Here is a 56636-nt window from a genome sequence, read left to right as displayed (position 1 = left end):
GGTGGTTTCCGGGATTTCGGCGGCCGGCTCACCTTCGACCCTGCGTTGCCGGAGGGGATCTCGAAGCTCGTGTTCCGGATCCGCTGGCGCGGCGTACGGCTTCGGGTCGAGGTCGACCACCGGGAGGTCACGTACGCCGTGCACGACGGCGACGACGGCGAGATCGCGCTCAGCCACGCCGGCGAGGAGGTGCTCGTGACCGCGGACAAGCCGGTCACCCGGCCGTTGAAGCCGCGGGTCGCCCTCCTGCCGCCGCCGACGCAGCCGGTCGGCCGGGAGCCGGCGCAGCGTCACCCGCACGCCTGAGCGTCGCGTCCGCAGCAACGCACGCGGGCGTCAGGTGAGGTCCCAGCTCGCGATCACCGGGGTCTCGCGCTCCCAGCCGAGCGTGCTCACCGACGCCGTCGCCAGTGCGAGATGTGCACCGGCCGGCGCCGGCAGGCCGACCCATCGCGCCGCCAGCACACGCAGCAGATGGCCGTGGGAGAACACGATCGTGTCGCCGTCGGTACGCCGCGCCGACGCGATGACCCGGTCGGCGCGCGCCGCGACCTGATCGGCCGCTTCGCCGCCCGGGCAGCCGTCGGCGAACACCGTCCACCCGGGCCGGGTCTTGCGGATCTCCTCGGTGGTGACGCCTTCGTACTCGCCGTAGTCCCACTCGCGCAGGTCGTCGTCGACGATCGCTCGATCGCCGAAGCCCGCCAGCTCGCAGGTGTCGCGCGCCCGCGACATCGGGCTGGTCAGCACCGCCGCGAACGAGTGTCCGGCGAGGACGGCGGCGAGCTGCGTCGCGGCTTGCCGGCCGCGCTCGGTGAGCGGAACGTCGGTGCTGCCGGTGTGGCGCCCTGACGCACTCCACTCCGTCTCGCCGTGGCGCACCAGCCAGAGCTGTGAGTCGGTCACGCCCGCCAACGTATGTTGACGGCATGCGCCTCGCGGAGATCATCGCCGCACTCGAGGGCCGCTACGACCCAGCGTGGGCGGAGTCGTGGGACGCCGTCGGCCTGGTGTGCGGCGACCCGGACGCCGACGTCACGCGGATCCATTTCGCGGTCGACCCGGTCGAGGCGGTTGCGGAGGAGGCGGTCGCTGCGGGCGCGCAGCTGCTGGTCACCCATCACCCGCTCTACCTCGGCGGCACGACGTCGGTCGCGGCGACGACGTCGAAGGGCCGGGTCGTGCACCGGCTGATCGGCGCGGGCTGCGCGCTCTACGTGGCGCACACCAACGCCGATGTCGCCAACCCGGGAGTCAACGACGCGCTGGCCGCGACGCTCGGCCTGCGAGACGTCGGCGTGCTCTCGCCTGCGGCCAGCGGTGCGGTCGACAAGATCGTCACCTTCGTGCCGGTCGACGACGCCGACCGGATGCTCGACGCGCTGTCGGCGGCGGGCGCGGGCTCGATCGGCAACTACAGCCGGTGCGGATACCTCGGTACGGGCACCGGCACCTTTACGCCCGGCCCCGGGACGTCACCCACCATCGGCAGCCCCGGCGTCGCGGAACGAGTGGCGGAGACGCGGGTGGAGACGGTCGCGCCGCGACGGCTGCGCCGCCAGGTGCTCGCCGCGCTGGTCGCCGCTCACCCGTACGAGGAGCCGGCGTACGACGTGGTCGAGCTCGCCGATGTCCCGACCGGGATCGGGCTCGGCCGGATCGGGACGCTGGCGGCAGCCACGACACTCGCCGAGTTCACCGAGGAGGTCGCGCGGGCGCTGCCGGCGACGAGCTGGGGGGTCCGCGGCGCGGGGGATCCTGGCCGCCCGGTCCGCACGGTCGCCGTGTGCGGCGGCTCCGGCGGGGGACTGGCCGCCCTGGCCGCCGGCCTGGGGGCCGACGTGCTCGTCACCTCCGACCTCAAGCACCACTCGACCTCGGAGAGCATCGCCGACCTCGACGTCGCCCTGATCGACGCTGCGCACTGGGCGACGGAGGCGCCGTGGCTCGACCAGGCCGCGGCGCTGCTCGCGACGGACCTCACGATCCCCGGCACTACGGTTGAGACTTCGGTGTCGCGGATCGTCACCGACCCATGGACCACCCACTCGCACTGCTGAGGTGACGTGAACGCCGCTCCCGAGGACCAGCTGAAGCTGCTCGACGTACAGGAGCTGGACTCCACGCTGGACCGGCTCGAGCATCGGCGCGCGACGCTGCCCGAGCACGACGAGATCGCCAGTCTCGAGGCGCGGCGTACCGCCGTGTCGGACGACGTCGTACGTGCCGAGACCGAGGACAGCGACCTGGGTCGCGAGCAGGCGAAGGTCGATGTCGACGTCGAGCAGGTCCGCAGCCGGATGAGCCGTGACCAGCAGCGGCTCGACAGCGGACAGGTCAGCTCACCCAAGGAGCTGGAGAACCTGCAGTCGGAGATCGAGTCGCTGCATCGTCGCCAGACCGAGCTCGAAGACGCCGAGCTCGAGGTCATGGAGCAACGCGAGACGGTGCAGGCTCGCCTGGCCGGGCTGCGCGGCGAGCTCGCCACGATCGAGCAAGGACTGGCCGACGCTTCCTCGCGTCGCGACGCGGCGCTCGCGGAGATCGCCGCTGAGGTGGAGAAGACGACGGCGCATCGCGGCGAGACCGCGGCCGGTGTGCCGGGCGATTTGCTGGAGCTCTACACCAAGCTGCGGCAGTCCTCCGGCGGGGTCGGCGCCGCCGCGCTGCGCCGAGGTCAGTGCGAAGGCTGCCACCTCCAGCTCAACACGACCGACATCAACCGGATCCGCGACGCGGAGCCCGACGAGGTGCTGCGCTGCGAGGAGTGCCGGCGGATCCTGGTCCGCACGGCCGACTCGGGCCTGTGACCCGGGTCATCGTCGAAGCCGACGGCGGCTCGCGCGGGAACCCCGGTCCGGCGGGATACGGCGCGCTCGTTCGCGACGCCGACACCGGCGAGATCCTGCGCGAGGTTGCCGGCGGGATCGGTGTCGCGAGCAACAACGTGGCGGAGTACCGCGGCCTGATCGCGGGGCTGCGCGAGGCGGTCGCGCTCGGCGCGACCGAGGTCGAGGTCCGCATGGACTCCAAGCTCGTCGTGATGCAGATGAGCAACGCGTGGAAGGTCAAGCATCCCGACATGATCGAGCTGGCGAAGGAGGCCGCCGGCGTACTCCGCCAGATCCCGAGCGCCCGCTTCACCCACATCAGGCGCGAGCTGAACTTCGAAGCGGACCGGCTGGCGAACGAGGCGATGGACGACCAGGCGGCGGGGCGCGCGTGGTCGCCGCGCTCGGAGGCGCTCGTCGCGGCACAGGCTGGCGCCGCTCCCGCGTCGGCGACCAAGCCGCGAAACACCCTTTACGGCTGGAGCGCCGCGGTTGGGCCGACCACGATGGCGACCCTGCTGCGCCACGGCGAGACGCCGCTGTCGATCGAGAAGCGGTTCAGTGGGCGGGGTGACGCTGCGTTGACCGACCGCGGTACGGCGCAGGCGCGGGCGGCGGCTCACCGGCTGTCCGGGCTCGGCCTCGACGTCATCGTCGCCTCGCCGCTGCGGCGTACCCGGCAGACCGCCGAGATTGTGGCGTCGGCGGTCGGTGCCGACGTGGTCGTCGAGGACGGCTTCGCCGAGACCGACTTCGGCGACTGGGAAGGCGCGACGTTCGGCGAGATCAACAAGCGCTCGCCCGAACAGCTGCGGGCCTGGCTCGATGACCCGAACCTCGCGCCGCCCGGCGGCGAGAGCATGGCCGCGACCGCGAAGCGCGTGGCGGCGGCTCGAGAGCGGACCGTCGCGAGCTATCCGGACGCAAAGGTCTTGGTGGTCACCCACGTGACGCCGATCAAGGTGCTGCTGCGGGACGCTCTCGACGCGCCGCTGCACACGGTGTTCCGGATCCACATCGACCCGGCGTCGGTGTCGGTGATCGACTGGCGCCCGACGGGGGCGTCGGTGGTGCGGCTGGTCAACGACATCAGCCACCTCGGTGGAGTAGCCACCCCGTTCCCGGGTTAGAGAGACCTGTTGTGGTCTCGTTCCTGCTCTCGGTGACGTTCGCCTGCGGAGTCATCATCGCGATCTCGCACGTCATCAACCGGCCCTTCGTCGCCCCGGTCTATGACGTGGTGGCGAACCTCACCGCGTTCAGCTGCGCGATCGCGGCGTCGCTGCTCCTGGGGCACTGGATCCCCGCCGCGCTGAGTTGCGTCGCCGTCGTCTGCTGGCTCGTGCTGGCGCACCGCACCTTCTCGTCGCTGCGCAACCGGCGGAACTCAGCCGAAGGCCGTGACGTCCACGCCGAAGTGGTCGCGAAGGCCCCGGCTGCCGGCGTCGGTGATCTGCATCGCCCGGTTCGACGGTGAGCGGCGCAGCCAGCCGAGATCGACCAGCCGGGCCAGGATCGCGCGACCGTGCGCGCCGCCCACGTGGTGACGTTGCTCGGTCCAGTCGACGCATCCGCGCATGTGGTCGCTCGCCGGTAGCTCGACGGCGAGCCCCGCGAAGGCGCGGCGACCCGAGACGGTCAGGGTGAGCCCGTCGTCGTCCGGCACGGCGTAGCCGCAAGCGACGAGCCGGTCGGCCAGTGCGACGCCGACCTTGCCGGCGAGATGGTCGTAGCAGCGCCGGGCCCGGCGTACGGCGTGCGCCTTGGTGCCTTCCCGCAGGGAGCGCACCGGAGCGGGCGGCGCGAGGCGGGCCAGCGTCTCGATCGCCTCGGCGACGGCCGGCCCGGCGATGCGGTAGTAGCGGTAGCGGCCACGGATTTCGCAGCTCAGCCACCCGGCGTCGATCAGCTTCGACAGGTGGCTGCTGATAGTCGACGCCGACACTCCCGCCTCGCCGGCGAGCATGGAGGCGCACAGCGACCGGCCGTCACCGAGGGCGAGCAGGACCCGCGCGCGGGAGGCGTCGGCGAGCAGCGCGCCGACCGCGGACAGGTCGATGTCGCCGGGGATCGGCGTGGGTTCGGCGGCGAGGGCGGACACGTGTCGACGCTATGCCCGCCTCGCTTCGACGGTGGTCGAAGCGAGGTGCGGGTAGGCCTGGACAGATGGCCTTTCTGAGACGTTGGCGCGGCTACCTGTTGGTGCTCGGCGCCTCCGTCACCTGTTACGCCGCACTCGGAGCGGTCCTGCGCGCGGTGCCGACGTACGTCGAGACCGGGCTCGGCGGCGGCGCCGTCGCGGTGGGGCTTGCGGTGGGAGCACCCTCGATCACCGGTGCGGTGCTGCGCCCGCTCGGCGGCCGATGGTCGGATCGGCTCGGTGCGCGGCCGATGGTCGTCGCCGGAGCCGTTGCCATGGCCGTCGGCGTCCTCCCGGCGTGGCGGGTCTCGCTGTGGGCGCTGGTCGTCAGCCGGCTCGTCGTCGGTGCCGGTGAAGCCGTGATGATGAGCGCGACTGTGCTGTGGCTGTTGCGCATCGCCGGTGAGGTCCATCAGGGTCGCACCCTCGGCCACATCGGCCTGGCGAACTACGCCGGGCTGACCGTCGGGCCGCTGCTGGTCGAGCTGATTGGCATTCACCACACCGGCCGGCTCTGGGTCACGGCGATGGCGCTGCCGCTGCTCGGCGCTGCTGCGGCGATGACAGCCACCAACGCGCCGGAGCCGACCACTGCGCGGCACGAGCAGGTGTCGATCGCGAAGATGGTGCGGCGTACCGGCAGGCCCGGCGTCGGCCTGCTCCTCGTGAACATCGGCTACGTCGCGGTGCTGTCCTTCGGCGCGGCCGTTGTCGCCAGTCACGGACTGCGGACGGCCGCGCTGATCGTGCCGGTCTTCGCTTCCGGTGTGATCGTCAGCCGGGTTGCTCTCGGCTCGCTTCCGGACCGGCTGGGGGCCGCGCGGGTGCTCGCGGTCGCGGCGATCGTCGAGGCCGCGGGGCTGGCGTTGTTCGCGGTCGCCACGTCGTCGTCGCTCAGCGTCGGGGCCCTGGTCGTGCTCTCCGTGGGGCAGGGTCTTGCCGTCCCCTCACTCGGGGTGCTCGCCGTCGCGAACGTACCGGCGAAGGAGCGAGGCGCGGCGTCGGGTGCGTTCTTCGCGTGGTTCGACGCCGGTGTCGGGCTCGGCGGCCCGGCGGTGGGCCTGGTCGCCCGGCTGTCATCGCCGCAGAGCGCGCTCATCGTCGCCGCGGTTGCGGTCGCCGCTGTCGTACCGGTCGTGAGATCGCCGGCGGTTATGGGGTGATGACGTGGTTCGGGTCTGGCTTCTCGGTGCCCGGCGCCTGGCTGTAGTCGCCGAAGAGCTCGTCGCGCTGACGGGTAGCGGCCGCGACGCCGTCGCGCTCGGCGGTGTCGATGAACGCCGCGGCGTCCGGGGTGTTGCGCATCAGCCCGTCGAGGATCGGACCGAGGGTCTGCGTGGCCGACAGGCCCATTTGCTCGTAGGCGTGGTTCACGACGAGCTTCATCGCAGCCAGCTGTGAGGACGGGATCGAAGCGAGCTGCGCGGCGGTCTCGGCGACGGTTCGCTCCAGCTCGGCGAACGGCACCGAGCGGTTGATCAGCCCGACCTGCGCGGCCTCGACGCCGGACAGCGGTTTGCCGGTCAGGGCGTACTCCTTAGCCTTGGCCAGCCCCAGCCGGTAGACCCACATCGCGGACAGGTAGCAGCCCCACATGCGCGAGTACGGCGTCCCGATCCGGGCGTCGTCGGAGGCGATCACGATGTCGGCGCACAGCGCGGTGTCGCTGCCACCGCCGACACACCACCCGTGCACCTGCGCGATCACCGGCTTGGGGGAGCGCCACATCGACATGAAGCGCTGCGTCGGCCCGTACGCGCCGGCGAGCTGGAAATCCTTGCCCGGATCCCACTTGCCGTCGGTCGTGATGCGGTCGTCCCAGTGGTGGAACCCGTCGCCGAAGTCGTACCCCGCGCAGAAGGAGCGTCCCGCGCCGCGTACGACGATGACCTTCACGGCCGCGTCGGCCACGGCGTCGGCCACCGCGGCTTCGAACTCCTCCGGCATCGGTGGGACGATCGTGTTGAGCCGTTCCGGCCGGTTCAGCGTGATCGTGGCGACCCGGTCGGCCACGCCGTACAGCAAGGTCTCGAAGGACATCAGACCTTCGTGAGGATGTTCTCGCAGCTGCTGACGTCGACGCCCGGCGCCGGCTCGACCTCGAGCTCGGTGACGGTGCCGTCTTCGATGACCGCGGCGTAGCGCTGCGAACGGGTGCCGAGCCCCGCGACCGCGAGGTCGGCCTCGAGGCCCATCGCCTTGGTGAACTCGCCGTTGCCGTCGGCCAGCATCAGGATGCTGTCGCCGACGCCCTGCGACTCGCCCCAGGCATCCATCACCCAGGCGTCGTTGATCGAGATGCACGCGATCGTGTCGATGCCCTTGGCCTTCAGCTCGTCGCCGTGCTGCACGTAGCCGGGGAGGTGGATCTTCGAGCAGCCGGGGGTGAACGCGCCGGGCACCGCGAAGAGCACGACCTTGCCGCTACCGAGCACGTCGCCCGTGCGCACCTCTTCCGGCTTGCCGTCGCGCATCACCTTGACGGCGACGTCCGGGATCTTGCTTCCGACCTCGATTGCCACGGGGGCTTCCCTTCTACGCCGTGAGCCTTTCGTCTCGTCATTGCATATCAGTACGCTTTGGCCGCGGACGAGTCGGTCGGACGGTCGCGTCGGCACTTCGGTGCCGCCGAGGAAGGTCCGGGCTCCGAAGGGCAGGGTGGTCGGTAACACCGACCCGGGGCGACCCGCGGGAAAGTGCCACAGAGAACAGACCGCCGTACGGCTTCGGCCGCACGGCAAGGGTGAAACGGTGGAGTAAGAGCCCACCAGCGACCGAGGTGACTCGGCCGGCTCGGCAAACCCCACCCGGAGCAAGGTCAGACAGGAAGCGCTCGAGGGCGGCCCGCCCGAGCTTCCGGGTAGACCGCTAGAGGTCGTCGGCAACGGCGATCCGAGATAGATGACCGTCGGCTCGGGGTTCGCTCCGAGTCACAGAACCCGGCCTACAGACCGACTCGTCCGCCCTCCCTCGCGCAGCCGTTGGGTGTGCCTCTATTTTCTTCGCATGCCTTTGCCGTTCAGCTCCGAGAACTTCGCCTTCCACCTCGACCGTGCTCGCACCCAGGTCAACGTCGCGTCGAGCCAGCAGGGTCCTGACAAGGCGAACAGTCTGGCCTCGGCGCAGGTGCACGCCACGATCGCCCTCGCGCTCGCGACATGGCTGACCGCCCCGAACGAACCCCGTTCGCGGTAGCGCCAACTTTTGGCCCCCGCCGACGGCAAATAGGAGACACTTCTGGCGTGCGTGGTGCATCGGTGCCGGGTGACGAGGACGGCGTCGCGCCGGACCTCGCGCCGACGCACGAGATGTTCATCGAGCTGCTCACCCGCGTCGGCTGCCACATCTACAGCGGTGAGGTCCTGCCCGACGGCGGGTACAAGGAGATCTACACCGGGCCGGGGATCGAGAACTTCCTCGGCGGCAACCCGGGCCACGACGCCGACCTGAGCGCGGCGTGGGCCCGCGCAGTGCATCCGGACGACCGCGACGCCTACCTCGACGCGGCGATGCTCGACGGGTCGGGGGTGATGCAGGTCGAGTACCGGATGATCGGGCTCGACGGCGCAACCCGCTGGGTGCAAGACCAGATGTGGCTGCGCGAGCAGACCGCGGACGGTCGGCGGATCATCGACGGCGTCGTCACCGACATCACCAGCCGAAAGCAGGCCGAGCTCGGGATGCGCCGACTCGCGCACACCGACCCGCTGACCGGGCTCGCCAACCGGCTCTCGCTCGCGGAGCGCATCGAGCTCGGGGTCGAGGCGCTCGAGACCAGCTCGGCGGGCATCGCGTTGCTCATGCTCGATCTCGACGGCTTCAAGGCGGTCAACGACACCTACGGGCACGCCATCGGCGACGAGCTGCTGATGATGGTCGCCAGGCGACTGCGGGCCTCGTTGCGGCCCAGCGACCTCGTCGCGCGGCTCGGTGGCGACGAGTTCGCGGTCCTGCTCGAGCGCGTCGACCACCATCAGGCGCTCGCCGCCGCGCAACGGCTGCTCATCGCGGTCAACGCGCCGTTCGCGTTCTCCCGCGGCACGATCTCCCTCGGCGCGAGCATCGGCCTGATGCACGCCGCGGATGCCCGCGGGGCACTCGACTTGATGCGTGACGCCGACGTCGCGATGTATCGCGCGAAGGCCGACGGCAAGAACCGCATCGTCAGCTTCGAACCGGCGATGCAGGCTCGGGTCGCCCGTCGGCTCCGGCTCGAGACCGAGCTGCGTCGCAGCGTCGACAACGGCGACTTCGCGCTGCACTACCAGCCACTGGTCGACCTCGACACCCTCGAGGTGGTCGGGGCGGAGGCGTTGCTGCGCTGGCGCCATCCCGACCGCGGACTGCTGCTGCCGACCGCGTTCGTCGACATCGCCGAGGACACCGGCTTGATCCTGCCGCTCGGGCGTTGGGTGCTCGAGCAGGCGGCACGCGACGCCGCCGTGTGGCAGCAGGCGCTCGACCGGCCGTTCTCGGTCTCCGCCAACCTCTCGCCCAGCCAGCTGCACGACCCGGACCTGGTCGCCATCGTCGTGGCGATCCTGCAGGACGCCGACCTGCCGCCGGACTCGCTGATCGTCGAGATCACCGAGAACCTGTTGCTCAAGGACGCCGAGCTCGCTCGGTCGCGGCTCGCAGCGTTGCGCTCGGTCGGCGTACGCGTCGCCGTTGACGACTTCGGCACCGGCTACTCCTCGTTCGCCTACCTCGACCGCTATCCGGTCGACATCCTCAAGATCGACCGCAGCTTCGTCGGCTCTCTCGGTGGCCGGCCGCGTGCCGCGGTCCTGGTCCGCTCGATCCTCGAGCTGGCCAGCGCGTTCGACCTGGAGACGGTCGCCGAAGGCATCGAGTCCACCGAGCAGCTGCGTACGCTGCGGGCGCTCGGCTGCCGGTTCGGGCAGGGCTTCCGCTTCGCCGTGCCGCGGCCCGCCGAGCAGATCACCGCGATGCTCGAGTCCGATTCGCTCGCGGGCATGCGCGACGACCCGCCCGCTGCAGTCGCGAAGCCGGCCTGAGCTAGGCGCGCTCGATCGGTTCGACGAGCTCCGGGCCGTTGTTGCGGACCGAGTTCACCAGCGGCGCGACCTCGTAGGTGTGCAGCCGTGGCGGTGGGATCGCCGCGACCAGCTCACGAACCTGGGCGAGGTCGGTCATCGTCGGATCCAGCCACGCGTCGCGGAGGTCGGCAGGGACGACGACGGGGGAGCGGTCGTGGATGTGCCCGACCTCGTCGGTGGCGGTGCAGGTGAGGATCGAGTACGTCCACAGCCACTGTTGTCGGCTCTCGTCCACGGGTCGCAGCTCGTAGAGGCCGGCGAACGCCAGCGGGCCGTCGCCGTACAGGTAGATCGGGTGCTTGCCGTCGTCGGCGACCATCCACTCGTAGTAGCCGTCGGCGGGTACCAGGCAACGGCGCCGGGAGGCGGCCGCTTTGAACGCCGGCTTCGTCGTGACGGTCTCCGAGCGAGCGTTGATCAGCTTCGCGCCCAGCTTGGGATCCTTCGCCCACGACGGCACCAGGCCCCAGGTCAGTGTCCGCAGCTGACGGTCCGGCTGGTCGGTCACGATGCGTTCGAGGACGACCCGTGAGGAGTCGGTCGGGGCGACGTTCCAGGAGGGCTCCGGGGGGTCGTCGACGACGGAGGCGACCTGGAAGTCGCGCAGCAGGTCACCGTCACGCCGGGTGCTCGCGTAGCGACCGCACATGCAGACCGTTCTACCGGCCGATTCCGACGCCGCTCTGGTCAACTCGACGCCGATTGCGTACCGTGTTCACGCAGATCACACGCGTAACACCAACATCAGGAGTTCTGACATGGCGCGTACCCCGGCGAAGAAGACCGCGGCACGTCCCGCGGCCCGGCCCGCCTCGTCGGCGTCCGCTGGCGTCACTGATCTCGCGGGCGGCCTCAAGGCGCTGCTCGGAGCAGTGGAGGGCGAGGTCAAGGCGGTGACCACGCTCAGCGGCCAGATCGACGACCTGGTGACGAAGCTCAACGCGGCTCGCGAGGAGCAGGCCGAGCGACTCGCCGCCCTCAACGCCCTCAAGGGCGCAGCGCAGGACGGCGGCCTGTCCTCGTTCCTCGACAAGCTGATCCGCCCGCGGATGCCGCGGGTGCCAGAGACGCGCGCCCCGCGCGGCTGAATGGGCTCAGCCGCGCGCTCCGCGCGGCTGAATGGGCACAGCCGCACGCCCCGCGCGGCTAATGGGTCAGCGGCCGACGGCCTTCTCGAGCTGGGCCTTGGACATCGTCGAGCGGCCCTTGATCCGCTTGCGCTGCGCCTCGGCGTAGAGCTGGTCCTTGGTGCGACCGCCGGGTCCGGAGTGCGACCGCAGCCCGCCGCGCCGGCCTGACGAGATGTCCTCGGTCGAGGTACGGCTGGCCTGCTTCGCCTCGCCGGCCCGCGCCCGCTCCTTGTTGACCGTGCGCGCCGCGATCTCCTCGGCGGTGTCCTCGCTGCGGCCGCGCTCCTGCAGTCCCGCCTTGATGTGCTGGTACTGACGCTCGCGCTTTTTCGTCCAGAACCGCAGCGGCATGGCCGGTCTCCTCCTCGAAGCTGGTCGGAACCGGCCTACCCGTCCGATTTCGGGCTATTCGCAGCGCTCAGCCTCCGGTACGAACCCGCCGATACGGGAATGAGGAAGTGAGACGCCCGCCACCTGATGCGGCGGCTGAGCAGGGAGTGGAAGATGCCACGCGCACTGTGGTCGGGAGTGCTGGCCTTCGGGCTGGTCAACGTGCCGGTGGGGCTGTTCAGCGCCACCAGCGAGAAGGCCGTCCGCTTCCATCAGCTGAACAAGGCCACCGGCAACCGGGTGCGCTACCGCAAGGTCGATGAGGCGACCGGCGAGGAAGTCCCCACCTCGGAGATCGTCAGCGGCTACGACACCGGCGATGACGAGTACGTCGTGGTCGAGCGCGACGAGCTCGCCTCGGTCGCTCCGGGCCGCTCCGAGCTGATGGAGATCAGCGACTTCGTCGACCTGGCCGACATCGACCCGACGTTCTACCGGTCGACCTACTACCTCGCGCCGCGCGGCAAAGGTGCCGACCGGGCGTACGCACTGCTGCGGCGGGCGATGCAGGACACCGGCCAGGCCGCGATCGCAACGATGGTGATGCGCGACCGCGAGCACCTCGTCGTGATCCGCCCGTCCGGTGACGCGCTCGTCCTGGAGTCGCTCTACTTCGCCGACGAGATCCGCGACCCGGAGGAGGTTGTCGGGGAGCTGCCGCATGACGACTCCTTCGCCGAGCGCGAGCTCACGATCGCCCGTCAGCTGATCGAGTCGCTCAGCGTCGACTGGGAGCCGGAGCGCTATCACGACACCTACCGCGAGCGGGTCCAGTCACTGATCGAGTCCAAGCGTGAAGGCCGCAAGATCGTGACGGCCAAGAAGGCGCCGAAGACCAACGTCATCGACCTGATGGCGGCTCTCGAGCAGTCGATCGCCGAGCGTGGCGGCCGCGGCGGCGGGAAGAAGGCCGCCGCGTCGAAGTCGGAGTCCTCCGACGAGGTCGAAGCGCCGGCGCAGACCGCCGGCTCGGCAGATCTCGACGGGATGTCGAAGGCCGAGCTGCTCAAGCAGGCCGCGAAGCTCGACATCAAAGGCCGCTCCTCGATGACCAAGGACGAGCTCGCCGCCGCCGTTGCCGCAGCCCCCAAGCCGCGACGCTCGAAGGCGTCCTAGCGCTTCTTCGCGCGCGGCCGCTTCGGCAGCAGCGGCGCGAACAGGTCACCGTGCTCGTCAACGCGCCGGAGCACGTCGGGTGCGAGGAACCGCAGCAACGTCGCGTCCCGCTTCGCGGCGCACCGCTCCACTTCGTCCCAGGTGACGGGCGTGGATGCCGTCGGGTACGCCGTGGCGCGCAGCGAGTACACCGCAACCGTCGTCTTGGCGGGATGGTTCTGGCTCCAGTCGATGAGCACCCGGCCCTCACGAAGCTTCTTGTCCTGGGAGACGACCACCTGGTCGGGATGGTCTTGTTCGAGCGCCTTGGCGATGCCCAGCACCTCGTCGCGGATGTCGTCCCAGGACGCGCCGGCGCGTGGCGCGTAGACCTGCAGGCCCTTGGAGCCGCTGGTCTTGGCGACCGCCGACTTGCTGTTGCGCAGCCGGTCGCGGACGAGCAGTGCGATGCGACAGCACTCGACGATGTTCGTGCCGGGCCCAGGATCGAAGTCGAACACCAGATGATCCGGCGGTGTCGGCGGCTCGGCGTCACCGTCGCGGTGCCACAGCGGGACGTGCAGCTCGATCGCGGCGAGGTTCGCCGCCCACACCAGGCTGGGACGGTCGCCGAGCAGCGGATAGTCGATGAAGTCGCGGCCCTGGCGACCCGACCGCGACGCAACGCGCATCGAGCGCACCCAGTCCGGGGCGTGCGACGGCCGCTGCTTTTCGAAGAACGTCTCGCCGCTGACGCCGTCCGGGTAGCGGCGCAGCGTCACCGGGCGCGCGGCCAGATGCGGGATCATCACCTCGGCGATGCGCGCGTAGTAGTCGAGCACGGCGGCCTTCGTGAAGTCCGCCTCGGGGTAGAGCACCTTGTCGAGGTTGGACAGCATCAGCTCGCGGTCGTCGATCTGGACCGCGGTCTTCTTACTCGCCACGCCTACTCCCGGCGGACATCGGCTGGATCCTTGTCGGGGCGCACCCCGCGCCAGCTGGGGTGACGCAGCCGACCTTCTCGCGTCCATTCTCCGAAGCGCACCTCGCCGACGATCTGCGGGGCCACCCACCGCGCGTTCGCCCGGTCCTTCGCGTCGATCGGTCCGGTGAAGGGCGACTCGTCGCGGAGCAACTCCTGCAGTCTGGTGAGCAGCGCTGCCCGTGCTCGGTCGTTGAACCCGGTGCCGACCTTGCCGACGTAGACCAACCCGTCCGGTGACGGCACGCCGAGCAGCAGCGCGCCGAACGTCCCGCGCAGGTGGCCCTGCCCGGGCAGCCAGCCGCCGACGACGACCTCCTGGTCGCGCATCGCCTTGACCTTGATCCAGTCGGTGCTGCGACTGCCCGGCTGGTAGCGGGAGGCGCGCCGCTTCGCGACGACTCCTTCCAGGCCTCGGCTGCTGGCGGCGGCGAACACGTCGGCGCCGGCGACGTCGCGGTAGGAGGCGCCGGTCGTCACCCCGTCCCCGTCGAGGCCGAGAGACTCGAGAGCCGAACGCCGCTCGTCGTAGGTCAGGTCGAGCAGCGACGACCCGTCCAGGTGGAGCACGTCGAAGACGATGTAGGTGGCGGGCACCTCGTTCGCCCGCCGCGCGATCATCGACGCGCTGGTCAGGTTGAGACGCGCCTGCAACAAACCGAAGCGCGGGACGCCGGCGTCGTCGAGCGCGACGAGCTCGCCGTCGAGGGCTGCCGGCCGCTTGCGCAACACAGTGGTGAGCACCTCGAGCTCGGGAAACATCCGGGACAGGTCCTGGCTGTTGCGACTGCTGGCCGCGAGCGCACCCGCTCCGTCCAGCCGGGTGACCGCTCGGATGCCGTCCCACTTCGGTTCGAACGCCCACGCCGAGTCGGTGGCCGGGAGCTCGCCGGGAGAGGCAAGCATCGGCGCCACCACCGGGGGCATCCCGGCCTTCGTTGCGCGCGCGGCGGCCATCACGGGACCCTAGACGTTTTCGGGGCGTGGGGCCGGGCATTGATCACTTATGCCAGGTACCACGATGCCTCGAAGCGCGTCGGCGAACTGGGAAACGTTGCGGAACAAGCTTTCGAAGGCCTTTCCGGAGTTCAGCGCCGAGGACGTGCTGACCGAGATCGTCCATGCCCATGATGCGGTCGAGTACGTCGGCACGCCCGACGAGGACCAGTACGAGCTCGTCGAGTTCATGGCCCGCTACGGCCTGCTGGTCCGCGCCGGCCGCATCACTCCGAGCGACCGGCTCGATCCCGAGTGCCACGCCAGCCCGCGTCGGCACCGCGACTGAACCGCGGCTCACTCCTCGTCGTCGGGACCGCGTTCCCGGCTGAGCCGGTGGATCAACGGCGTGTAGCCGTACACGATCACGAAGTGAGTGGCAGTGCCGAGCACCGCCAGCAGCCACAGGCCGGCGCCGGCGGCTGCGCCGACGGCAGCGGTCAGCCAGATCGCAGCGGCCGTGGTCAGCCCGCGTACCGAGTCACGCTGGACGAAGATCAGCCCGGCGCCGATGAAACCGATGCCGCTGACGATCTGGGCGGCGACCCGCGAAGGGTCGACCACGACCTGGTTGGGGACCAGGACATCGGCGAAGCCGTACTTCGACACGAGGGTGAACAGCGCCGCTCCGACGCCGACGATGGTGTGGGTACGCAGGCCGGCCGGTTTGCGTTTCAGCTCCCGCTCGAGCCCGATCAGGCTGGCCAGCAGGAAGGCGAGGCCGAGCTCCCCGACCTGCTTCCAGCCTTGACCGGATCGGGCGACCGCAGCGGCCGCGAGCGTCGTCATGCGACGACGGCTTCAGCTACGACGCCAGTGCGTCGCGGATTCGGTCGGCGATGGAGGCGAACGGGCCGAGCAGCGCGTTGGTCGCCGTCGTCTTCGCGGCGGGATGAGGGTGGGTCGGGGCGGCGGCCTCGGCCTGCTGGATACGCTGCCCCATCTTGTCGAGGCTCTCCCCGTCCACGTGGTCGCGAAGGGCGCGGAACTCGAGCTGCTCCTCGTGCTGCGCGTGCTCCTCGACCGCAGCCCGGAACTCAGCGAAGGTCTTGGCGAAGGCCGGATCCGTGACGTCGAGCTTCTCGAGCTCGGCGAGCACCGACTTGCCCTCGTTCTCCTCCGCCATCCGGGCGTCGGCGACTTGCTCGCCGCCGGGGAACGCGCGGCGGGTCACCGGGCGGATGACGATCTCCTCTGCCGTCTCGTGCACCGCGATCAGCTCGCGCAGCTGGTCGAACGCCCGCTTGCGGACCTGCTCGGTCTCTGCCTCGCCGACCAGGCTCATCAACGAGCGGATGTGCTGGTGCTGGTCCTCGAGCAACTCGATGGCATTCATCGGCTCAGTCATAGGAGAGCCCTCCTCGGATCGACGCGCGCACAGGCGCCTACCGCACGACGCTGCCCGAGCGAGGTGGCACTAAACGGCCGGGCTCACGGCTGCCGCGTGAGGAGACCGCGGACGTACGCGGCCTGCCCGAGATGCTGGAGGTCGTCCACGATGACGCTCATGAGGCGGGTGCCGAGGGTGACCGGGGGATCGAAGGAGTCATCGACGACGCGCTCGAGGTCGCGATCGCCGAGCTGCCCGACGTAGTCCAACGTGCGCTCGTGCACCGCGTCGTAGTAGTCGACGAGCAGGTCCGCGGAGCGGGGCCGTACAGCCGCGACGTCCATGGGGTTCTGGCCGTAGCCCGTCGCGTCCTGGTCGAACGGCAGGTCCAGCTTCTCCAGCCAGCCGCCTTCGTGCCACGCCTGCTTGCGGCCGGCCACGTCGGCGACGTGATCGTCCTGCACGCGGGTGAGATGCCAGATCAGCCAGGCGATCGTGTTGGCCTCCGGGTGCTCGCGATCGGCGTCGACGCGGGCCGCCAGCTCGCGGGGGCCGAGTCCGTCCAGCGTCGAGTGCACGCCCTGCTGGACGCGGTTGAAGGCTTCGGCGAGGAGCTCTGCGCTGTTCACGGCATGGGTCTACCCGGATCTGCCCGCGCTGCACCGGCGCCTCGCATGCTCGGCGTTCTGCGGGGGTAGATCACGAACGTCTTCGGGGAGAGCTGAAAGGACTCGACGTGGCCACTGTTGGCGACCAGGTGTTGGCACGACTCAAGGAGTGGGGAGTCGAGTGCGTCTTCGGCTATGCCGGGGACGGGATCAACGGCTTGCTCGCTGCGTGGGGCCGGGCGGACAACGACCCGAAGTTCGTGCAGGTGCGCCACGAGGAGATGGCGGCGTTCGCCGCGGTCGGCTACTCGAAGTTCACCGGACGAGTGGCGGTGTGTGCCGCGACTTCCGGACCGGGCGCGATCCACCTTCTCAATGGTCTGTACGACGCGAAGCTCGACCACGTACCGGTCGTCGCGATCGTCGGTCAGACCAACCGCAGCGCGATGGGCGGGTCCTACCAGCAGGAGGTCGACCTGCTGAGCCTGTTCAAGGACGTCGCCAACGAGTACTGCCAGATGGTGACGGTCCCCGAGCAGCTGCCGAACGTGATCGACCGGGCGATGCGCACGGCGATGACCCAGCGGTGTGTTGCGGCGATCATCATTCCGTCGGATGTCCAGGAGCTGGAGTACGCCGCACCGACGCACGAGTTCAAGATGGTGCCGTCCAGCCTCGGCATCGTGGAGCCTCAGCTGCTGCCGCCGGAGCGTGAGCTCGCCCACGCGGCGGAAATCATCAACTCGGGCAAGAAGGTCGCGATCCTGATCGGGCAAGGCGCCCGTGAGGCGGCGGACCAGGTCGTGGAGCTGGCGGAGCTCACCGGAGCCGGGGTGGCCAAGGCGCTGCTCGGCAAGGACGTGCTCTCCGACGAGCTGCCCTTCGTCACCGGGTCGATCGGTCTGCTGGGGACCCGCCCGTCGTATGAGCTGATGACCGGCTGCGACACCCTCGTCACGATCGGGTCGAACTTCCCGTACACCCAGTTCCTGCCCGAGTTCGGACAGGCGCGGGCGATCCAGATCGACATCGACCCCCGGTTCATCGGGATGCGTTATCCGTACGAGCTCAACCTCGTCGGCAGCGCCGGCGCGACGTTGAAGCAGCTGCTTCCGATGATCGAGCGCAAGAACGACCGCTCCTGGCGCGAGAGCATCGAGAAGCATGTCGCCCGGTGGTGGGACGTGATGGACCGCTCGGCGCAGGTGGGCGCCGACCCGCTGAACCCGCAGCGGGTGTTTGCGGAGGCCTCGGAGGTGCTGCCGGCCAACGTCATCGTGTCGGCCGACTCCGGCTCGTCGGCGAACTGGTACGCGCGCAACATCAAGCTGCGTCCGGGGATGCGGGGCTCGCTGTCGGGCACCTTGGCGACCATGGGCAACGGCGTCCCCTACATGGTGGGCGCGAAGTTCGGGCATCCGGACCGGCCGGCGATCGCGTTCGTCGGCGACGGGGCGATGCAGATGAACGGCATCAACGAGCTCATCACCATCTCCAAGTACTGGCAGGAGTGGAGTGACCCGCGGCTGATCATCGCGGTGCTGCACAACCAGGACCTCAACCAGGTCACCTGGGAGATGCGCGCCATGGAAGGGGCGCCGCAGTTCCTGCCCTCCCAGCAGCTGCCACCGTTCCCGTACGCCGAGTACGCGCGCAGCATCGGCCTGCAGGGTCTGCGGATCGACCAGCCCGGCGACATCGCGCCGGCATGGCGCAGTGCGCTCGGCGCGGACCGGCCGTGCGTCCTGGAGTTCGTGACGGATCCTGCGGTCCCGCCCATCCCGCCCCACGCCACCCTCGACCAGATCGAGAACATGATCTCGGCGGTCGTCCGCGGCGACTCCGACCGCTGGGACGTCATCAAGGAAGGCGTCAAGCTGAAGGCGCAGGAGTTCCTTCCCGGCGGCAAGGGCTGAGATGGCCGCTGCCGCGGAAGCCGTGCACGGCATCGACGTGCTGGTGCGCAACATCGAGACCGGGCATTTCGAGCGTTCCTTGTCCGGTCTTGCCGCAGTCGGGTCGGTGATCACCGCCGCCGAGATCTATTTCGAACACGACCGGGCGAGCTTCGGCAACCGCATGATGTGGCTGCCCGTCGCGCTCGGGCCGGTCGGGCTCGCCGCCGGTGTCGCCGGCGTTTTCAGCAAGCGGGCGGCGAAGACGGTGCTCCCGCTCGTCTCGACGCTGATGATCGCCAACGGCGTGCAGGGGACGTACCTGCACGCCCGCGGCGTGGCGCAACGACCGGGTGGCTGGTCTCTCGGCCGCTACAACATCGAGATGGGGCCGCCGCTGCTCGCCCCGATGCTCATGACGATGGTGGGTGGGATGGGCGTGCTGGCCGCGATCCTGCGCCGCGAAGGCGAATGAGCGCGCCTGCGCGGTTCCCGGGTTTCGACGTTCTCGGCGAGGTCCGGCACTGGGACGACACGACGGCCGGGGTGGTCTTGGCGCGGCTCGGCCCGGCCGCGGCGCTGCACTTCTTCACACCGGCCGAGGAAGCCGTCGGGAGGGCGTTGTTCGACCAGCTGCTCGGCCAGTGCGACGAGCGGGTGGTCCCGATACTGGAGATGGTCGACGCCAGGCTGTGCGAAGGCGAGACCGACGGCTGGCACTACCACGACATGCCCGAGGACGGCGACGCGTTCCGGGCCTCGTTCGCCGCGCTCGACGAGGACGCCAACGCCAAGTTCGGCGCACCGTTCGCCGAGCTCGAGCGGCCGATCCAGGCCGACCTGATCCGCGCGGTCCAACAGCTGGGCCAGGGCATGTGGCACGGGCTGAGCGCCGACCGGGTGTGGAGCCTGTGGACCCGCTATGCCTGCACCGCGTTCTACAGCCACCCGCTGGTATGGAACGAGATCGGCTTCGGTGGGCCCGCCTACCCGCGCGGGTACAAGAACATCGGCATCGACGCGCGTGAGCCGTGGGAGGTAGCGGACACCGTCGATCTCGACCCGGTCAGCCCCGGCGAATGACCAGCCTGTCCCGCGTCAAGCAGCGCAACGCGTCGGCGTGGCTGCTCCCGAACGACGGCACGCGTACCGACCACCGGCTGCGCCGCGACATGCGCCGGTTCGACGACGAGGAAGAGGTCGACATCGCGATCGTCGGCCTGGGGGCCGGCGGCTCGGTGCTGATGCAGCGGCTGGCGCGCGCCGGATGGCGGGTGGTCGGGTTCGACGCCGGTCCGTTCTGGGATCCGGACCGTGACTGGGTCAGCGACGAGGCCGGCTCGCACCACCTGTACTGGACCGAACCGCGGGTGATCGACGGCGACAACCCGGTCGCGCTCGGGTCGAACAACTCCGGCCGGGGCGTTGGCGGCTCGATGGTCCACTTCGCCGGCTACGTGCCGCGGTTCCACCCGTCGGACTTCGAGACGTACTCCCGTGACGGCGTCGGCGCCGACTGGCCGATCAACTACCAGCAGCTGGCGCCCTACTACCGGGCGATCGAGGAGGAGCTGCCGGTAGCGGGGCAGGAGTGGCCGTGGGGTGACCCGCACCGTTACCCGCACTCGCCGCACCCGGTCAGCGGCAACGGCATGATCTTCCAGCGCGGGGCGCTCGCGCTCGGCATCGAGACCCGGGTCGGCCCGGTCGCCATCGCGAACGGACGGTTCGGCAACCGCCCGCACTGCATCTATCGGGGCTTCTGCCTGCAGGGGTGCAAGGTCAACGCGAAGGCGTCGCCGCTGATCACGCACGTGCCTGACGCGCTCGCTCATGGCGCTGAGGTGCGTGCCGACAGCATGGTGTGTGCGGTCGAGGTCGACGACGCAAGCGGTCGGGCGACCGGGGTGCGCTACTTCAGGGACGGCGTCGAGCGCAGACAGCGGGCGCGGGTGGTCGCGGTCTGCGGCTACGCGATCGAGACGCCTCGGTTGCTGCTCAACTCGGCCACCAAGCGCTGGCCCGACGGCCTCGCCAACGACCACGACCAGGTCGGGCGCTACGTGATGGTGCAAGGGGCACCGCAGGCGGCCGGCCGGTTCGACGAAGAGATCCGGATGCACAAGGCGCCGCCTCCCGAGGTGACGTCGGAGCAGTTCTACGAGACGGACCCGACGAATCCCTACCAGCGCGGCTTCAGCATCCAGAACGTCTCACCGCTGCCGATCACCTGGGCGGAGCACGTCGCCGCCCAGGGCCACTGGGGGGAACCGCTACGCGAGTACATGCGTGACTACGTCCATTGGGCGACCCTGGGCGCGTTGTGCGAGTACCTGCCACGACCGCAGAACCGGGTGACCCTCGACGAGGAGAAGGACCGTTACGGACTGCCGGTCGCGAGGTTCAGCTACAGCCTCGGCGAGAACGACCGGATGCTGCTCGACGCCGCGAGGGCCGCGCAGGTGCGCATCCTCGAGGCGGCCGGCGCGACGGAGGTCATCACCATCGACCGCAACGCGCATCTGGTCGGTGGGGCGCGGATGAGCGCCCGGCCGGAGGACGGTGTGGTCGACGCCGATCTGCGCACGTGGTCCATTCCGAACCTCTACGTCGTGGACGGCAGCGTCCTCCCGACGCAGGGGTCAGCCAACCCGGCGCTGACGATCATGGCGCTCGCTGCGCGGGCGGCGGACCGGCTCGTCGTGGACCGTCGATGACCGACGTCACCGTCGATGCGGTCGACGCGGCCGCCTACCGGGTGCCGACCGACAGTCCCGAGGCCGACGGCACGTTGTCGTGGGATGCCACCACCGTCGTGGTCGTCACGGCGGCCGCCGGTGGCGTGACCGGTCTCGGTTGGACCTACGCCGGTTCGGCTGCCGCCGGAGTCGTCGAGGACATGCTGGGACCGGTCGTGGCGGGCCGTTCGGCCTTCGACCCTCGTGGCGCCAACGCCGCGATGTCGCGCGCGGTTCGCAACGTCGGCCGCGACGGCGTGGCGGGGACCGCCATCTCCGCGGTGGACGTCGCGGTGTGGGACCTGCAGGCGCGGTTGCTCGGCGTTCCGCTGCACCGTCTGCTCGGAGGGTCCGGCGAACCGGTCGAGGTCTACGGCAGCGGCGGGTTCACGACGTACGACGACGAGCAGACGACGCGGCAGATCACCGACTGGCTGGAACGATGCGGGGTCGAGGCCGTCAAGATCAAGGTGGGGGAGAGCTGGGGCTCACGTGAGGGGCGTGACCTCGAGCGGGCGCGTCTGGTCCGCCGTCTCATCGGTGACGAGCGTGGGCTCTTCGTCGATGCCAACGGCGGCTACTCCGTCGGACAGGCGGTCCGCATGGCGCACCGCTACGACGACCTCGGTGTGAGCTGGTTCGAGGAGCCCGTGACCTCCGACGACTTGGCAGGGCTGCGCCGGGTGCGAAACGCGGCACTGGCGGACGTGGCGGCCGGCGAGTACGGCTACGACCTGCCCTACTTCGCCCGGATGGTCGACGCGTCGGCGGTGGACTGCCTGCAGATCGACGCGACTCGATGCGGCGGGGTGACCGAGTTCCTGCGTGCCGCGGCGGTGGCCGCCGCACACTGCCTGGACGTGTCAGCGCACTGTGCCCCGCACCTGCATGCCGCGTTCGTCGGAGTGGTGCCCAACATCCGCCACATCGAGTACTTCCACGACCACTGCCGAGTCGAGGAGGAGCTGCTCTTCGACGGCGCGGCTGCCGCGCGCGACGGCCACCTGAGGCCCTCCGACGCGCCGGGGCATGGGGTGTCGTTGCGCACCGCGGACGCCGAGCGCTTCCGGGTCGCGTCGTGACGAGCCGGGCGGTCCTCTTCGACGTCGACGGCACCCTCGTCGACACCAACTACCTGCACGCGGTCGCCTGGGCGGAGGCGTTTCACGCCTACGGCTACGAGGTGCCGGCGAGCACCTGCCATCAGCTGATCGGGCAAGGCTCGCAGCGGCTGGTGGAGTCGGTGCTCGGCAAGTCCGACGACCGCATCGTCGAGGCGCACAGCGACTTCTACGGGCCGCAGCTGTATCGGCTCCGGGCCTTTCCGGCGGCCGCGGACCTGCTGCGGCAGGTGAAGGCGAGGGGCCTGACCGTGGTGCTCGCGACGAGCGCGTCGGCGAGCGACGCGGCGCATCTGCGGAAGGCGATCGATGCCGAGGACGCGATCGACCACGTCACGACGAAGGACGATGTGGAGTCGTCCAAGCCCGACCCCGACATCGTCCACGCGGCGCTCGACCTCGCGGGCGTCGACCCGCGAGACGCCGTCTTCGTCGGCGACACCGTGTGGGACGTGGCGGCGGCCGAGCAGGCGGGCATGGCGTGCGTGTGCGTGCTGACGGGCGGCATCGCCGAGCCCGTGCTCCGAGAGGCGGGCGCGGCGGAGATCTATCGCGACCTCACCGACCTGCTGCGTCGTTTCGACGACTCGCCCCTCGGGCGGCTCGCCGCGCGCTGAGTCCTCCTACCGGGCGTGCGCCACGTTGCGGCGCGAGCGTGAGGACGAGCGGGACGACTCGGGAGCGGCGCCCAGGTCGCGCTCGATCTGTTCGAGGGTGCGTCCCTTCGTCTCCGGGACGCGCAGGGCGAAGAAGGCGGTCGCCAGCACGCCGAAGCCGGCGTACAGCCAGAACGTGGCCGGTCGGCCGATGTCCGCGACCAAAGTCAGGAAGTAGTAGGAGACGAAGAAGTTGGCCGCCCAGTTCACGATGGTGCATACCGCCATGCCTTGGCTGCGCACCCGAAGCGGGAACACCTCGGCGATCATCAGCCAGAACACCGGTCCCAGCCCGATGGCGAAGCTCGCGATGAAGACCACCAGCGCCACGACGGCCAGCCAGGACGCGTCGTTCTGCAGCGTGCTCGACTGGAAGAAGGCGCCGAGCACGGCGAGGGCGACGGTCAGCCCGACCGTCCCCGTGATCAGCAGTGCCCGGCGACCCAGCCGGTCGAGCAGTGCGATCGCCACCACGGTGAAGACGACGTTGGTGATGCCCACCGACAGCGCCTCGGTCACCGACTGGTTCGCAGACAGCCCGGTGTAGCGCAGGATCGTGGGTGCGTAGTAGACGACGGTGTTGACGCCGACCACCTGCTGGAAGAACGCCAGCCCGAGCCCTACCAGCAACATCGGGCGGGTGTCGGCCGCCAGCAGTGCGCGCAGGCCGGCTTTCCGCTCCGAGGCCAGGACGTGCTGGATCTCCTCGACCTCCTTGTCGACGCCCCGCCGCGAGTGTGAGCGCGCGAGCACCCGGCGCGCCTCGTCCTCGCGGTCGGCCTCGAGCAGCCAGCGGGGCGTGTGGGGGAGCAGGAGCATGCCGATGGTGAGCGCGATCCCGGGCAGCGCGCCGAGCGCGAGCATCCAGCGCCAGCTGTTGGTCACATCCTTGAACGCGTAGTCGACGAGATAGGCGATGAAGATCCCGGACGTGATCATGAACTGGTTGAATGACACCGTTCCGCCGCGCAGCTTCGGCGGGACGTGCTCGGAGATGTAGAGCGGCCCGACGAACGATGCGGCGCCGACGGCCAGACCGAGGACGGCACGAGCGGCGATCAATGAGCCGGTGCCTTGAGCCAGCCCGGACCACAGTGCGGCAGCGACGTACACCACGCCTGCGCCGACGATCGTGAACTTGCGGCTGAACCGGTCGGCGAGGTAGCCGGCGGCGGCCGCGCCCGCGCACGCTCCCAGCAGGAGGGCGCCGACGAACCAGCTCTGCGCGCCGGTCGAGGCGTGGAAGTCCTTGGTGATGTAGAGCTGCGCTCCGGAGATCACGCCGGTGTCGAACCCGAACAACAGCCCGGCCAGTGCTGCCACGATGGCGATGCCCGACACGGTCCGGTTCCGACCCCGCAATGCCTCTTTTGCAAAGCTCGCCATTGATCCGTCCTCTCGCCGACGCGGGTGACTCATGCGTTCCCGGTGTCTCGCTGAGTACGCCGGGTAGGGCTGCATACGTGGGACGGGTGCGGGTCGGTACCAGCGGCTGGCAGTACGCAGACTGGCGTGGCGGCCTCTACCCGCCGAAGCTGCCGCAGCGCGACTGGCTGGCCTGCTACGTCCGCTCGTTCGACACCGTCGAGGTGAACTCGAGCTTCTACCGGCTCCCCAAGCTGGACACCGTCCAGCGCTGGGCGGACACCGTCCCCGACGGCTTCACGATGGGCATCAAGGCGAGCAGGTTCCTGACCCACGTCAAGCGGCTGCGCGAGCCCGAGGAACCGGTGCTACGGCTGCTGGGTGTCCTCGAGCCGCTTCGCCGCCGCGGTCTGCTGGGCCCGATCCTCGTCCAGCTGCCGCCGGACCTGCCGGTGGAGGTGGGACGCCTCGACGGCGCGCTGGCGTGCTTCCCGGACGACGTCCTGGTGGCCGTCGAGCCCCGCCACCCGTCGTGGTTCGTCGACGACGTGCGCGACGTCCTGACCCGTCATCGAGCGGCCCTGGTCTGGGCGGATCGGGAGGGGCGAAGCCTCGGACCGCTGTGGGAAACCGCGCCGTGGCGCTATCTGCGGCTCCACCACGGCCGCGACGGCTGGGACTACGACGAGGCCGACCTCAGTCGCTGGGCGGCCCTGCTGAGGGCAGCCGACGCAGGCTACGTCTACGCCAACAACGACCCCGGCGGCGCGGCCGTGCGCGATGCGAAGCGGCTGCTCGAGATGATCGGCGGGTCTGCCTACGCGGCGGCGTGAGCGTAGGCGCAGGCGGCGTTGATGAGGGCGAGGTGCGAGAGCCCCTGCGGGAAGTTGCCGAGCATCGCGCCGGTGTCCGGATCGATCTCCTCGGCGTAGAGCCCGACGTCGTTGGCCTTCGCGACCAGCTGGTCCATCAGCTCTCGGGCGTCGTCGAGCTCGCCGAGGTACACCATCGACTGCGCCAGCCAGAAGCTGCATGCGATGAACGCGCCCTCCTCGTCCACCCCGGAGTAGCGGTAGACCAGCGGGCCGTCGCAGAGCTCCTTGCGGATCGCCGCCACCGTCGCCGCGAGGCGCTCGCCGCGATCGAAGCCGGACCGCGCCATGAGCAGCGTGGCCGCGTCCAGCCCGTCGCCGCCGGCGTACCCGACGTAGCAGCCGCGTTTGTCCGACCAGCAGTTCTGTTCGACCCACGCTCTGATCAGTGCGGCCTCGCTGCGCCACCGCGAGAGGTTGCCGCCGGAGACCTGACCGCACTCGCACAGGCGCACGGCACGGTCGAGAGCGGTCCAGCAACCGATCTTCGAGACCGTGTAGTGCCGTGAGGTCGGCAGCTCCCACACGCCGGCGTCCTCTTGGCGCCAGGTGTCGCAGCAGCGGTCGGCGAGGCTGGACAGCAGCTGTGACGTCCGCGGATCGAGGCAGTGGCCGGCGTCGACGTACTGCCAGATCATGTCGAACAGGTCGCCGTAGGTGCCGAGCTGCACCTGGCGCGCGGCGCCGTTGCCGACTCGCACCGGCTGGCTGCCGCGGTACCCCGACACCGCGGGGCGGGACTCGTCGTTGCCGGCGGCGGACCCGTCGAGCCGGTAGAAGACGTGCAGCTCCGGTGAGGTACGGCGCAGCGCGCCGAGCATCCACTGCACGGCTGCCTGTGCCTCGTCGTGCAGCCGAAGCGACAGCAGCGCGTCGACGGTGAACGAGCAGTCCCGGATCCACATGAACCGGTAGTCCCAGTTCTTGTCGCCACCGAGGCGCTCGGGCAGGGAGGTCGTCGCGGCGGCTGCCACCGCGCCGGTAGGCACGAACTGAAGCATGCGGAGCGCGAGTGCCGAACGCCGGACCGCTTCCTGCCAGGGGCCGTCGTAGTCGATCGCCGACGCCCACTCCCGCCAGCGGTCGGTGGTGATGGTGAGGTGCCCTTCGAGCTCGTCTCGGTCGGCGAGGAACACCGGCGCGTCCGCGCCGCCCACCACCGCGATGAGCCCGGGCCGCTGGGCGGTCGGGGTGAAGCTTGCCGACACTCGGTGGCCGTCGCAGACCGGCTCGCCGACGTCGTAGAGCCGCAGCGCGAGCTGCTCCTCACCGACCTGCATGATCATCGCGTCCTGGCGATCGGCGATCCAGGGCTGCACGGCGGCGAGCTGGGTGCCCGGCGCGATGGTCCATCGCATGGGAACCTCGCCGTGGAGGGCATCGACCCGCCGGACCAGCTCGCTCCAGGCCAGCCGGCCGGAGCGGCCCAGCGGCAGCGAGTCCGTGACGCGCACCGCGCCGCGCTCGGTGGTGAACGTCGTCTCGAGCACGTTGGTGTCCGGCACGTAGCGGCGGGTCGACCCGAACGCGATCTCCGGCGCCAGCTCCAGGTAGCCGCCCTGCGCGCTGTCGAGCACGGCCGCGAAGGTGGGTGCCGCGTCCATCGCGGGCACCGGCCACCAGTCGATCCGGCCGTCGGTCGACACCAACGCCACGGTGCGCCCGTCGCCGATGGCGGCGTAGGACTCGATCGGCGCGTAGCCGTCCTCGTCCCGCATCATCGCCCGCCGAGGAAGGGCAGCCGGTCCAGCAGGCTCCATACCGCCATCGAGACCGCCGACCACGGGTCGCTCGGATGAGCGGTCTCGTCGAACATCCCATGGGCGCCGGCGTCCTCGTCCTCATCGCTGGGCGTGAACACGTTGACGTCGCGGCGCGGCCCGTGGTCGGTGACCTGGCCGTCGAAGCCGGTGCGCGCGAGGTAGCGGTCGAGGAATGCAGGCGCGATGCGGTTGCCCAGAACGGTGTACGCCGAGGAAACCCCGATCCACATGCTGCGGCGCGGGTGCTCGCCGAGGAACCGGATCGCGCGGGCGGCGACCTCGGGCTGGAAGACCGGTGCCACCGGCTGCGGGTGACCGGGCATCGCGTTGTCGTTCCAGTCGAACTGCGGGGTGTTCAGACCCGGCAACGTCGCAAGACACACCCGGACGTTGCTCTTCTCGTGCATCAGCTCGGTGATCACCGACTCGGTGAAGCCCTTGATCGCGTGCTTGGCCCCGCAGTAGGCCGACTGGAGCGGGATCCCTCGATAGGCCAGGGCAGAGCTGACGTTGACGATGACGCCGCGGTCCCGGGGCCGCATCAGCCCGAGAGCGACCCGCGTGCCGTTGACCTGGCCGAAGTAGGTCACTTCGGTGATTCGCCGGTAGGTCTGCGGATCGGTGTCCCAGAACGTCCGCAGCGCGCCGACGAACGCGTTGTTCACCCACAGGTCGATCGGTCCGAGTGCTTGTTCGATGTCGGCCGCGGCCCGTTCGAGGGCGTCGAGGTCCGCGACGTCGGCCGCAACCGTGTGGCAGCGCCGACCGAGCGCCTCGACGTCGGTCTTGGCGCCGGCTAGCCCCGCCGTACCCCGCGCGATCACGCCCACGTCCCAACCGTGGCGTGCCAGCTCGACAACCGTTGCCCGGCCCACGCCCGCGGAGCCGCCCGTCACCACGGCGACGCGTGCCCGCCGTACCTGCGATGAATCCGTCACAACCGCTGCATTCCCTCTTGATCGACTTCTGTCCCCTCCTGGTTGGCGGAGGTTTGCCGACCGCTGCCGAATACCGGCGAGCACCGCGGGCATCCCTGATCACCGATGGGGGGGGCGAGTGCTCACCGCAGTGACGGGTAGGTCAACGACATGACAGAGTTCGGCTTCTTTCTTTCGTCCGAAGAGCTCAGCCCGCAGCGCCAGGTGGAGCTGGCGAAGACCGCTGAGGACGCGGGCTTCGATCGCATCTGGATCTCCGACCACTACCACCCGTGGACTCGCGAGCAGGGCGAGAGCGGCTTCGTGTGGTCCGTGCTCGGCGCGATCGCTGCCAGCACCGACCTGCGGATGACCACCGCCGTCACCTGCCCGACCGACCGGATCCATCCTGCGGTGCTCGCACAGGCCACCGCGACCATCGCCTCGTTGGCACCAGGTCGGTTCAGCTTCGGCGTCGGCTCGGGCGAGCGCCTCAACGAGCACATCCTCGGCGGTCTCTGGCCGCCGGCGCCGATCCGCCTGCAGCGGCTGGAGGAGGCCATCGGCCTGATCCGCCGCCTGTGGAGCGGGGAGACCGTGACCCACCGCGGCGAGCACTACACCGTCGACGCCGCCCGCATCTTCTCGCTGCCGGAGAAGGAGCCCGACATCCTGGTCTCCGGCTTCGGCCCCGCATCGACCGCGCTCGCGGCGAAGGTCGGCGACGGCTATATCAACGTGCAGCCCGCCAAGGAGCTGGTGGACCAGTACCGCGCGGCGGGCGGTCGCGGCATCACGCAAGGCGGCATGAAGTTCTGCTGGGCCCCCTCCGAGGAGGAGGCGGCCAAGACGGCGCACCGGCTGTGGGGCTTCGAGGCGGTCGGCGGCCAGGCCGCGCAGGACCTGCCCTCCTGGGCGGAGTTCGAACAGCTCGGCGAGGCCGGTTCGCCGGAGAAGACCGCCGAGGCGGTGCCGTGCGGCCCCGATCCGGAGCGCGCCGCGGCGGCGATCAAGCAGTACGTCGACGCCGGCTTCGACGAGGTCTACCTCTCCCAGATGGGTCCGGACCAGGAAGGCGGCATCAAGTTCCTCACCGAAGAGGTGCTGCCGCTGCTGAAGGGCACTACGTGACGACCGCGCGTGAGGTGATGACGCCGGGCACGGCGTACCTGAAGGACGACGCGACAGTCGCCGAGGCGGCCCGCCAGCTCGCCGACGCCACCGACGGCGCGGTGCCGGTGTGCGACTCCGAAGGCCACCTGCGAGGCATGGTGACCGATCGCGACCTCGTCGCCGAGGTGGCCGCCGCCGGGAAGCTCTCGGGGGAGACCCGGTTGATCGACCTGGTTCGCGGCGAAGTGGTGACGGTCAACGCCGACGACGAGGTCGAGGACGCGGTTGCCACCATGCGCAAGCACAAGGTGGGGCGGCTTCCGGTGGTGGACGGCGAGAAGCTCGTCGGCATGCTGAGCCGGGCCGATCTCCCGGGCGGGTCGGTGCAGTGATGAGCACGGCGAGCGGCTACCCCGAACCGGACCCGGGCTCCGCGCTCGAAGACGAGGGCATCCCCGACCAGTCGGACGCGTTGCCCGGCAAGGTGATCACCGGTGACGCGCAAGAGGACCTCGCGGCGCCCGGGGACGCTCCGATCGCCGCCGAGGACTTCGGGATGACCGCGGAGGAAGAACGTGCCGGCGAGCCGCTCGACGGCCGGCTCGCCCGTGAGCTGCCCGACGTGTCGCAGCACAGCGGTGCGGCCGACGGCCAGCCCTATCCCGAGGATCCCGAGGAGCGGGCCGGTCGGCTCACCGCGCCTTCCGATGACGGCAAGGACCAAGATCTGTGGGGTGAAGACGTCGGCGCCGACCGCGGCGGCTTCGCTCCCGAGGAACGGGCGATGCATGTCGACGACAGCTGAGGCACTCGATCGCGGCGTGCGGGCCGAGGCGAGGTACGGGCGGCCACTGCCCGAGCTCGCCGGGTACGCCGGCGCGGTCGCGGTCTATCTCACCGGGATGGGCGCGGCGATCTGGCGGCTGAACGCCAAGCGCAAGCTGCCCGACCGGTTCGGGGCGGGTGACTTGGCCCTGCTGGCGCTGGCCACCCACAAGCTGAGCAGGACCGTCAGCCGGGACGCCGTGACCAGTCCGTTCCGGGCGCCGTTCGCCCGCTTCGAAGGCTCCGCATCCCCGGGTGAGGTCGAGGAAGAAGTGGCGGGAAGCGGTGCGCGTCACGCCATCGGGGAGCTCATCACCTGCCCGTTCTGCATGGACCAGTGGATCGCGTCGGGCTTCGTCATCGGCCTCGCCGCGGCGCCTCGGTTCACCCGGTTCGTCGCGAGCGTGTTCGCGGTTCGGGCCGGCGCCGACCTGCTCCAGTTCGGCTACGCCGCGGCCAACCAGGCCGCCGAGTAGCGACGCTCAGCGGCTGACCGCACCGCGATGCACGGCAAGGTGCGTCGCGAGTTCCTCGATCGGCGCCGGGCGCGCCCACAGGTAGCCCTGACCGAGGTCGCAGTCGAGGGCGGTGAGCATGGCCTTCTGCTCCTCGGTCTCCACGCCCATCGCGACCGCACGCATGCCCAGCTCGTGCGCGATGTCGATCAAGGCGCCCGCGATCGTGGCGGCGCCCTTGCCGCTGATCAGGTCCGACACCAGTTGGTGGTCGATCTTGAGGTAGCTCAGGTCGAGCGTGCGCAGCCGGCGCAAGGACGGGATGTCGCCGGTGAACTCGTCGAGGGACACGGCGACGCCGAGCGCCTGCACGGAGCGGATCTGCGCGCGAGCGCGCTCCGGGTCGCGAGCCAGGTCCGCGATGTCGATGACCAGTCGGGAGCCGTCGACACCGCTGTCGCGCAGGGCCGCCTGCACCATCTCGCCGAAGTCGTGGTTGCGCACGCTTCGCCCGGACACGTTGACGGTGACCGTGAGCTCCGGCGCTCGCGCGATCGCCGCGCATGCTGCGGAGAGCGCCCAGCGGTCGAGCTCGACGATCAGGCCCTTGGCTTCCGCGATGTCGACGAAGTCCGCCGGCTCGAGCAGGCCGTGGTCGGGATGCGGCCAGCGGGCCAGCGCCTCGATCCCTTTCCACTCCCCGGAGACGAAGTCGACCAGCGGCTGGTAGTACAGGACGAACTCGTGGTTGGCGAGGGCGTCACCGAGCTCGACCCGTAGCTGGGAACGGAGCTCGCTCGCCGTACGCATCGACGGCTCGAAGATCTCGTAGCGGTTCTTGCCGCGAGCCTTGGCGGCGTACATCGCCGCGTCCGCCTCGGCGAGCAGCTCCTCCGACGTGACGCTGCGCCCGCCGAGCGTCGTCATCCCGACGCTGAGATGGACCAGCACCTCCTCGTCGCCGAGCCGCAGCGGGTAGCTGACCGCGGCGTACAGGCGATCGACGACGTCGAGTGCCTCGGTGAGCTGAGTGTCCTCGAGCAGGACCGCGAACTCGTCGCCGCCGAAGCGAGCGACCGTGTCCGCCGGGCGCACGCAGTCGCGCAGCCGGCCGCCGATGACCCGCAGCAGCTCGTCGCCCGCGCCGTGCCCGAAACTGTCGTTGACGTCCTTGAAGTCGTCGAGGTCGAAGAAGCAGACGACCAGCTCGGTCAGCGAGCGTCGTTCGAGGGCGTGCTGGGCGCGCTCGGCGAACAGCGACCGGTTCGCCAGGCCCGTCAGCGCGTCGTGCGAGGCCTGGCGGCGCAGCTCGGTCTCGAGCTGGATGCGCATCTCCTCCGCCGCGATGCGCTCGCGCACCCGCTGATCGGTGCGCGCGACGCCTGCCTGCACGGACTCCACCAGGGCCTCGACCGGGACCGGTTTGGTCAGGTACTGGTCAATCTGGCCGACCGCCGCGATCGCGGTGTCCAGCGACGCGTAGCCGGTCAGCATGATCAGTGAGACGTCGGCGTCGAAGGCTCGAATCGCCGCGCACAGCTCGAGTCCGGTCATGTCCGGCAGCCGCTGGTCGCAGATCACGACCGATGGGTGCAGCTCCCGTTCCCGCACGATCGCGGCGCCGGCGCTGGTCACACCTACGGCGCTGAGGCCCCGGGTGGTCAGGATCTCGACGATGGTTCCGGCCATCGCCTGGTCGTCGTCGACCACCAGGACCTGCACCCCGCGGGTGCCGACGTCCTCGTTCATCTCATCAAGGATGCATCGTTGGCTACGTTGTGTCCTACTTCGATCGAGCCGGAGGTGACGGTGCGCGGTGTCCGCCTGCCCACCCTTGCCGTCGTCGCGACGCTGATCGCGGCCACCGGCGGTACGACGTGGGCCGCCCATCGCGCCAATCGCAACGAAGAGCACCGGTTGCTCGCCGAGCGTGCCTCCGAGATCGCGCTGATCCTCACCTCTGACTTCGCCGGGCTGCAGACCCAGATCTCGACGGTCGCGGCCGAGACGGCGCTCAACGGCGCGGATCGGGCAGCTTTCCGCAGCGCGTCGAACGCGCTGGCCCCCGCTTCCGGGGGGTTCACCACGACCACCGCGCTGGCGCGGGTCAGCGGGCCGGCCGAGCAGGTCCACTACCTCGCGACGACCGGGTCGTTCGACCAGGTGCCCGCCGCACCCCTCGCCGCGCTGATGCGGCGTACCGAGGAGGCCGGAACGGCGGGTGCGACCTCCGTCGTGCTCGGCGAAGGGGTTCATCGGGTGCTCGGTCTCGCGCACGCCGTCGGGGTCCACGGCCTCGTGGTCTACGAGCAGCTGCCGCTGGATCTGGAGGCGGCGGCGTCGGCGACGACGACGAGCGCGCCGTTCCACGAGCTGAACGTCGCGTTGTACGGCGAGCCGACCCGTGATCCCGACGCGTTGATCCTGAGCACCAACGGCGCGCCGCCCACCGGCGACGACGTCGCGACCGCAACGGCCCCGTTCGGTGCGGACACCTGGCTGGTGGCCACGCGCGCGACGAGCTCGCTCACCGGCTCGCTGGCGGCGAACGACTATCTGCTCGTCTTCGGCGTCGGGGCGCTGTTGACCGTGCTGCTCGGGTTCCTCGTCGAGACGCTGCTGCGCCGTCGCGACTACGCCATGGCGCTGGTCGCGGAGCGGACCGAGGAGCTGCAGGCATCGGTGCGTGAGCTCGAGGAGGCGCAAGGCAAGCTGGTGCAAGCGACACGGCTCGCCGCGATCGGCCAGCTCGCGTCAGCGATCGGGCACGAGCTGCGCAACCCGCTCGGGGTGATCACCAACGCGCACTATCTGCTGCGGTCGGCGGTCGAGCGCCCCGACGGCACCGCCGACGCGCTGCGGCACCTCAACACCGCCGAGCGAGAGGTCGGCGCCGCCACGCTGATCGTCTCGGATCTGCTCGACTACGCGCGAGCCAGAGCACCCGTCACCGCGCCGGTCGACCTCCCCGACCTGATCGACGAAGTGCAGTCGGTGATGCCGGCGCCGCCGGAGGTCACGGTCCACCGCGACGACGCCGCGGACCTCCCGATGGTGCCCGCCGACCGCGACCAGCTCCGGCAGGTCCTGCTCAACCTGCTGTCCAACGCCTATGAAGCGATGCCTGACGGGGGAGAGGTCACGATCAGCACATCAGCGACCGAAGGCCGGGTTCGGATCTCCGTCGCCGACACCGGAATGGGGATGGACGACGAGGTTCGCCAGCAGATCTTCGAGCCGTTCTTCACCCAGAAGGCCCGGGGAATCGGGCTGGGCTTGTCGGTGACCAAGCGAATCGTCGACACTCATCACGGCACGATCACGATTGTCAGTGCCGCCGGGCGGGGTACGACGTTCACCGTGGAGCTCCCCGCGGTCGAGGCGGAGGGGGTGACATGACCACGTCGGTCTTGGTCGTCGACGACGAGGCCGGCATGCGCGAGACGCTCGTCGACATCCTCACGACGGCCGGCTATGTCGTCACGCCGGCCGAGGACGGCGCGGCCGCGCTCGAGCTGGCCCGCAGCGAGCCCTACGACGTCATCATCATGGACATCCGGATGCCTGCGATGACCGGGGTGGAGGTGCTCGCCTCGCTCGACCACCCGCCGCCGCAGATCGTGCTGATGACCGGCTACGCCTTGGAGGAGCAGCTCAGCCAGGCGCGCGAGAACAACGCGTTCGCGATCATGCAGAAGCCGTTCCAGGTCCCGTACCTGCTGCGGATCGTCGCCGAGGCGGCCAGGAGCGCCGCCTGACCCGAGCGGTCTAGTAGATCGCCAGGAGGCCGTCGATGCCGACGTTGCCTGACGTCGATGGGCTCGCGACAGCGGTCCGGTCGAGGACGGTGAACTTGAACGTCCGCGTCTGCCGCCGGCCGCTGTCGAAGATGTCGACGACCTTGGTTCCCGGCGTACGTGCGTACTCGTTGATCGTCAGCAGGTTGAAACCGTTCCAGCTGACGCGCAGCAGGCCGTAGCTCGGACCCACGGGCACGATCAGGCCGTACGTCGCGCCGGCCGCGGTCGCTGTCGCGTACGAGCTCTTGTGCGCGCTGGTGACCATGCTTCCCGCGTACGTGTCGTCGGAGCGCACGCGGCGCCAGCTGCCGCTGAGCTTGAACGCGGTGTCGTCGATCGGCACCGACAGCGACGAGTCGGCTTCCTTCGACTTCGCGCCGGTGACGTCCGAGGAGATGACCGAGATCTGGTACGTCGCGCCCGGCACCCCGGTGAACGCGAAGCTGCCGTTCGCCGGTGCGGTCGGGTTCGTGTAGACCGGCTGCGACTGTCCGTCGCGGTGGATCGTGACGGCGGCGCCGGCCAAAGCGATCCCGCTTGCCGACTTCGTGCTCGTCCAGGTGGCGGTCACCTGGTTCGGCTGGGAGGCGCTCGTCGGGTGGGTGAGGGACAGGCTGCCGACCGACGTCGGCGGCAGGACCGGCCGGGCCGCGAACACGTAGGAGGACACGGCCGACCACAACGGCGATCCCAGCCCGGTGACGGTGTCGTACCCGACGCCCGCGTTGACCGACGGGTCGGCACCGGCGTCCGCGGTCGCGCCGTTCGAGCCCTGCGTGATGTCGCGGAAGGCGCCGACGTTCGCGGCGTAGGCGTTGTAGAGACCCTGGTGGATGTCGCCGATGCCGCTCGTCGAGCCATGCGCGGCCAGCATGTCGGTGAACAGTGCGGCGGAGGCGGGCGAGGCTAGGCTCGTGCCACCGAACTGGAAGTAGTTGGGACCGTTGTTGGCGGTGTCCGTCGGGTCGGTGGTGTAGATCCGGAACCCGGTTGCCGGATCGGCGTCGGCGCTGATGTCGGGAACCATGCGCATTCGTACGGATGCGAACGGCGCGTTGGTGATCTTGTTCTGGTAGGCCGGCTTGGTGAACACATCAGAGACGCCGCCGCCGCTGCCGTCGCCGAATGCGCAGGACGCCTTGCTGGTGCACGTCCAGGCCTGTTCGGCCCAGTTGTTGCCGACGTTCGGCGAGCTCGTGCCCACCGGAAGCAGGTTGGTCCCGCCGACGGCCACCACCGCCGGTGACGACGCCGGGTAGTTGACGTTCGCGGTGAGCCCGTTGCAGTCGGCTTCGTCCGGATCGGCCGAGCTGTCGTAGATCCCGTTGTCGCCGCTCGAGCTGAAGACCGTGACGCCGGCGGCGACGACGGACTCGAGGATCGGCTCCATCACCCGGATGTCCTGCATGCCGTTGTCGGCCTCGCAGATTCCCCAGGAGCTGGACACCGCGACGATGTGGGGGTCGCCACCCTGGTAGGCGTGGTTGTCCTGAAGGACGTCGTCCACGATCTGCGAGTAGGCGTCCGCGATGCCGGCGTTGGTGTTCGGCGCGAAGTACGGGCGCTGGTGGGCGTAGGGGTCGGTTCCGTACAGCGCCTCCTGGTCCAGGTCCACCTCTTCGTCCGAGGTGTCGCCCTTCTGCGGGGTCGGCACGCTCGCCTGGTCGACCGGAACCATCGTCAGGTCCTGCGCAGCGTTGTACGTCGGGCCCACGACGTTGCCCGGAGTGTTGGCCCAGTTCGTCAGGTCGCCCGGGTTCCAGCCGGCCAGCTGGATGGTCGCGATCGTCAGCGTCGCGGCGCTGTCCAGCCCGCTGCTCGGAGTGACATCAGGGGCGGTGTAGGCGTTGCGGAAGTCGGCGCCGCCGAGGCAGTTGTCGCACGAGTCGTCGGCGGGGTGGTAGGCCGCCGGGCCCGCAGTTGTCGGGAAGGCCGCCGTTGCCACGTTCTGCAGCGCTGCCGGCATCGACAGGTATGGACCGGTTGCGGCGGCTTCCTCGGCGGCCGTCGGATGGGCGTGGGCAATCGGGTGGGCGCCGAACGCGGCGGTGACTTCGGAGCTGGGGGCGGAAGCCGACACGGACCAGGCGCTCTGGCCGGTCACGGTCAGGCCCGCGTCACGCAGCGCGGCGATCGCTTGCGCTCGCTCTGCCGCGGTCGGCAGCAGCGCCGTGAGCGCCCGGACGCGCTGCGCGTGCGTCAGGCCGGTGGCGTCGGCCAGCCGCTGCAAGGCGGCGGTGTTGGGGGCCTTGAGGAAGACGGTGACGCCGGTCGCCGGACCGCTGGCGTGAGCAAGGCCGGGAGTGATCGCCGCTCCGGTGGCCGCAACGATCGTCGTGGCGACCGCGAGCCGCGCGCCAATGGTCCATCGCTGCATGTCGTGGGTCCTCCGGCGGCTTTCGTCGTCGTGTCTCGTGAGCGCGCTTGTGGGTGGAGCATAGGGATGGTGCCTGTGAGACGCGCGCCTCTAGATAGTGCTCGGCAGCCTGGTGCCGCGGCTGGAGTCAGACGACGGGGTCGAAACGCTCGATCGCGGCGATTCGCAGCGTGGGAGCAGCCTGCAGGTGGACCGCGAACAGCCCCGCTTTGCGCAGGCTCGGGTCCTCAGGAGGCTTGGCGCCGAGCGCCGTGCAGGTGGCTTGCACCAGACCGGGGATGGTCTTGCGCTGCGTGCACACGACCGACGCGACGTGCGTCCCGAGCAGCTCGACGAGCCGTTCGGCGGCCAGGTCGGGCTGCTGGTCGTAGCCGGCCTCGGACAGCAGCGGCTCGCTCTCGACCGTGAGCCGGGCGACCGCAGCGTACGGTCCGATGGTCTCGAGGCATCGCAGCACGTCGGCGGACATCACCCGGCGGATGTCGTAGGCGGCCAGCAGCGGCACGAGCGCCTCCGCCTGGTCGTCACCGAGCGCGTCGAGTGGTCGCTCGCGGTCGTTGCCGGCCCAGCTGCTGCGCTCGCCGGCGCTGGCGTGCCGCACGATCAGGCACGGCCAGGTCGACACGGACGCCTGCGTCACGCCTTGGACGACTCTCTGGTCCCGGTCCGGGAGCAGGTGGCGTTGCGCCTCTCGCGGCGGCAGCCACATGAGCTGGTCGACCTCGTCGTTGGGGACGAACTCGCCGCCGGTCACCCGCATCGCCCAGTAGCGGACCCGCTTCGGGGAGCCGTCCTTGAGGTAGTGGATCTCGCCGAGCGGCCGGCCCGGCGCACCGACGTGGCCGGTCTCCTCCTGCACCTCCCGGATCGCGCCGAGCACGGGATGTTCGCCGGCGTTCAGCTTGCCTTTCGGGATCGACCAGTCGTCGTACTTCGGCCGGTGGACCAGCGCCACCTCGATGCCGGAACCGCCCGCGGCAGGCCGCCACAGCACGCCGCCGGCGGCCTCGATGACTTTCTCGGGCGACATGAGGTGTCCATCTTGCCTGACGTCGGGCCGGCCTGCCCTCAGCTGCCTGCCAGCCAGGCCAGGCAGTCTGCTCTGGCGACGGCCTTCCACTGCTTCGCGAACTCCTTGCGAGCCGCCGCGCCCGCGTCGCTCTGCCGAGCGTGCAGCAGACCCAGCGTGAACGCGATGGTCGTGCCGCCCCGCGCTGTCGCGAGCGACCGCAACAGCTCCGAGGCGACCGCCGCGTCCTGGTTCTCGCCCAGACTGTCCTGTAGCCCGGCGGCCATCTTGGCCAACCGCTGCGCCGGGCGGCCGAACATCGGCGTCGCCGCTTCGCACGAGTAGCGTAGCCGCTTCGCGTCGATCCGGACCTTGTGCCAGGCCCCGGCGTCGGCCGTGGCGTCGAGCCGTTTCACTGCGTCGCTGACGTCGTTCCAGCAGGCGCGGATCAGCCGCGGGATCGCCTTGCCGGTCGGGCGCTCGCCGGCCGGCGAGGTGAACGGCTCCCACCCGGCGTCGACGAGGCGCTCGAGCAGCACGACGTAGCGCTCACTCGACAGGGTTTGCTCGATGTCGGCGCGGCCGGCAGCGAGGTTGCCCCGGAGCACCTGCTCGAGGCGTGCCCGGACGGGACCGACGACGAGGTCCTCCGGCAGCGCGTCCACCTCGCGCATCAGCCGCTCCAGCAGCACCTCGTTGTCCCGCGTGGTGCTCAGCGAGTCGGCGAGCCAGGCGAGCTCGTCGCGTAGCGATCCGGCCCATCCCGGGTCGAGCAGCGGCTTGAACGTCTTGAGGATGCTTCGCAGCCGACGTGCGGTCACGCGCATCTGATGAGCTGCGTCCTCGGCGTCACGCCGTACGCCGGTGTCGAGCGCGATGAGCCGGCGTACGTCGCGGCGCAGCATGTCGCGCACCGCGCACCGCGCGGGCTCGTCGAGGCCGACCTTGCCGGGCATCGGCGGGTCCGGCTCGGCGCTGGCTTGCGGGCCGAGCGCCCGGACCACCTTCGGGACGAACTCGCCGCCGACCGCCCCACTCGCGCGCAGCAGGTTGCCGACGGCTTCGATCGCAGGCTCGCCGCCGCCCCGGTCCTCGACCTCGATCTCGCGGAACCGGCCGGCCACGTGGCCGGAGTTGACGACCGACACCAGGTCGTCGGTCAGCTCGACGAGCGGACCGCCAGTGGCGTCGCGCAGCAGGTAGGCGGTGCGATCCGTCACGAGGGTGGCGACCGGTCCGAGGACCGCGGTCCGCGACCACGGGAGGACCAGGCCGCGCAGCTGCTCCGGGATCGACTCGCCGGAACCCTCGACGCGGACCTCCTCGCGGCTCACCGCGCTGGCGTCGGGCACGGCACGGACGTTGCCGACCGGGAGCTTGAGGTGCCAGCCGTCCTTGCTCGGACCTTCGCCGTCGCGGTGTCGCAACGTGATGCCTTCGCGGGCGAGCCGCAGGTCGGCGGTGTCCCAGTACACCGCGCGGAGCTCGTGGCGGTCCGGCTCGTCGAGCGCGGCTGCTCCGGTACGCGGGTCGAGCAGGTCAGGCATCTCGAATGGCGGATGGACGCGGAACTTCGCCTCTACTTCCAAGGTCGAGCTCGGGCTCACTAATGCGACTCCGGTCGGCGGTCGTCGCCGCGAAGGGCCGCGGCGTCCAGCAGCGTTTGCTGGTAGTCGTGCAGCGGTGCTCCCTCGGGATCGGTGAGGGCGCGGGTCCACTTGCCCGCTACATCGAGCGTCCAGGCCGCCGTCGCCGGGTCTGTCGCGAACGTCAGCAGCTCCCGCAGCTCGTCTTTGACCTTGGGGTCGCGGATCTCGACGAGTGCCTCCACGCGGCGGTCGAGGTTGCGATGCATGATGTCGGCGCTGCCGATGAACGTGCGCTGATCGCCGCCCGCCACGAAGTGGAACACCCGCGAGTGCTCGAGGAACCGGCCGAGGATGCTGCGTACCTTGATCGTCTCCGACAGGCCCGGGACGCCCGGACGGAGGGCGCACATGCCGCGCACGACGATGTCGACGGGTACGCCGGCGGCCGACGCGTCGTAGAGCGCGTCGACGACCAGCTCGTCCACGAGGCTGTTGAGCTTGAGAACGATCCCGGCCGGCCGTCCTGCCTTCGCGTGCTCGATCTCGTCGGCGACCAGCTGGATCAGGCCGGGACGAAGGGTGTCCGGCGCGACGAGCAGCGTGCGGTAGTCGCGGTGCTTGGTGTAGCCGGACAGGTGGTTGAACAAGTCGGCGACGTCGGCGCCGATCACCGGGTCGACGGTGAGCAGTCCGAGGTCCTCATACATCCGCGCGGTCTTGGGGTTGTAGTTCCCGGTGCCGATGTGGGTGTAGCGGCGCAGGCTGCCATCGGCCTCCTGGCGCACCACCAACGCCAGCTTGGCGTGGGTCTTCAACCCGACGACGCCGTAGACCACGTGGCAGCCGGCCTGCTCCAGCGCGCGCGCCCATTTGATGTTCGCCTGCTCGTCGAACCTCGCCTTGATCTCGACGACGACGAGGACCTGCTTGCCGGCCTCGGCCGCGTCGATCAGCGCGTCGACGAGTGGCGAGTCGCCGCTCGTGCGGTAGAGCGTCTGTTTGATCGCGAGCACCGACGGGTCGGCCGCGGCCTGCTCGACGAACGCCTGGACGCTCGTGGTGAACGAGTCGTACGGGTGGTGCAGCAGCACATCTCCTCGGCGCATCGCCGAGAACACGTCGGCCGCGGCCTTGGCATCCCCGCCGGAGCGCAGCCTGGGGTGGGTCAGCGGCGGGCTGACGTCGTACTTGAGGGCGGGCAGGTCGAGGTCGGCGATCGCCCACAGTCCGGCGAGGTCGAGCGGCCCGTTGATCCGATAGATCTGCTTCTGGTGGATCTCGAGCTCACGGACGAGAAGGTCGAGAACCTTGTCGCTGATGTCCGCGGCCACCTCGAGGCGTACCGCCGGGCCGAACCGGCGCCGGACGAGCTCTCGCTCGAGTGCCTGAAGCAGGTTGTCGACGTCGTCCTCTTCGACGGTCAGGTCCTCGTTGCGGGTGACCCGGAACACTGAGGTCTCGATGACCTCGAGGCCGGGGAACAGCTCGGGCACGTGCGCGGCGATGACGTCTTCGAGCAGCACGAACTTGAGACCACCGACGGCCACATACCGCGACAGCACCGGCGGAACCTTGACCCGCGCGAAGTGCTCGCGCCCGTTGTCCCGGTCGCGAACCACCACCGCGAGGTTCAGCGACAACCCCGAGATGTAGGGAAAGGGATGCGCCGGGTCGACGGCGAGCGGGGTGAGGACGGGGAAGACGTGTTCCGCGAACAGGGTGTCCGCCGTCTTGCGTTCGTCGTCGGTCAGCGCGTCGTAGCGCTCGATCCGGATGTCCTCTCGTCGCAGCGCGGGAAGCAGCTCGTCGGTGAACATCGCGTCGTGACGGGCGATCAGCTCGTGCGCCCGATCGGCGATCAGGTCGAGCTGCTCGCGAGGGGACAGCCCGGCGGGGGTCGCCACTCCGATCCCGGTGGCGTGGCGCCGCTGCAGGCCTGCGACGCGGACCATGAAGAACTCGTCGAGGTTGCTGGCGAAGATCGCGGCGAACTTGGTGCGCTCGAGCAGCGGGATGGTGGTGTCGAGGGCGAGCTCGAGGACCCGCGCGTTGAAGTCGAGCCAGCTGCTCTCGCGGTCGATGAAGCGATCGGGATGGGCCGGGCGGTCGTTGCGGCCCGCGGCGTGACGCAGGTCCTCGATCTCCTCCGCGAGCTCGTCGGCGTACCGCGGCAGATCCGGTGCGCTCGACGTCGTTGTGCTCACAACATCAACTGTCGCGGCTGAAGGTGGCCGGTGTCGAGTCAGCCGTCGCGTTGAAGGTGAACGCCAGATGAACGAATCACGCGGAGCCGGCGCCCGACTCGCGCGAGGGTCCAGCCGAGCCGGCGGGGCGGCGATCCTCCCAGCCGCGCGAACTGCACCCAGAGCTGGACCTCGCGGCCGGGCAGGCGGCGGGGCAGCCTCGCGGTCAGTGCCGAGCCGGCGGGGGTGATCGCGAGACTCGCCGGCACTGACACCACCGCCGACCCGGTCTCGTCGCCGACGAGAAGCAGGCGGGCCGGCTGCGCGCCGTCCGGACCGCTGACGGCGGGCAGCGCGAGCTGCAGGTCGCGGCGGCGCAACGTCGGAGCGATCTCGTCGTCGACCAAGTCGTTGAGCGGATGTGACCACTCGCCGACGTCCAGCGAGAGCGTGCTGGCGGGTGTGGTCCAGAACGGCTGCACGAGGCTCACGTCGGCGGACTCGGCCGTGAGCCGTGCCGCGAGTCGGCCCGGCTCCTCGGCCGGTCGCAGCGGGCACGCGAACGTGATGCCGCCGAGGCCGACCCGAAGCCGCAGGTCCCACAGCCCCGCGGTGAGCGGGTCGCCGCCTTGCAGCCTCGCCGGATCGAGCACCACCTCTCCGGTGATCGCCGGCTCGCCGTCGGCGGTGATCGACAGCGACAAGCCCTCGGTCGTCGACCAGAGCTGGGAGTCGGCGCGCGAGACTGTGGCGCAGTCGAGGTCCGCCTCGGCGAGGTCTTGCGCCGAGACGAGGCGCTCGGCGCGACCGGCGCCGGGCGCCGCGGGTGCGGGTACCAGCCAGTCGTCACCGTCGCGTTCGAGCCGCAGCGGGTCGTCGCCGCGCAGCAGTCCGGCGGTCACGGCGAGGTGAAGTCGACCGTCGCGCCAGGTCAGTGCGGAGACGGTTGCCGTCAACCGGAGCTCGTCGAGCCAGGCGGCGTACGACGTCAGCCCGGCCACGTCGCCGTCGAGGGCCAGCCGGGACTGGGTGCGAAGGAAGAACGGCAGCCCGTCGTGAACCTGCGGCGCGAACCGCTCTGCCGCCAGTGCTCGTACCTGGTCGAGCACCTCACGCCGGTACGCGTCGTCGTAGCGGCTCATCGCAGTGCCGCGCAGCCTGCCGAGCATCTCGGTGCGGTAGAACCGGCGCTGCAACGGGATGCGCGTCTGCGGGTCGGCCACGTGGTCGTCGATGACGTCGAGGACGGCGGCCAGGTCGCGGAAGTAGTCGGCCGCTGTCACCTCGGTGTCGCCCAGATTGCGCCCGGCGACCCGACGTCGGCGATAGAAGTAGCAGGCGAGGTCGCCCACGACGGCGACGGAACGCGCCCGGGTGTAGATCAGCATGCTGAAGTGCTCGTCCTCGACGTGACGAGGTCCTTCGGCGAACCGGATCCCGTGCCGGGTCAGCAGTTCCTTGCGGACCATCTTGTGCGGGGTGAGCGTGTCGACGAGCGGGTAGTCGAAGAGCGTCCGGCCGGTGACGGTGTGCCGGAACACGTGGTGGTTCAAGCCGCGGAAGTCGCTGCTGAGCTTGCCGACCACGATGTCCGCGTCGCTGCTCGCTGCGACGTCGAGCATTCGTTGCAGTGCTGCCGGATCCAGGCGGTCGTCGCTGTCGACGAACTGGACGTAGCGGCCCTTCGCCTGCTCGACACCGACGTTGCGGGGCCGGCCCGGCCAGCCCGACGCAGGGATCTGCACCAGCCGGAACAGATCCGGGTCGGCGTCTGCGTAACGCTTCGCGCGCCGGTCGCTGCCGTCGGTGCTGCCGTCGTCGACCAGCACGACCTCGTAGCGATCACGAGGAAGGGTCTGGTCGCGCAGCGAGTCGAGACAGTCCTCGATGTTGGCGCCCGGGTTGAAGAACGGAACCACCACGCTGACGTCCAGCATCGTGCCCGACCTTACCGCCGAGATGCGGCCTGCCGACGACGCACTACTGTCCTCGCCATGGTCGAGATCGCGGCGCTCTCGGCCGCGGCAGCGGCCGTCGAGCTGGACCGGATCGCCGCCGCCGCGGGGACGACGCTGAGCAAACCGGAGGTGGAGGCGCTCTACGCCGTCCTGCTCGGGTCGACGGCGCAGGCCGAGGCTGCGCCGTACCCGTTGCTCGCAGCCGCGGTCGGGCTCGCCGGCACCGCTGAGCACTCCCACGTCGAAGCGCTGCCGCCGAGGGCTCGGGTCGCGCTGCGCCTGCTACGGACCGGCAACGCCGAAGCCGCGTGGGCGGTGCTGGTCGACAACGCGACCGGCGTCGTACCGCGGGTGTATCGCTGCGCCACTTCATCCGGTGCGGAGCGCACCGAGTGGCCGTTGCCGCTGCTCACCACGGTCGAGCCGCCGTGGGTGTATGCCGAGCTGCCCGGGTTTCGTGATCCGAGGTACGCCGTGGCGGACTCGGTCTACGAGATCGGTGACGGGATCCGGTTGCGGGCCCACGTCGACGAGGTCGTCACCGGGCGGCACCCGCGGCTGGCGGGCTGGGCCGCGCTCGACGTGCTGCAGACCGAACCCGACGAAGTCGTGGCCGTGATCGCGGTGTGCGGGCAGGACGAGGTGGTCTGGCCGGGCATTCGCGTCCGGCGGGCGGATCTGGTCGGTGGCAGCCGGGACACGCTTCGGCGGCGGGCGTGGGCGGGATGGACCGCGGAGCTGGCGCCCGCAGTGCTCACCGGGTCCGGCGAGTGGGCGCTGTTCCTCGAGCTGACCCACGATGGGTTCACCCGGCGAGTGCGGCTCGGGCGCTCGCGGTCGGAGCTCGCCGGGCACGCGGTGGGGTCGGCGATCTGTCGTCGGCCGCACACCACACTGGCCGAGGTTGCCGGCGGCTGGTCGCTTCAGCTCCGCAGGTAGTCCACGATCGCGGTCGTGAAGGCGGCTGCCAACCGGCGCTGGAAGGCGGTCGAGACGAGCAGCCGCGCATCCCGCGCGTTGCGCATGTTGCCGGCCTCGACGAGCACCTTCGGCTCGGTGGCGAGGTTGAGCCCGGCGAGATCGTCTCGATGAGTGATGCCGTCGACGCCGTCGTAGGTGCTCGTCGGCATGTGCGTCATCGCCAACAGCTCGCGCCGGACGATGCGGCCGAACCGCGCCGACGGCCGCACGATGGCGGCATTGACCGAGTCGCGTACCGGTTCCAGGATCGCGAAGCCGCGCCCGCTCGGCGGACCGCCGTCGGCGTGGATGTCGATCGCGATGTCGGCGTGGGCCGCGTTGATGATGTGCGCCCGCTTGGTGATGCATGGTCCGACCCCGTGGTTGGTATGACGGGTCATCACCACGCGGGCGCCGTCCTCACGCAGGTCAGCCGCCAAGAACGTTGCGACCCGGAAGTTGAAGCGCGCTTCGGTGTAGCCGGCGTCGGTCGCCGTACCGGTCGTGTCGCAGTCCTCTTCTTCGCGACCGTTCCAGACCTGGCGGTCGATGTAGGCGGGGTCTGCGTAGTTGCGCCCGTTGTGGCCCGGGTCGATGCCGACCACTTCGCCGGCGAGGGGTGAGGGGGTGGCGAGCGTGGCGCGGCCGGCTGACGGGCGGACGAGATGTGGCAGCGGCGCGGCCGTCGCGCTGCACGAGCAGAGTACGGCGGCGATCGCCAGCGTCCGCAGCATCTGCCACTCCTACCCCGCAGACATGAAAAAAGCGACGTCCGGCTCAGTGGGGGGGTGTACTGGACCGGACGTCGCTCGTGCCAGTGTAGGCCGAAATCAGCGGATCGTTGTCATCAGCAATATTTAGCGCGTGTCACGACGCGGGTCGGGATAGCGCTGCCGGCCGGGCGACGGCGGGCGCCACAGCGACGTGCCGGCCACGATCAAGCCGCCCCCCGCGGCGAGTGCGATCGGCGCCGGTCCGACGAAGCCGGTCCCGAACAGCGCCAGCCCGCCGGCGATCGCCGCGGCGGCCAGCACGAAGCAGCACACAGCAGACAGCCGCCGCGCGACCGAAGGTCGACGCGGCGGCTGTCGGGGCTCGCTTGGTTGCAGCGATCTACCGCTTGCGCGCAGGTGCCCGCTTTGCAGCGGTCTTGCGTGCCGGCGCCTTCTTGGCGACGGTCTTGCGAGCGGTCGTCTTCTTTGCGGTGGTCTTGCGTGCGGTCGTCTTCTTGGCGGCGGTCTTGCGAGCCGGCGCCTTCTTGGCCGGTGCCTTCTTTGCCGCCGTCTTCTTGGCGGTCGTCTTGCGTGCAGTGGTCTTCTTTGCAGCTACTCGTGCCACGTGAGCCCCTTAGCTCGGTGATGGGACTTTGCTGCGAACAACTGTGACACCGAATGCATGCGCTTTCCACGACCGTTGCTTCTATTGACGTTGCGTGTCGCGCCGCGGATTGTTCATGTCGCAATGCGGCATGACACGACGTACTGCTCGTCGCGTCGTGAAAACCCAGTATTCACAACGGAAATCAAAGTCGTGAACAACGACTCTGACATCGCGTCAGTGCGACGAGTGCAGTCGACGTCCGCTGAAAAGTCCGCGGCCGAACAGCGCGTTCTTCGACGTCACTCGCGGTGCGCGAGTACTCGTTGCGTCGTGGGGCGCAGTCGGTGACGCCTGCGTGGCGTGAGGCGATGAGCTCGCCGTCGGAGTGCGTGCGGGAGTCGGTCGTGACGGCGTTGTCGTTGTCGCGCTGTGAGGTGTCGGCGTCGGATGGGCGACCGGCACCAAGTCGAGCAGTCGCGCGATCGCGCGTGACGCGGCGAGTGCGAGCTGTGTGCCGGGCACCTTTGCGCTTTCGAGGACGTGTTGTTCGAGTGTCAGCAGCTGACGTACGACGTGCAGCCTTGCGGGATCGTCCGTCGCGGTGGCGATCATCTCCGTCAGCTGGTCGTGCAGGTCGTCGGCAACAGCGAGCACCTGGGCCGCTTGCGGATGGTGGGTCACTACGTGCTCGAGCCGGTGAAGCGTCGTCGTTGCGCCGGCATGAGCAGCCGCACCGGCGACACCCGTGACCGCGGTCGCGGTCCGCGGTGCGACAACCGCGATCGAGACGCGCGAGGCATGGGCAACCGGATGATGACCGGCCGGCGTGCCGTTGCCCCCGAGTGCCACCGCCGCCGTCATCGCCATCGCACCGATCACCGGTACGGCGGGCAGTGCGAGGAGGATGCGGCGCTTCGCTCGCCGCGGCGGGCGCTGAGCGGCGGCGACAGGTCCCGGGTGGTCAGCGACGCGGCGCATCTCCTCAGCGGTCGCGGCGACGATGTCGCGAGCCACCTCCGGATGCCCCGCGTCGATGGCACCGGCCGCCGCGGCCAGCTCGATGGCGAGCGCGGTGCGTGCCTCGCGCACGCTGTCGAGGAGCTCGACGATCGCCGGGTCGTCAGGGCGGCGTTCACCGTCGTCGTCCGCGAGCCGCCTCCTGCTCACCACGCCCCCTCTTTCGCCGTACGCATGCACGATCCTCCTCGGGAGCAGTTCCCGGGAGGCAGCGTGGATACCCCTCGGCACAGCGCTGCGATCGCGGCTTGGGACGATGTCCGCTGCGTTGCCCACGGCCGAACCGAGTGAAAAGAGCGCACGTGACCACGATCCCCACCGGCGAGGTCGCCGGCCTCACGCTCGCCTTCCTCGGCGGCACCGGAGACCAGGGCCGCGGGCTGGCCCGCCGTTACGCGATCGCCGGCCACCAGGTGATCCTCGGGTCGCGGCAGGCGGATCGCGCCGCGGCGGTGGCCGCCGAGCTCGCCGAGACGGTCCCCGACGGCTCGCTGGTCTCGGGGATGGCCAACGAGGCAGCCGCCGCGGCCGCTGACGTCGTCGTCGTCGCCGTGCCGTGGGACGGGCACGAGACCTTGGTGAAGGCGGTGGCACCTGCGCTGACCGGCAAGGTGGTTGTCGACTGCGTGAACCCCATGGGTTTCGACGACAAGGGCGCCTATGGCCTTTCCGTCGCAGAAGGCAGCGCGGCACAGCAAGCCGCAGCGTTGCTGCCGGACAGCACGGTCGTCGCGGCGTTCCACCACGTGAGCGCGATGCTGCTGCTCGACCCCGACGTGGCCGCCATCGAGACCGACGTCCTTGTCCTCGGCGACGATCGCGGCGCGACGGACCTCGTGCAGGCGCTCGTCGACCGCATCGCAGGCATGCGTGGCATCTACGGTGGCCGGCTGCGCAACGCCGGTCAGGTCGAAGCGCTGACCGCGAACCTCGTGTCGATCAACCGCCGTTACAAGGCGCACGCCGGCCTTCGCGTCACAGACGTCTGAGGCGCCTGCCCGTCGGCCGTGGCGGACGAGCGCCCCGGCTTTGCCAGTGATTACTCGAAGGAGTGCTCAGGTCCGGGGTACGTGCCGTCGGCGACCTCGCGGGCGTAGGTGCTCGCGGCTTCGGTGATGACCGCACGCACATCGGCGTACCGCTTCACGAAACGCGGCGCGGGTCCGGTGTTGAGGCCGACCATGTCGGTCCACACCATGACCTGTGCGTCGCAGTCGGCGCCGGCGCCGATGCCGATCGTCGGGATTGCGAGCTCCTTGGTGATCTGCGCCGCCACGTCGGCCGGGATCATCTCGAGCACGACGGCGAAGGCGCCCGCTGCCTGGAGGGCAACCGCGTCGTCGATGACGTGCGCGGCCTGCTCACCGCGACCCTGGACCTTGTAGCCGCCCAGCGCGTGCTCACTTTGCGGGGTGAAGCCGATGTGCGCGACGACCGGGATGCCGGCGTCCACGATCGCCCGGACCTGCGGCACGACCTGGCGCCCGCCCTCGAGCTTGACCGCCTGCGCGCCGCCTTCCTTCATGAAGCGGATCGCGGTCTGCAGCGCCTGCTCCGGACCGACCTGGTAAGAGCCGAACGGCATGTCGGCGATCACGAGGGCGTTGCGGGTCGAGCGCACCACCGCGCGCACCAGTGGCATCAGCTCGTCGACGGTGACGGGCAGCGTCGTGTCGAAGCCGAACACGTTGTTCGCCGCCGAGTCACCGACCAGGAGTGCCGGGATGCCGCCCTCGTCGAAGATCGCCGCCGAATGCATGTCGTAGGCGGTCAGCATCGCCCAGCGTTCGCCGCGTTCCTTCATCGCCTGAAGGTGATGGGTGCGGATTCGGCGGACAGCGGCTCGCGGGCTGCCGTACGGGTTGATGGAACCGTCGGTCATGGAAAACCTCCTCGCCTCGAAGCCCATTCGGGTCTCCGTGCAACACGCCCAGTCTCCCACAGCCCCACAGAACCTGATTCGGTCGTTGTTCGAAGTAGCACACAACGTCATCGCCGAACCGGACGCCGAAGGGCAATACGCCGATTTCGCAGCGGGTTGTGTGCTACTTCGGGGGTTCGCGCCAGCGGTTGGTGATGGGGAGACGGCGGTCTCGCCCGAAGCCCTTCGGGGTGATCTTCGGCCCGGGTGGGTACTGGCGGCGCTTGTACTCCGCGAGGTCCACGAGCCGGATCACCCGGTCGACCAGGTCTGGCGGATGGCCCAACGCCAGCAGCTCGGCGCGCCCGAGGTCACGCTCGACGTAGGCGTCGAGGACCGCGTCGAGTGTGTCGTACGCCGGGAGCCGGTCGCTGTCTCGCTGGCCGGGTGCGAGCTCCGCCGACGGCTCCTTGTCGATGATCTCGACCGGGATCGGCTCGACCTCGCCGCGCTCGCGCGCGGTCAGGTTGCGCCAACGAGCCAGCTCCCAGACCAGCGTCTTCGGCACGTCCTTGATCGGGGCGAACCCGCCGGCACTGTCGCCGTACAACGTCGAGAAGCCGGTTGCCAGCTCGCTCTTGTTGCCCGTGGTCAAGACCAGATGTCCGGCTTCGTTCGACAGTGCCATCAGCGCCGTTCCGCGCACCCGTGCCTGGAGGTTCTCCTCGGCCAAGCCGTGCAGGCCGCCGACCGCCAGGTCGCCGAACGCCTTCTCGTAGGCCTCGACCATCGGGGCGATCGGCAGCAGCTCCCATTGCAGACGTTGCCGCCGCGCGAGCTCTGCGGCGTCCGCGATGCTGCCGTCGCTGGAGTAGCGGCTCGGCATGCCCACCACGTGCACCGCGTCGGGACCGAGCGCGTCGCAGGCGATCGTCGCGACGAGCGCGGAGTCGATCCCGCCGGAAAGCCCGATCACCACTGAGGCGAAGCCGTTCTTGCGGACGTAGTCGCGGGTGCCGAGGACGAGCGCGCCCCACACCTCGGCCGGCCCGGAGCAGTCGTCGACCGGGAACGACCGCGCGGTACCGAGGTCTTCGGGCGGTTCGGGCAACGCGTCGACGTGATGGCGGGTGACCGTCATCGTCGTACCGTCGCCCGCGTCGGTGGGACCGGTGCGGGCGCCAGTGGCGGCCGGCAGGTCGAGATCGGCGACGAGCAGCTGCGACGCGAACTGCCCCGCCCGCGAGAGCTCTTCGCCGTCCGAGGCGACGATGAGTGAGTCGCCGTCGAACACGAGCTCGTCCTGGCCGCCGACGAGGTTGACGTAGGCGAGGGTGGCGCCCGCTTCGGCAGCGCGGCGGGTCACGAGCTCGAGGCGTACGTCGTCCTTGTTGCGTTCGTACGGCGAGCCGTTGATGCAGATCACGAGCCCGGCGCCGGCTTCACGGGCGACCGCGATCGGGCCGCCCTCCTGCCACAGGTCCTCGCAGATGGTCATTGCGATGTCGACGTCGCCGAACCGGACAACCGGAAGCCCGTCGCCCGGAACGAAGTAGCGGAACTCGTCGAACACGCCGTAGTTCGGAAGGTGATGCTTCGCGTAACGCGCGATGACGCCGCCACGGTGGATGAACGCCGCGGCGTTCTGCGGTTCGCCGGCCGGCCGGCCGACCCGCGGCGCCGGGTTGGGGCATCGGTCCAGATAGCCGACGACGACGCCCGCGTCGCCGAGCCCCTCGTCGTCGAGACGAACGGCAAGCGCTTCCAGCGCCGTGCGGGAGGCCTCGACGAACGACGGCCGCAACACCAGGTCCTCCGGCGGGTAGCCGGTCAGTGCCATCTCCGGGAAGACCACGAGCTGGGCGCCTTGCGCCACCGCCGTACGCGTCAGGGAGACGACGAGCGCGGCGTTGCCGGCCAGGTCGCCAACCGTGAAGTCGTCCTGCGCAAGCGCTACGCGCAGTCGCGGCATGCCTCCAGGCTAGATCCCACCGCCGCACCCGAATCCGGCCCCCGCGTGCCCGAAGCAGCACACAACGTGGTCGGGAAAACGGACACGCGGCACAACTCGACCGCCGATGGGGCCCTTCGTGTGCTACTTCGGGGGCGGGGGAGCGTGTCATGCGGTTGTAACGCGGGGGACCTACGCTGGGCGCGTGGATCGTCAGCAGGAGTTCGTGCTTCGCACGATCGAGGAACGCGACATCCGCTTCGTCCGGCTGTGGTTCACCGACGTGCTCGGCTTCCTCAAGTCCGTCGCGATCGCGCCCGCCGAGCTCGAAGGGGCCTTCGCCGAGGGCATCGGCTTCGACGGCTCGGCGATCGAGGGGTTCGCCCGGGTGCACGAGTCGGACATGCTGGCCAAGCCCGACCCGGCGACGTTCCAGGTGCTGCCGTGGCGAGACGAGCAGCCCGGTACGGCGCGGATGTTCTGCGACATCCTCACCCCGGACGGCACCCCGTCGTACTCCGACCCCCGTCACGTGCTGCGCCGGTCGATGCAGCGTGCCGCCGACCTCGGCTTCACGTTCTACGTGCACCCGGAGGTCGAGTTCTTCCTGCTGCGCGACCGTCCGACCGACGTCGACCTGTTGCCCGCCCCGATCGACTCGGGCGGCTACTTCGACCAGACGCCGCACGACCTCGGCCACGACTTCCGCCGCCAGGCGATCACCATGCTCGAGCGGATGGGCATCAGCGTCGAGTTCAGCCACCACGAGGTCGCGCCGGGGCAGCAGGAGATCGACCTGCGGTACGCCGATGCGCTCACCACCGCCGACAACCTGATGACGATGCGGCTCGTGGTGAAGGAGGTCGCGCTCTCCCAAGGCGTGTTCGCGACGTTCATGCCGAAGCCGTTCGCCGAGCAGCCGGGCTCCGCGATGCACACGCATCTGTCGTTGTTCGAGGGGGACCGTAACGCCTTCCACGACGGCAGCGACCCGCTGTCGCTGTCGAAGGTCGGCAAGGCGTTCGTCGCGGGCCTGCTGGTCCACGCGGCGGAGTTCACCGCGATCACCAACCAGTGGGTGAACTCCTACAAGCGGCTGTGGGGCGGCGGCGAGGCGCCGGCGTACGTCTGCTGGGGCCGCAACAACCGCTCGGCGCTCATTCGCATCCCGATGTACAAGCCGCAGAAGGGCAACTCGACGCGTATCGAGATCCGCTCACCCGACTCGGCGTGCAACCCGTACCTGACGTACGCCGTCCTGCTCGCCGCAGGGCTGAAGGGCATCGAGGACGGCTACGAGCTTCCGGAAGGCGCCGAGGACGATGTGTGGGCGCTCACCGACGTCGAGCGCCGCGCGATGGGCATCGCGCCGCTGCCGGGTTCGTTGTCCGACGCGATCAAGGTCATGGAGGGCTCCGAGCTGCTGGCGCAGACTCTGGGCGAGGGCGTGTTCGACTTCTTCATGCGCAACAAGCGGGCCGAGTGGGAGGACTACCGGCGCCAGGTCACGCCGTTCGAGCTCTCCCGTTACCTGCCGCTGCTCTGACCGACGTGGCCGTCGCCCTCGTCGTCCAGCACGTCGCGCACGAAGATCCGGGCCGGCTTGCCGACTGGCTGCCGGCGTACGGCGTCGAGCTCGACGTCCGCCACCCGTACGCCGCAGTCCCTCTGCCGTCGACGGTCGATGCCGACGCGCTGATCGTCATGGGCGGCCCGATGGGTGCCAACGACGACGACGTGGTGTCCTGGCTTCCCGCGACGAAGGCGTTGCTCGCCGACGCGGTCGCGCGGGGCGTGCCGACTCTCGGCGTCTGTCTCGGTGCTCAGCTGCTCGCGGTGGCGACCGGTGGTCGCGTCGAGCGCGGCGCGCACGGGCCGGAGATCGGACTCGGCGAGGTCAGCGGCGACGGCCGCGACAGCCTGCTGGTCGGCGGGACGTTCCCGGTCGTGCAGTGGCACTACGACACGGTGACCGAGCTCCCCGACGGCGCCACGCTGCTCGCCTCCAGCGAGCGCTATCCGGTCCAGGCTTTCCGGGTCGGCAAGGCGGCGTGGGGCCTGCAGTTCCACGTCGAGGCGGCGCCGGCGCTCGTGGCCTCGTGGGCCGCTGCGGAGGACCGCGACGTCGAGGAGATCGTCGCCCCGATCCGGTCGGCGGACCGGGTGATCGCGCGGGTCGGAGAGGAGCTGTCGAAGCGGTTCGCGGCGGTCGTCAACCGGGGTTCGGTCACGGGCTGACGCAGTAGCGTGCCTGGCTGTGACCAGCGGGGATCGCACTGCGAGCAGCAGCGGTCGCCTGGCACGAGCGGGCTTCACCGACCCGGGGGCGGGGGTGGTCCGGCTCGCCGAGCTCGGCCTCGCCACCGACGACGTGGTGCTGGACGCGCTGTCGCTGTGTCCCGACGCCGACCGGGCTCTTGCCGGTCTTGCCCGCCTGGCAGAGGCTGACGATCGGGACGAGCTGGTCGCCGCCGTGCGCGCCAGCCTCGGCTTCCGTGACCGGCTCTTCGCCGTGCTCGGCGGCAGCGCCGCGCTCGGGCAATGGATGGCCGGCCACCCGCAGTCCTGGCGCCTGCTCTGGGACGAGGCGGTGATCGTCAGCCGGCCGACGCACTACGGGCTGCAGGCCACTCTCGATGCCGCCGTCGCGGGCCGGGCGGGCCGCGAGGCGTTCGACGCCCTGCGCATCGGCTATCGCGAGTGTCTGCTGCGGCTCGCGGCCCGAGACCTGTGCGGTGACCTCGTGGTCGACGACGTCGCGGCCGAGCTCGCCGACCTGGCCGACGCGACGCTCGGTGCCGCCTTCACCATCGCTTCGACCGCGCATCCCGACGACGCCCGGCTCGCCGTCATCGCGATGGGCAAGTGCGGCGGCCGGGAGCTCAACTACGTGAGCGACGTCGATGTGGTCTTCGTCGGCGAGCCCGCCGAGCAGGCGGCCACCGCGCGCGCGATGGCGCTCATGCACGCGTGCTCTGACCCGACACCGGAAGGGACGATCTGGCCGGTCGACGCCGCCTTGCGTCCCGAGGGACGTTCGGGCCCGCTCGTGCGGACGCTGGCCAGCCACGTCGGCTACTACGAGCGCTGGGCCAAGACCTGGGAGTTCCAAGCGCTTCTCAAGGCCCGGTACGCCGCGGGCGACGCGGAGCTCGGCGCGGCCTATCTCGACGCCGTCGCACCGATGGTCTGGAGCGCTGCGGGACGGCCGAGCTTCGTCGAGGACGTGCAGGCGATGCGCCGGCGCGTGGTCGGGACGCTGTCCGCCACCGACGCGCGCCGTGAGGTGAAGCTCGGACCCGGCGGGCTGCGGGACGTCGAGTTCGCGGTGCAGCTGCTCCAGCTGGTGCACGGCCGCGGTGACGAGGCGTTGCGCAGTCCCACCACGCTGGTCGCGCTGGCCGCGCTCGCGGACGGCGGTTACGTCGGGCGGGACGACGCGGCGCAGCTTGCCGCGGCGTACCGGTTCCTGCGCACCGTCGAGCATCGACTCCAGCTCCAGCACCTGCGCCGTACCCACCTGCTGCCGGTCGACGAGCGCGGCCTGCGCTGGCTGGCCCGGTCGATGGGACGCAAGGACATCGCGTCGTGGCAAGCCGAGTACGACGGCCACGTCCGCGAGGTACGCCGCATCCACGAGAAGCTCTTCTACCGCCCGCTCCTCAACGCGGTCGCGCGGCTGCCGGCGGAAGGCACCCGGCTCACTGCGGCCGCCGCCTCGTCGCGGTTGGCAGCGCTCGGGTTTCGAGACCCCGACGCGGCGCTGCGCCACATCGAGGCGCTGACTTCCGGCATCAGCCGCAACGCCGCGATCCTGCGCGCCCTGCTGCCGGCGATGCTGGGGTGGTTCGCCGAGGCCGCCGATCCTGACGCCGGGCTGTTGTCCTTCCGGCAGGTGAGCGACGCGTTGGGCCAGACGCCGTGGTACTTGCGTGTCCTGCGTGACGAGGGCGCGACCGCGGAACGGCTGGCCCGCCTGCTCGCGACGAGCCGCTATCTGGCTGATCTGCTCGGCCGGGCGCCCGAGTCCGTGGCGTTGCTCGCCACGGACGAGGAGCTGCAGCTGCGCCCCGCCGACCTGCTGCGCAACGAGCTGGTGTCGGCGGCCCGCCGCTACGACGACGGGGAGACCGCAGCCGACGCGGCCCGCGCCCTTCGGCGGCAGGAGCTGATCCGGATCGCCTGCGGCGACCTCCTCGGCATCGTCGACGTCGAAGCCGTCGGCGAGGCGCTCTCCGACGTCGCGGCGGCGACCCTGTCCGCCGCCCTCGAGACCGCGACCCGCAGCGTGGTCGCCACGGCCGAGCGCGAACTGCCGATGCGGCTTGCCGTCATCGGGATGGGCCGGCTCGGCGGAGGCGAGCAGGGCTACGGCAGCGACGCCGACGTCCTGTTCGTCTACGAGCCGGTCGGCGCGGACGGGCCGCACTGCACCGCCGCGGCGCACGAGGTGGCGCAAGAGCTACGGCGGTTGCTGGCCAGGCCCGCTCCCGACCCGCCGCTCGTCGTCGATGCCGACCTGCGCCCGGAGGGCCGGCAGGGCCCGCTGGTCCGAAGCCTCGCGTCGTACGCCGAGTACTACGAGCGATGGTCGGCGCCGTGGGAGATGCAGGCGCTGCTGCGCGCCTGCCCGATCGCCGGCGACGCCGACCTCGGCGAGAGGTTCGTGGCGCTGGTCGACCCGTTGCGCTACCCGGCGGTCGGCCTCGACCCTGCGCAGCTGCGGGAGATCCGCCGGCTCAAGGCGCGGATGGAGGCCGAGCGGCTCCCGCGTGGGGTGGACCCGGCGTTCCACATCAAGCTCGGGCGCGGCGGCCTGTCCGACGTCGAGTGGACGGTGCAGCTGTTGCAGCTGCGGCACGGTCATGCGGTGCCCGCGCTGCGTACGACGTCGACGATCGACGCGGCACGGGCAGGCGCCGACGCGGGGCTGCTGACGGCCGATGACGCGCGGGCGTTGCAGGATGCATGGGTGATCGCGACCCGGGTGCGCAACGCGATCATGCTGTCCCGCGGTCGGGCGTCGGATGTCCTGCCGTCCGACTCTCGAGCGCTCGGCGCGATTGCCCGCGCGATGGGTTATCCCGCGGGCCATGGCGCGGCGCTGCTCGACGACTACCGTCGGGCCACCCGCCGGGCGCGCGTCGTACACGAGCAGGTGTTCGCCTCGTGACCGACCCGTTGCCGGCGCGGCCGCAGTGGCTCGCGCCGACGCTGACCGCTGCGGTTCTCGGGATCGGCTACTGGCTGGTCGCGCCGCACACCGCGGACCTCGCGGCGCAGACCGCACGCGCCGAGCTGTTCCGGCGCAGCGGCTTCGTCTCGTACTGGACGGGCTGGTACGGCGGGACGCCGACCGCCAGCTACAGCCTCGTCACCCCGCCGCTGCTGGCGTGGTTCGGTCCGGTCTGGCTCGGCGCGCTCTCGATCTTCGCGGCCGGCGCGGTCTCGGTGCCGCTGCTGGCGCCGACCCGCCGCTCTCGCGCCGGTGCGATCGCCGTGGCGCTGTCCGGGACCTTCGACGTGCTGTCCGGGCGCATCACGTTCGCGACCGGTGTCGTCGTCGCGCTGGCTGCGATGCTGGCGGTCGAGCGTCGCCGCCCGTGGCTGGCGTTCGTCGCTGGCGTCGCCACCACTGCGACCAGCCCCGTGGCGGGCGTGCTGCTCGCCGTGGCGGCCGGTGCGACGGTGCTGGCCGGACCCAGACGGCGAAAGTCCGGACTCGCCGCGGTGATCGGCGTCGCCGTGTCGCTGGTCGTGATCGCCGTCCTGGTGAGCGGGTCCCGTGGCGGCTACGAGCCCTTCACGTTCACCTCACTGGTGATGTCGTTCGCGACCACGGTGCTCGTGATGCTCAGCCCGGTGGGGCGGCGGTTGCGCGTCGTGGGTTGGCTGACGCTGTGGCTGCTGGTCGGCTGCTACCTGTTCCACTCGCCGGTGGGCGCGAACGCCACCCGCATCGCCGTGCTCGGCGCAGCGCCTGCGCTGGTCGCGGTCGCCAGGCTGCCGCGGCCGTTGCTGGCCGGGGCGGTCGTCGTCGCCGCGCTGCTGCCGAGCGCCCAGCTGTTCAACGACATGGAGGTCGCGAACGGGCCTGCCTCGACAAAGGCTTTCGTCACGCCGCTGCTGACCGAGCTGACCCACCAGCCCGACCTTCGGCAGTACCGCGTCGAGGTGCTCGCGACCAAGACGTTGTGGCCGCAGACCTATCTGCTGCCGCAGGTCTCGCTGGCGCGAGGGTGGGAGCGCCAGACCGACGAAGCCCGCGACCCGGAGTTCTACGGCCGCCAGCCGCTGACCGCGCTCGAGTACCGGCAGTTCCTCGACCG

Annotated in this window: 55 protein-coding genes, 1 other RNA gene and 1 pseudogene (1 of these 57 running past the window's edge); 31 read left to right on the top strand and 26 right to left on the bottom strand. The window is 70.4% G+C overall.

Annotated features, from left to right (window positions below; all coding sequences use genetic code 11):
- A protein-coding gene (locus tag VG899_11905) for a glycosyl hydrolase family 65 protein (GenBank protein HWA67059.1) crosses the window boundary here: on the top strand, positions 1-306 show its final stretch. It extends 2055 nt beyond the left edge of the window; the window shows 306 of its 2361 coding nt (coding positions 2056-2361); its start codon lies off the left edge, out of view; it ends in the stop codon at positions 304-306.
- 30 nt (positions 307-336) lie between these two features.
- On the opposite strand, the gene VG899_11900 is transcribed toward VG899_11905, so the two are convergent.
- Positions 337-906 (bottom strand): histidine phosphatase family protein, encoded by a 570-nt coding sequence (locus tag VG899_11900; GenBank protein ID HWA67058.1) that lies wholly within the window; start codon positions 904-906, stop codon positions 337-339.
- Positions 907-929: 23 nt separating this feature from the next.
- Between VG899_11900 and VG899_11895 the strand changes: the two genes are divergently transcribed.
- From VG899_11895 to VG899_11880, 4 genes are read left to right on the top strand one after another with little or no spacing between them, the layout of a single operon-like run.
- Entirely contained in the window at positions 930-2060 is a 1131-nt protein-coding gene (locus tag VG899_11895; GenBank protein HWA67057.1) for a Nif3-like dinuclear metal center hexameric protein, read from the top strand.
- Positions 2061-2066: 6 nt separating this feature from the next.
- A complete protein-coding gene (locus VG899_11890) occupies positions 2067-2810 on the top strand; it encodes a C4-type zinc ribbon domain-containing protein (protein HWA67056.1) in 744 nt (247 codons plus the stop codon).
- Positions 2807-3961, top strand: coding sequence for a bifunctional RNase H/acid phosphatase (locus VG899_11885; protein HWA67055.1), 1155 nt, complete (start codon positions 2807-2809; stop codon positions 3959-3961). Before VG899_11890 ends, VG899_11885 begins: the two co-directional genes overlap by 4 nt.
- Positions 3962-3972: 11 nt before the next feature.
- The gene (locus VG899_11880) at positions 3973-4308 is read left to right on the top strand and encodes a hypothetical protein (protein HWA67054.1); all 336 of its coding nucleotides are present in this window, start codon (positions 3973-3975) and stop codon (positions 4306-4308) included.
- On the opposite strand, the gene VG899_11875 is transcribed toward VG899_11880, so the two are convergent.
- Positions 4219-4932, bottom strand: coding sequence for a helix-turn-helix transcriptional regulator (locus tag VG899_11875; protein ID HWA67053.1), 714 nt, complete (start codon positions 4930-4932; stop codon positions 4219-4221). The genes VG899_11880 and VG899_11875 overlap by 90 nt on opposite strands.
- Positions 4933-4997: 65 nt before the next feature.
- Between VG899_11875 and VG899_11870 the strand changes: the two genes are divergently transcribed.
- Positions 4998-6134, top strand: coding sequence for an MFS transporter (locus tag VG899_11870; protein ID HWA67052.1), 1137 nt, complete (start codon positions 4998-5000; stop codon positions 6132-6134).
- Here the strand turns inward: VG899_11870 and VG899_11865 are convergent.
- The gene (locus VG899_11865) at positions 6124-7011 is read right to left on the bottom strand and encodes a crotonase/enoyl-CoA hydratase family protein (GenBank protein HWA67051.1); all 888 of its coding nucleotides are present in this window, start codon (positions 7009-7011) and stop codon (positions 6124-6126) included. The genes VG899_11870 and VG899_11865 overlap by 11 nt on opposite strands.
- A complete protein-coding gene (locus tag VG899_11860; protein HWA67050.1) occupies positions 7011-7493 on the bottom strand; it encodes a peroxiredoxin in 483 nt (160 codons plus the stop codon). Before VG899_11860 ends, VG899_11865 begins: the two co-directional genes overlap by 1 nt.
- A 68-nt stretch (positions 7494-7561) precedes the next feature.
- Between VG899_11860 and rnpB the strand changes: the two genes are divergently transcribed.
- The 3 genes from rnpB to VG899_11845 all read left to right on the top strand — a co-directional run bounded on the left by rnpB (position 7562) and on the right by VG899_11845 (position 9989).
- Positions 7562-7934, top strand: an RNA gene (rnpB, locus tag VG899_11855) — RNase P RNA component class A.
- A 43-nt stretch (positions 7935-7977) separates the two neighbouring features.
- Entirely contained in the window at positions 7978-8166 is a 189-nt protein-coding gene (locus tag VG899_11850; protein HWA67049.1) for a hypothetical protein, read from the top strand.
- A gap of 47 nt (positions 8167-8213) precedes the next feature.
- Entirely contained in the window at positions 8214-9989 is a 1776-nt protein-coding gene (locus tag VG899_11845; GenBank protein HWA67048.1) for an EAL domain-containing protein, read from the top strand.
- 1 nt (position 9990) lies between these two features.
- Here the strand turns inward: VG899_11845 and VG899_11840 are convergent, their stop codons facing one another.
- The gene (locus VG899_11840) at positions 9991-10680 is read right to left on the bottom strand and encodes an SOS response-associated peptidase (protein ID HWA67047.1); all 690 of its coding nucleotides are present in this window, start codon (positions 10678-10680) and stop codon (positions 9991-9993) included.
- Positions 10681-10789: 109 nt separating this feature from the next.
- Here VG899_11840 and VG899_11835 point away from each other — a divergent pair, with 109 nt between their 5' ends.
- Positions 10790-11119 carry a hypothetical protein gene (locus VG899_11835; GenBank protein ID HWA67046.1) on the top strand — a complete coding sequence of 110 codons (330 nt, stop codon included), beginning with the start codon at positions 10790-10792 and terminating at the stop codon, positions 11117-11119.
- 66 nt (positions 11120-11185) lie between these two features.
- On the opposite strand, the gene VG899_11830 is transcribed toward VG899_11835, so the two are convergent.
- On the bottom strand, positions 11186-11512 hold the full coding sequence (locus VG899_11830; GenBank protein ID HWA67045.1) for a plasmid stabilization protein: 327 nt from the start codon (positions 11510-11512) through the stop codon (positions 11186-11188).
- A 153-nt stretch (positions 11513-11665) separates the two neighbouring features.
- Between VG899_11830 and VG899_11825 the strand changes: the two genes are divergently transcribed.
- Positions 11666-12667 (top strand): Ku protein, encoded by a 1002-nt coding sequence (locus VG899_11825; GenBank protein ID HWA67044.1) that lies wholly within the window; start codon positions 11666-11668, stop codon positions 12665-12667.
- On the opposite strand, the gene ligD (VG899_11820) is transcribed toward VG899_11825, so the two are convergent.
- A complete protein-coding gene (ligD, locus tag VG899_11820) occupies positions 12664-13590 on the bottom strand; it encodes a non-homologous end-joining DNA ligase (protein ID HWA67043.1) in 927 nt (308 codons plus the stop codon). The genes VG899_11825 and ligD (VG899_11820) overlap by 4 nt on opposite strands.
- Before the next feature lie 2 nt (positions 13591-13592).
- Positions 13593-14585 carry a non-homologous end-joining DNA ligase gene (gene ligD, locus VG899_11815; GenBank protein ID HWA67042.1) on the bottom strand — a complete coding sequence of 331 codons (993 nt, stop codon included), beginning with the start codon at positions 14583-14585 and terminating at the stop codon, positions 13593-13595.
- A gap of 64 nt (positions 14586-14649) precedes the next feature.
- On the opposite strand from ligD (VG899_11815), the gene VG899_11810 reads away from it, so the two are divergent.
- Positions 14650-14913, top strand: a complete 264-nt coding sequence (locus tag VG899_11810; GenBank protein ID HWA67041.1) for a hypothetical protein — start codon at positions 14650-14652, stop codon at positions 14911-14913.
- Positions 14914-14966: 53 nt separating this feature from the next.
- Here VG899_11810 and VG899_11805 read toward each other — a convergent pair.
- The 3 genes and pseudogenes from VG899_11805 to VG899_11795 all read right to left on the bottom strand — a co-directional run bounded on the left by VG899_11805 (position 14967) and on the right by VG899_11795 (position 16583).
- Positions 14967-15413 (bottom strand): annotated as a pseudogene (locus tag VG899_11805) (MgtC/SapB family protein).
- Between the two features lie 16 nt (positions 15414-15429).
- Positions 15430-15960, bottom strand: a complete 531-nt coding sequence (locus tag VG899_11800) for a hemerythrin domain-containing protein (GenBank protein HWA67040.1) — start codon at positions 15958-15960, stop codon at positions 15430-15432.
- 95 nt (positions 15961-16055) lie between these two features.
- Positions 16056-16583 (bottom strand): DinB family protein, encoded by a 528-nt coding sequence (locus tag VG899_11795; GenBank protein ID HWA67039.1) that lies wholly within the window; start codon positions 16581-16583, stop codon positions 16056-16058.
- Between the two features lie 107 nt (positions 16584-16690).
- Between VG899_11795 and VG899_11790 the strand changes: the two genes are divergently transcribed.
- From VG899_11790 to VG899_11765, 6 genes are all read left to right on the top strand, one after another.
- Positions 16691-18478, top strand: a complete 1788-nt coding sequence (locus VG899_11790) for a thiamine pyrophosphate-requiring protein (protein HWA67038.1) — start codon at positions 16691-16693, stop codon at positions 18476-18478.
- A gap of 1 nt (position 18479) precedes the next feature.
- Positions 18480-18932 (top strand): hypothetical protein, encoded by a 453-nt coding sequence (locus tag VG899_11785; protein HWA67037.1) that lies wholly within the window; start codon positions 18480-18482, stop codon positions 18930-18932.
- Positions 18929-19540 carry a gluconate 2-dehydrogenase subunit 3 family protein gene (locus VG899_11780; GenBank protein ID HWA67036.1) on the top strand — a complete coding sequence of 204 codons (612 nt, stop codon included), beginning with the start codon at positions 18929-18931 and terminating at the stop codon, positions 19538-19540. Before VG899_11785 ends, VG899_11780 begins: the two co-directional genes overlap by 4 nt.
- A gap of 89 nt (positions 19541-19629) precedes the next feature.
- Positions 19630-21174, top strand: a complete 1545-nt coding sequence (locus tag VG899_11775) for a GMC family oxidoreductase (protein HWA67035.1) — start codon at positions 19630-19632, stop codon at positions 21172-21174.
- Positions 21171-22277, top strand: coding sequence for an enolase C-terminal domain-like protein (locus tag VG899_11770; GenBank protein HWA67034.1), 1107 nt, complete (start codon positions 21171-21173; stop codon positions 22275-22277). The genes VG899_11775 and VG899_11770 overlap by 4 nt, the downstream gene beginning before the upstream one ends.
- Positions 22274-22933, top strand: coding sequence for an HAD family hydrolase (locus tag VG899_11765; GenBank protein ID HWA67033.1), 660 nt, complete (start codon positions 22274-22276; stop codon positions 22931-22933). The genes VG899_11770 and VG899_11765 overlap by 4 nt, the downstream gene beginning before the upstream one ends.
- A 6-nt stretch (positions 22934-22939) precedes the next feature.
- On the opposite strand, the gene VG899_11760 is transcribed toward VG899_11765, so the two are convergent.
- Positions 22940-24358: a sugar porter family MFS transporter gene (locus VG899_11760; protein ID HWA67032.1), complete on the bottom strand. Its 1419-nt coding sequence runs from the start codon at positions 24356-24358 to the stop codon at positions 22940-22942.
- 86 nt (positions 24359-24444) lie between these two features.
- Between VG899_11760 and VG899_11755 the strand changes: the two genes are divergently transcribed.
- Positions 24445-25170, top strand: coding sequence for a DUF72 domain-containing protein (locus VG899_11755; protein ID HWA67031.1), 726 nt, complete (start codon positions 24445-24447; stop codon positions 25168-25170).
- On the opposite strand, the gene VG899_11750 is transcribed toward VG899_11755, so the two are convergent.
- A complete protein-coding gene (locus VG899_11750; GenBank protein ID HWA67030.1) occupies positions 25155-26969 on the bottom strand; it encodes a glycoside hydrolase family 15 protein in 1815 nt (604 codons plus the stop codon). The genes VG899_11755 and VG899_11750 overlap by 16 nt on opposite strands.
- Positions 26927-27910, bottom strand: coding sequence for an SDR family oxidoreductase (locus VG899_11745; protein ID HWA67029.1), 984 nt, complete (start codon positions 27908-27910; stop codon positions 26927-26929). The genes VG899_11750 and VG899_11745 overlap by 43 nt, the downstream gene beginning before the upstream one ends.
- A gap of 150 nt (positions 27911-28060) precedes the next feature.
- Here VG899_11745 and VG899_11740 point away from each other — a divergent pair, with 150 nt between their 5' ends.
- From VG899_11740 to VG899_11725, 4 genes are read left to right on the top strand one after another with little or no spacing between them, the layout of a single operon-like run.
- Positions 28061-29020 carry a TIGR03557 family F420-dependent LLM class oxidoreductase gene (locus VG899_11740; GenBank protein ID HWA67028.1) on the top strand — a complete coding sequence of 320 codons (960 nt, stop codon included), beginning with the start codon at positions 28061-28063 and terminating at the stop codon, positions 29018-29020.
- Entirely contained in the window at positions 29017-29394 is a 378-nt protein-coding gene (locus tag VG899_11735; GenBank protein ID HWA67027.1) for a CBS domain-containing protein, read from the top strand. Before VG899_11740 ends, VG899_11735 begins: the two co-directional genes overlap by 4 nt.
- Entirely contained in the window at positions 29394-29807 is a 414-nt protein-coding gene (locus VG899_11730) for a DUF5709 domain-containing protein (protein ID HWA67026.1), read from the top strand. The genes VG899_11735 and VG899_11730 overlap by 1 nt, the downstream gene beginning before the upstream one ends.
- The gene (locus VG899_11725) at positions 29791-30303 is read left to right on the top strand and encodes a DUF1360 domain-containing protein (protein ID HWA67025.1); all 513 of its coding nucleotides are present in this window, start codon (positions 29791-29793) and stop codon (positions 30301-30303) included. Before VG899_11730 ends, VG899_11725 begins: the two co-directional genes overlap by 17 nt.
- A gap of 6 nt (positions 30304-30309) precedes the next feature.
- On the opposite strand, the gene VG899_11720 is transcribed toward VG899_11725, so the two are convergent.
- The gene (locus VG899_11720) at positions 30310-32031 is read right to left on the bottom strand and encodes an EAL domain-containing protein (protein ID HWA67024.1); all 1722 of its coding nucleotides are present in this window, start codon (positions 32029-32031) and stop codon (positions 30310-30312) included.
- Positions 32032-32085: 54 nt separating this feature from the next.
- Between VG899_11720 and VG899_11715 the strand changes: the two genes are divergently transcribed.
- Together VG899_11715 and VG899_11710 are read left to right on the top strand one after the other, a co-directional pair.
- A complete protein-coding gene (locus VG899_11715; protein ID HWA67023.1) occupies positions 32086-33681 on the top strand; it encodes an ATP-binding protein in 1596 nt (531 codons plus the stop codon).
- Entirely contained in the window at positions 33678-34040 is a 363-nt protein-coding gene (locus VG899_11710) for a response regulator (protein HWA67022.1), read from the top strand. The genes VG899_11715 and VG899_11710 overlap by 4 nt, the downstream gene beginning before the upstream one ends.
- Before the next feature lie 10 nt (positions 34041-34050).
- Here VG899_11710 and VG899_11705 read toward each other — a convergent pair whose 3' ends face one another.
- From VG899_11705 to VG899_11685, 5 genes are all read right to left on the bottom strand, one after another.
- On the bottom strand, positions 34051-36459 hold the full coding sequence (locus tag VG899_11705; GenBank protein ID HWA67021.1) for a S53 family peptidase: 2409 nt from the start codon (positions 36457-36459) through the stop codon (positions 34051-34053).
- A gap of 127 nt (positions 36460-36586) precedes the next feature.
- The gene (locus VG899_11700; GenBank protein HWA67020.1) at positions 36587-37489 is read right to left on the bottom strand and encodes an NUDIX domain-containing protein; all 903 of its coding nucleotides are present in this window, start codon (positions 37487-37489) and stop codon (positions 36587-36589) included.
- Between the two features lie 38 nt (positions 37490-37527).
- Complete coding sequence (locus VG899_11695; GenBank protein ID HWA67019.1) at positions 37528-39075, bottom strand: CYTH and CHAD domain-containing protein; 1548 nt, start codon at positions 39073-39075, stop codon at positions 37528-37530.
- Complete coding sequence (locus tag VG899_11690; GenBank protein ID HWA67018.1) at positions 39075-41261, bottom strand: RNA degradosome polyphosphate kinase; 2187 nt, start codon at positions 41259-41261, stop codon at positions 39075-39077. The genes VG899_11695 and VG899_11690 overlap by 1 nt, the downstream gene beginning before the upstream one ends.
- A gap of 38 nt (positions 41262-41299) precedes the next feature.
- The gene (locus VG899_11685) at positions 41300-43177 is read right to left on the bottom strand and encodes a glycosyltransferase family A protein (GenBank protein ID HWA67017.1); all 1878 of its coding nucleotides are present in this window, start codon (positions 43175-43177) and stop codon (positions 41300-41302) included.
- A 57-nt stretch (positions 43178-43234) separates the two neighbouring features.
- Between VG899_11685 and VG899_11680 the strand changes: the two genes are divergently transcribed.
- Positions 43235-44137 (top strand): hypothetical protein, encoded by a 903-nt coding sequence (locus tag VG899_11680; GenBank protein HWA67016.1) that lies wholly within the window; start codon positions 43235-43237, stop codon positions 44135-44137.
- Here VG899_11680 and VG899_11675 read toward each other — a convergent pair.
- The 4 genes from VG899_11675 to VG899_11660 all read right to left on the bottom strand — a co-directional run bounded on the left by VG899_11675 (position 44122) and on the right by VG899_11660 (position 46648).
- Positions 44122-44892, bottom strand: a complete 771-nt coding sequence (locus tag VG899_11675) for an N-acetylmuramoyl-L-alanine amidase (GenBank protein ID HWA67015.1) — start codon at positions 44890-44892, stop codon at positions 44122-44124. The genes VG899_11680 and VG899_11675 overlap by 16 nt on opposite strands.
- 123 nt (positions 44893-45015) lie before the next feature.
- A complete protein-coding gene (locus VG899_11670; GenBank protein HWA67014.1) occupies positions 45016-45204 on the bottom strand; it encodes a hypothetical protein in 189 nt (62 codons plus the stop codon).
- Positions 45205-45271: 67 nt separating this feature from the next.
- On the bottom strand, positions 45272-45496 hold the full coding sequence (locus VG899_11665) for a histone H1-like repetitive region-containing protein (protein HWA67013.1): 225 nt from the start codon (positions 45494-45496) through the stop codon (positions 45272-45274).
- A 216-nt stretch (positions 45497-45712) separates the two neighbouring features.
- Complete coding sequence (locus tag VG899_11660) at positions 45713-46648, bottom strand: hypothetical protein (protein HWA67012.1); 936 nt, start codon at positions 46646-46648, stop codon at positions 45713-45715.
- 149 nt (positions 46649-46797) lie between these two features.
- On the opposite strand from VG899_11660, the gene npdG reads away from it, so the two are divergent.
- Positions 46798-47484 carry an NADPH-dependent F420 reductase gene (gene npdG / locus VG899_11655; GenBank protein HWA67011.1) on the top strand — a complete coding sequence of 229 codons (687 nt, stop codon included), beginning with the start codon at positions 46798-46800 and terminating at the stop codon, positions 47482-47484.
- Positions 47485-47534: 50 nt separating this feature from the next.
- Here npdG and panB read toward each other — a convergent pair whose 3' ends face one another.
- Positions 47535-48377, bottom strand: coding sequence for a 3-methyl-2-oxobutanoate hydroxymethyltransferase (gene panB, locus VG899_11650; GenBank protein ID HWA67010.1), 843 nt, complete (start codon positions 48375-48377; stop codon positions 47535-47537).
- A gap of 163 nt (positions 48378-48540) precedes the next feature.
- On the bottom strand, positions 48541-50328 hold the full coding sequence (locus VG899_11645; GenBank protein HWA67009.1) for an NAD+ synthase: 1788 nt from the start codon (positions 50326-50328) through the stop codon (positions 48541-48543).
- A 184-nt stretch (positions 50329-50512) separates the two neighbouring features.
- Here VG899_11645 and VG899_11640 point away from each other — a divergent pair, with 184 nt between their 5' ends.
- The 4 genes from VG899_11640 to VG899_11625 form a co-directional block, all read left to right on the top strand.
- Positions 50513-51853 (top strand): glutamine synthetase family protein, encoded by a 1341-nt coding sequence (locus tag VG899_11640; GenBank protein ID HWA67008.1) that lies wholly within the window; start codon positions 50513-50515, stop codon positions 51851-51853.
- Between the two features lie 5 nt (positions 51854-51858).
- The gene (locus tag VG899_11635; GenBank protein HWA67007.1) at positions 51859-52545 is read left to right on the top strand and encodes a type 1 glutamine amidotransferase; all 687 of its coding nucleotides are present in this window, start codon (positions 51859-51861) and stop codon (positions 52543-52545) included.
- A 19-nt stretch (positions 52546-52564) separates the two neighbouring features.
- Positions 52565-55480, top strand: a complete 2916-nt coding sequence (locus VG899_11630; protein HWA67006.1) for a bifunctional [glutamine synthetase] adenylyltransferase/[glutamine synthetase]-adenylyl-L-tyrosine phosphorylase — start codon at positions 52565-52567, stop codon at positions 55478-55480.
- Positions 55477-56636 (top strand): hypothetical protein (locus VG899_11625; GenBank protein ID HWA67005.1); only part of this gene is annotated, 1160 nt, incomplete at its 3' end. The genes VG899_11630 and VG899_11625, both read left to right, overlap by 4 nt.

Source organism: Mycobacteriales bacterium, from assembly GCA_035550055.1.
In the GTDB taxonomy this organism is placed as follows: domain Bacteria; phylum Actinomycetota; class Actinomycetes; order JAFAQI01; family JAFAQI01; genus DASZTV01.
Note: the sequence above shows the minus strand (reverse complement) of the source record. Positions and strands in the feature narration are given on the sequence as shown.

Bases quoted from the DNA above. Each gene is read 5' to 3' on its own strand.
- VG899_11895 (HWA67057.1), top strand. From the start codon at position 930: ATGCGCCTCGCGGAGATCATCGCCGCACTCGAGGGCCGCTACGACCCA.
- VG899_11840 (HWA67047.1), bottom strand. From the start codon at position 10,680: ATGTGCGGTCGCTACGCGAGCACCCGGCGTGACGGTGACCTGCTGCGC.
- VG899_11675 (HWA67015.1), bottom strand. From the start codon at position 44,892: ATGCTGCGGACGCTGGCGATCGCCGCCGTACTCTGCTCGTGCAGCGCG.
- VG899_11780 (HWA67036.1), top strand. From the start codon at position 18,929: ATGAGCGCGCCTGCGCGGTTCCCGGGTTTCGACGTTCTCGGCGAGGTC.
- VG899_11760 (HWA67032.1), bottom strand. From the start codon at position 24,358: ATGGCGAGCTTTGCAAAAGAGGCATTGCGGGGTCGGAACCGGACCGTG.
- VG899_11830 (HWA67045.1), bottom strand. From the start codon at position 11,512: ATGCCGCTGCGGTTCTGGACGAAAAAGCGCGAGCGTCAGTACCAGCAC.
- VG899_11720 (HWA67024.1), bottom strand. From the start codon at position 32,031: ATGAACGAGGACGTCGGCACCCGCGGGGTGCAGGTCCTGGTGGTCGAC.
- VG899_11710 (HWA67022.1), top strand. From the start codon at position 33,678: ATGACCACGTCGGTCTTGGTCGTCGACGACGAGGCCGGCATGCGCGAG.
- VG899_11800 (HWA67040.1), bottom strand. From the start codon at position 15,960: ATGAATGCCATCGAGTTGCTCGAGGACCAGCACCAGCACATCCGCTCG.
- panB (HWA67010.1), bottom strand. From the start codon at position 48,377: ATGACCGACGGTTCCATCAACCCGTACGGCAGCCCGCGAGCCGCTGTC.
- VG899_11775 (HWA67035.1), top strand. From the start codon at position 19,630: ATGCGCCGGTTCGACGACGAGGAAGAGGTCGACATCGCGATCGTCGGC.
- VG899_11680 (HWA67016.1), top strand. From the start codon at position 43,235: ATGGTCGAGATCGCGGCGCTCTCGGCCGCGGCAGCGGCCGTCGAGCTG.
- VG899_11810 (HWA67041.1), top strand. From the start codon at position 14,650: ATGCCTCGAAGCGCGTCGGCGAACTGGGAAACGTTGCGGAACAAGCTT.
- VG899_11825 (HWA67044.1), top strand. From the start codon at position 11,666: ATGCCACGCGCACTGTGGTCGGGAGTGCTGGCCTTCGGGCTGGTCAAC.
- VG899_11730 (HWA67026.1), top strand. From the start codon at position 29,394: ATGAGCACGGCGAGCGGCTACCCCGAACCGGACCCGGGCTCCGCGCTC.
- VG899_11740 (HWA67028.1), top strand. From the start codon at position 28,061: ATGACAGAGTTCGGCTTCTTTCTTTCGTCCGAAGAGCTCAGCCCGCAG.
- VG899_11865 (HWA67051.1), bottom strand. From the start codon at position 7,011: ATGTCCTTCGAGACCTTGCTGTACGGCGTGGCCGACCGGGTCGCCACG.
- VG899_11870 (HWA67052.1), top strand. From the start codon at position 4,998: ATGGCCTTTCTGAGACGTTGGCGCGGCTACCTGTTGGTGCTCGGCGCC.
- VG899_11645 (HWA67009.1), bottom strand. From the start codon at position 50,328: ATGCCGCGACTGCGCGTAGCGCTTGCGCAGGACGACTTCACGGTTGGC.
- VG899_11835 (HWA67046.1), top strand. From the start codon at position 10,790: ATGGCGCGTACCCCGGCGAAGAAGACCGCGGCACGTCCCGCGGCCCGG.
- VG899_11725 (HWA67025.1), top strand. From the start codon at position 29,791: ATGTCGACGACAGCTGAGGCACTCGATCGCGGCGTGCGGGCCGAGGCG.
- VG899_11785 (HWA67037.1), top strand. From the start codon at position 18,480: ATGGCCGCTGCCGCGGAAGCCGTGCACGGCATCGACGTGCTGGTGCGC.
- VG899_11770 (HWA67034.1), top strand. From the start codon at position 21,171: ATGACCGACGTCACCGTCGATGCGGTCGACGCGGCCGCCTACCGGGTG.
- VG899_11685 (HWA67017.1), bottom strand. From the start codon at position 43,177: ATGCTGGACGTCAGCGTGGTGGTTCCGTTCTTCAACCCGGGCGCCAAC.
- ligD (HWA67042.1), bottom strand. From the start codon at position 14,585: ATGGCCGCCGCGCGCGCAACGAAGGCCGGGATGCCCCCGGTGGTGGCG.
- VG899_11750 (HWA67030.1), bottom strand. From the start codon at position 26,969: ATGGAGCCTGCTGGACCGGCTGCCCTTCCTCGGCGGGCGATGATGCGG.
- VG899_11850 (HWA67049.1), top strand. From the start codon at position 7,978: ATGCCTTTGCCGTTCAGCTCCGAGAACTTCGCCTTCCACCTCGACCGT.
- VG899_11700 (HWA67020.1), bottom strand. From the start codon at position 37,489: ATGTCGCCCGAGAAAGTCATCGAGGCCGCCGGCGGCGTGCTGTGGCGG.
- VG899_11705 (HWA67021.1), bottom strand. From the start codon at position 36,459: ATGCAGCGATGGACCATTGGCGCGCGGCTCGCGGTCGCCACGACGATC.